General features: G+C 57.2%; 56 protein-coding genes and 4 pseudogenes (1 of these 60 cut by a window edge). 35 read left to right on the top strand and 25 right to left on the bottom strand.

The window, feature by feature from the left end; all coding sequences use genetic code 11:
• Positions 1–82: 82 nt before the first annotated feature.
• Positions 83–1,171, bottom strand: a complete 1,089-nt coding sequence (locus ACW9JC_RS01275; protein WP_457453086.1) for an LLM class flavin-dependent oxidoreductase — start codon at positions 1,169–1,171, stop codon at positions 83–85.
• Positions 1,172–1,554: 383 nt separating this feature from the next.
• Between ACW9JC_RS01275 and ACW9JC_RS01270 the strand changes: the two genes are divergently transcribed.
• The 6 genes from ACW9JC_RS01270 (at position 1,555) to ACW9JC_RS01245 (ending at position 6,375) form a co-directional block, all read left to right on the top strand.
• The gene (locus ACW9JC_RS01270; RefSeq protein ID WP_457453084.1) at positions 1,555–2,439 is read left to right on the top strand and encodes an ABC transporter permease; all 885 of its coding nucleotides are present in this window, start codon (positions 1,555–1,557) and stop codon (positions 2,437–2,439) included.
• A gap of 1 nt (position 2,440) precedes the next feature.
• The gene (locus ACW9JC_RS01265; protein WP_457453082.1) at positions 2,441–3,241 is read left to right on the top strand and encodes an ABC transporter ATP-binding protein; all 801 of its coding nucleotides are present in this window, start codon (positions 2,441–2,443) and stop codon (positions 3,239–3,241) included.
• A 37-nt stretch (positions 3,242–3,278) separates the two neighbouring features.
• Complete coding sequence (locus ACW9JC_RS01260) at positions 3,279–4,304, top strand: ABC transporter substrate-binding protein (RefSeq protein ID WP_457453081.1); 1,026 nt, start codon at positions 3,279–3,281, stop codon at positions 4,302–4,304.
• A gap of 46 nt (positions 4,305–4,350) precedes the next feature.
• Positions 4,351–5,163 carry an energy transducer TonB gene (locus ACW9JC_RS01255; RefSeq protein WP_457453079.1) on the top strand — a complete coding sequence of 271 codons (813 nt, stop codon included), beginning with the start codon at positions 4,351–4,353 and terminating at the stop codon, positions 5,161–5,163.
• Positions 5,164–5,249: 86 nt separating this feature from the next.
• On the top strand, positions 5,250–5,972 hold the full coding sequence (locus tag ACW9JC_RS01250; RefSeq protein WP_448107586.1) for a MotA/TolQ/ExbB proton channel family protein: 723 nt from the start codon (positions 5,250–5,252) through the stop codon (positions 5,970–5,972).
• 1 nt (position 5,973) lies between these two features.
• Positions 5,974–6,375, top strand: a complete 402-nt coding sequence (locus tag ACW9JC_RS01245) for an ExbD/TolR family protein (protein WP_457453076.1) — start codon at positions 5,974–5,976, stop codon at positions 6,373–6,375.
• Positions 6,376–6,506: 131 nt separating this feature from the next.
• On the opposite strand, the gene ACW9JC_RS01240 is transcribed toward ACW9JC_RS01245, so the two are convergent.
• A complete protein-coding gene (locus ACW9JC_RS01240; protein ID WP_457453075.1) occupies positions 6,507–6,749 on the bottom strand; it encodes a hypothetical protein in 243 nt (80 codons plus the stop codon).
• 753 nt (positions 6,750–7,502) lie between these two features.
• Between ACW9JC_RS01240 and ACW9JC_RS01235 the strand changes: the two genes are divergently transcribed.
• Positions 7,503–8,159 (top strand): trypsin-like peptidase domain-containing protein, encoded by a 657-nt coding sequence (locus ACW9JC_RS01235; protein ID WP_457453073.1) that lies wholly within the window; start codon positions 7,503–7,505, stop codon positions 8,157–8,159.
• Positions 8,160–8,202: 43 nt separating this feature from the next.
• Here ACW9JC_RS01235 and ACW9JC_RS01230 read toward each other — a convergent pair whose 3' ends face one another.
• On the bottom strand, positions 8,203–9,090 hold the full coding sequence (locus ACW9JC_RS01230) for a LysR family transcriptional regulator (protein ID WP_457453071.1): 888 nt from the start codon (positions 9,088–9,090) through the stop codon (positions 8,203–8,205).
• 124 nt (positions 9,091–9,214) lie between these two features.
• On the opposite strand from ACW9JC_RS01230, the gene ACW9JC_RS01225 reads away from it, so the two are divergent.
• Complete coding sequence (locus tag ACW9JC_RS01225) at positions 9,215–10,645, top strand: aldehyde dehydrogenase family protein (RefSeq protein ID WP_457453069.1); 1,431 nt, start codon at positions 9,215–9,217, stop codon at positions 10,643–10,645.
• A gap of 71 nt (positions 10,646–10,716) precedes the next feature.
• On the opposite strand, the gene ACW9JC_RS01220 is transcribed toward ACW9JC_RS01225, so the two are convergent.
• Positions 10,717–11,934, bottom strand: coding sequence for a fumarylacetoacetate hydrolase family protein (locus tag ACW9JC_RS01220; protein ID WP_457453067.1), 1,218 nt, complete (start codon positions 11,932–11,934; stop codon positions 10,717–10,719).
• A gap of 26 nt (positions 11,935–11,960) precedes the next feature.
• Positions 11,961–13,745 carry an IlvD/Edd family dehydratase gene (locus tag ACW9JC_RS01215; RefSeq protein ID WP_457453066.1) on the bottom strand — a complete coding sequence of 595 codons (1,785 nt, stop codon included), beginning with the start codon at positions 13,743–13,745 and terminating at the stop codon, positions 11,961–11,963.
• Positions 13,746–14,021: 276 nt separating this feature from the next.
• Here ACW9JC_RS01215 and ACW9JC_RS01210 point away from each other — a divergent pair, with 276 nt between their 5' ends.
• The 7 genes from ACW9JC_RS01210 (at position 14,022) to ACW9JC_RS01180 (ending at position 23,374) form a co-directional block, all read left to right on the top strand.
• Entirely contained in the window at positions 14,022–15,059 is a 1,038-nt protein-coding gene (locus ACW9JC_RS01210) for a LacI family DNA-binding transcriptional regulator (protein ID WP_457453064.1), read from the top strand.
• Between the two features lie 184 nt (positions 15,060–15,243).
• Positions 15,244–16,596 carry an MFS transporter gene (locus tag ACW9JC_RS01205; protein ID WP_457453062.1) on the top strand — a complete coding sequence of 451 codons (1,353 nt, stop codon included), beginning with the start codon at positions 15,244–15,246 and terminating at the stop codon, positions 16,594–16,596.
• A 245-nt stretch (positions 16,597–16,841) separates the two neighbouring features.
• Positions 16,842–17,882, top strand: a complete 1,041-nt coding sequence (locus ACW9JC_RS01200; protein WP_457453061.1) for a helix-turn-helix domain-containing protein — start codon at positions 16,842–16,844, stop codon at positions 17,880–17,882.
• Positions 17,883–17,964: 82 nt separating this feature from the next.
• Entirely contained in the window at positions 17,965–18,759 is a 795-nt protein-coding gene (gene ucpA, locus ACW9JC_RS01195) for an SDR family oxidoreductase UcpA (RefSeq protein ID WP_457453060.1), read from the top strand.
• 83 nt (positions 18,760–18,842) lie between these two features.
• Positions 18,843–20,249, top strand: coding sequence for an APC family permease (locus ACW9JC_RS01190; protein WP_457453058.1), 1,407 nt, complete (start codon positions 18,843–18,845; stop codon positions 20,247–20,249).
• Positions 20,250–20,594: 345 nt separating this feature from the next.
• Positions 20,595–22,571 (top strand): primary-amine oxidase, encoded by a 1,977-nt coding sequence (locus tag ACW9JC_RS01185; RefSeq protein WP_457453056.1) that lies wholly within the window; start codon positions 20,595–20,597, stop codon positions 22,569–22,571.
• 56 nt (positions 22,572–22,627) lie between these two features.
• A complete protein-coding gene (locus ACW9JC_RS01180; RefSeq protein ID WP_457453054.1) occupies positions 22,628–23,374 on the top strand; it encodes a cytochrome c oxidase assembly protein in 747 nt (248 codons plus the stop codon).
• Here ACW9JC_RS01180 and ACW9JC_RS01175 read toward each other — a convergent pair.
• Entirely contained in the window at positions 23,316–24,224 is a 909-nt protein-coding gene (locus ACW9JC_RS01175) for a helix-turn-helix domain-containing protein (protein ID WP_457453052.1), read from the bottom strand. The genes ACW9JC_RS01180 and ACW9JC_RS01175 overlap by 59 nt on opposite strands.
• A gap of 31 nt (positions 24,225–24,255) precedes the next feature.
• Complete coding sequence (locus ACW9JC_RS01170) at positions 24,256–24,840, bottom strand: TetR/AcrR family transcriptional regulator (protein WP_457453051.1); 585 nt, start codon at positions 24,838–24,840, stop codon at positions 24,256–24,258.
• A gap of 159 nt (positions 24,841–24,999) precedes the next feature.
• Between ACW9JC_RS01170 and ACW9JC_RS01165 the strand changes: the two genes are divergently transcribed.
• The 4 genes from ACW9JC_RS01165 to ACW9JC_RS01150 all read left to right on the top strand — a co-directional run bounded on the left by ACW9JC_RS01165 (position 25,000) and on the right by ACW9JC_RS01150 (position 30,921).
• Entirely contained in the window at positions 25,000–26,166 is a 1,167-nt protein-coding gene (locus ACW9JC_RS01165) for an ATP-NAD kinase family protein (RefSeq protein ID WP_457453050.1), read from the top strand.
• Between the two features lie 37 nt (positions 26,167–26,203).
• Positions 26,204–27,607 carry an aminomethyl-transferring glycine dehydrogenase subunit GcvPA gene (gene gcvPA / locus ACW9JC_RS01160; RefSeq protein WP_457453049.1) on the top strand — a complete coding sequence of 468 codons (1,404 nt, stop codon included), beginning with the start codon at positions 26,204–26,206 and terminating at the stop codon, positions 27,605–27,607.
• On the top strand, positions 27,604–29,160 hold the full coding sequence (gene gcvPB / locus ACW9JC_RS01155; protein WP_457453047.1) for an aminomethyl-transferring glycine dehydrogenase subunit GcvPB: 1,557 nt from the start codon (positions 27,604–27,606) through the stop codon (positions 29,158–29,160). Before gcvPA ends, gcvPB begins: the two co-directional genes overlap by 4 nt.
• 138 nt (positions 29,161–29,298) lie before the next feature.
• The gene (locus ACW9JC_RS01150) at positions 29,299–30,921 is read left to right on the top strand and encodes an acyl-CoA synthetase (protein ID WP_457453046.1); all 1,623 of its coding nucleotides are present in this window, start codon (positions 29,299–29,301) and stop codon (positions 30,919–30,921) included.
• A 93-nt stretch (positions 30,922–31,014) separates the two neighbouring features.
• Here ACW9JC_RS01150 and ACW9JC_RS01145 read toward each other — a convergent pair whose 3' ends face one another.
• The 3 genes from ACW9JC_RS01145 to ACW9JC_RS01135 all read right to left on the bottom strand — a co-directional run bounded on the left by ACW9JC_RS01145 (position 31,015) and on the right by ACW9JC_RS01135 (position 33,590).
• On the bottom strand, positions 31,015–31,188 hold the full coding sequence (locus ACW9JC_RS01145; RefSeq protein WP_457453044.1) for a hypothetical protein: 174 nt from the start codon (positions 31,186–31,188) through the stop codon (positions 31,015–31,017).
• 205 nt (positions 31,189–31,393) lie between these two features.
• A complete protein-coding gene (locus tag ACW9JC_RS01140; protein WP_457453042.1) occupies positions 31,394–31,831 on the bottom strand; it encodes a nuclear transport factor 2 family protein in 438 nt (145 codons plus the stop codon).
• A gap of 409 nt (positions 31,832–32,240) precedes the next feature.
• The gene (locus tag ACW9JC_RS01135; RefSeq protein WP_457453041.1) at positions 32,241–33,590 is read right to left on the bottom strand and encodes an SDR family oxidoreductase; all 1,350 of its coding nucleotides are present in this window, start codon (positions 33,588–33,590) and stop codon (positions 32,241–32,243) included.
• Positions 33,591–33,802: 212 nt separating this feature from the next.
• Here ACW9JC_RS01135 and ACW9JC_RS01130 point away from each other — a divergent pair, with 212 nt between their 5' ends.
• From ACW9JC_RS01130 to ACW9JC_RS01115, 4 genes are all read left to right on the top strand, one after another.
• A complete protein-coding gene (locus ACW9JC_RS01130) occupies positions 33,803–34,066 on the top strand; it encodes a hypothetical protein (RefSeq protein ID WP_457453039.1) in 264 nt (87 codons plus the stop codon).
• 157 nt (positions 34,067–34,223) lie between these two features.
• Positions 34,224–34,874, top strand: coding sequence for a hypothetical protein (locus ACW9JC_RS01125; protein ID WP_457453038.1), 651 nt, complete (start codon positions 34,224–34,226; stop codon positions 34,872–34,874).
• Complete coding sequence (locus tag ACW9JC_RS01120) at positions 34,874–35,302, top strand: phage holin family protein (protein WP_457453036.1); 429 nt, start codon at positions 34,874–34,876, stop codon at positions 35,300–35,302. Before ACW9JC_RS01125 ends, ACW9JC_RS01120 begins: the two co-directional genes overlap by 1 nt.
• On the top strand, positions 35,299–36,117 hold the full coding sequence (locus ACW9JC_RS01115; protein ID WP_457453034.1) for a DUF3618 domain-containing protein: 819 nt from the start codon (positions 35,299–35,301) through the stop codon (positions 36,115–36,117). The genes ACW9JC_RS01120 and ACW9JC_RS01115 overlap by 4 nt, the downstream gene beginning before the upstream one ends.
• A 125-nt stretch (positions 36,118–36,242) precedes the next feature.
• On the opposite strand, the gene ACW9JC_RS01110 is transcribed toward ACW9JC_RS01115, so the two are convergent.
• Together ACW9JC_RS01110 and ACW9JC_RS01105 are read right to left on the bottom strand one after the other, a co-directional pair.
• Positions 36,243–38,399, bottom strand: a complete 2,157-nt coding sequence (locus tag ACW9JC_RS01110; protein ID WP_457453032.1) for an ATP-binding protein — start codon at positions 38,397–38,399, stop codon at positions 36,243–36,245.
• Between the two features lie 216 nt (positions 38,400–38,615).
• Positions 38,616–38,732 (bottom strand): annotated as a pseudogene (locus tag ACW9JC_RS01105) (heat-shock protein); the annotation flags it as partial.
• Between the two features lie 665 nt (positions 38,733–39,397).
• Between ACW9JC_RS01105 and ACW9JC_RS01100 the strand changes: the two are divergent.
• The 3 genes and pseudogenes from ACW9JC_RS01100 (at position 39,398) to ACW9JC_RS01090 (ending at position 41,354) form a co-directional block, all read left to right on the top strand.
• The gene (locus tag ACW9JC_RS01100) at positions 39,398–40,327 is read left to right on the top strand and encodes a ZIP family metal transporter (protein ID WP_457453031.1); all 930 of its coding nucleotides are present in this window, start codon (positions 39,398–39,400) and stop codon (positions 40,325–40,327) included.
• A gap of 101 nt (positions 40,328–40,428) precedes the next feature.
• Positions 40,429–40,723, top strand: a pseudogene (locus ACW9JC_RS01095) (YciE/YciF ferroxidase family protein); the annotation flags it as partial.
• Between the two features lie 103 nt (positions 40,724–40,826).
• On the top strand, positions 40,827–41,354 hold the full coding sequence (locus ACW9JC_RS01090; RefSeq protein WP_338586521.1) for a hypothetical protein: 528 nt from the start codon (positions 40,827–40,829) through the stop codon (positions 41,352–41,354).
• Between the two features lie 61 nt (positions 41,355–41,415).
• On the opposite strand, the pseudogene ACW9JC_RS01085 reads toward ACW9JC_RS01090, so the two are convergent.
• A pseudogene (locus ACW9JC_RS01085) lies at positions 41,416–41,598 on the bottom strand (DUF6555 family protein); the annotation flags it as partial.
• A gap of 162 nt (positions 41,599–41,760) precedes the next feature.
• Here ACW9JC_RS01085 and ACW9JC_RS01080 point away from each other — a divergent pair.
• The 3 genes and pseudogenes from ACW9JC_RS01080 to ACW9JC_RS01070 form a co-directional block, all read left to right on the top strand.
• Positions 41,761–42,552 (top strand): annotated as a pseudogene (locus ACW9JC_RS01080) (NAD-dependent epimerase/dehydratase family protein); the annotation flags it as partial.
• Between the two features lie 135 nt (positions 42,553–42,687).
• Positions 42,688–42,906: a hypothetical protein gene (locus ACW9JC_RS01075; protein ID WP_448107618.1), complete on the top strand. Its 219-nt coding sequence runs from the start codon at positions 42,688–42,690 to the stop codon at positions 42,904–42,906.
• 119 nt (positions 42,907–43,025) lie between these two features.
• Entirely contained in the window at positions 43,026–43,331 is a 306-nt protein-coding gene (locus tag ACW9JC_RS01070) for a hypothetical protein (RefSeq protein ID WP_457453030.1), read from the top strand.
• A 296-nt stretch (positions 43,332–43,627) separates the two neighbouring features.
• Here the strand turns inward: ACW9JC_RS01070 and ACW9JC_RS01065 are convergent, their stop codons facing one another.
• The 4 genes from ACW9JC_RS01065 to ACW9JC_RS01050 form a co-directional block, all read right to left on the bottom strand.
• Positions 43,628–44,677 carry a tyrosine-type recombinase/integrase gene (locus tag ACW9JC_RS01065; RefSeq protein ID WP_457453028.1) on the bottom strand — a complete coding sequence of 350 codons (1,050 nt, stop codon included), beginning with the start codon at positions 44,675–44,677 and terminating at the stop codon, positions 43,628–43,630.
• Between the two features lies 1 nt (position 44,678).
• Complete coding sequence (locus ACW9JC_RS01060; RefSeq protein ID WP_457453026.1) at positions 44,679–44,921, bottom strand: DUF4224 domain-containing protein; 243 nt, start codon at positions 44,919–44,921, stop codon at positions 44,679–44,681.
• 44 nt (positions 44,922–44,965) lie between these two features.
• Positions 44,966–45,463, bottom strand: coding sequence for a hypothetical protein (locus ACW9JC_RS01055; RefSeq protein ID WP_457453025.1), 498 nt, complete (start codon positions 45,461–45,463; stop codon positions 44,966–44,968).
• A gap of 301 nt (positions 45,464–45,764) precedes the next feature.
• Complete coding sequence (locus tag ACW9JC_RS01050; RefSeq protein ID WP_457453089.1) at positions 45,765–46,211, bottom strand: hypothetical protein; 447 nt, start codon at positions 46,209–46,211, stop codon at positions 45,765–45,767.
• A gap of 123 nt (positions 46,212–46,334) precedes the next feature.
• Between ACW9JC_RS01050 and ACW9JC_RS01045 the strand changes: the two genes are divergently transcribed.
• A complete protein-coding gene (locus tag ACW9JC_RS01045; protein WP_457453024.1) occupies positions 46,335–46,967 on the top strand; it encodes a hypothetical protein in 633 nt (210 codons plus the stop codon).
• Between the two features lie 441 nt (positions 46,968–47,408).
• Entirely contained in the window at positions 47,409–47,696 is a 288-nt protein-coding gene (locus ACW9JC_RS01040) for a hypothetical protein (protein ID WP_457453023.1), read from the top strand.
• Between the two features lie 11 nt (positions 47,697–47,707).
• Here the strand turns inward: ACW9JC_RS01040 and ACW9JC_RS01035 are convergent, their stop codons facing one another.
• A complete protein-coding gene (locus ACW9JC_RS01035; RefSeq protein WP_457453022.1) occupies positions 47,708–49,513 on the bottom strand; it encodes a DNA cytosine methyltransferase in 1,806 nt (601 codons plus the stop codon).
• A gap of 359 nt (positions 49,514–49,872) precedes the next feature.
• On the opposite strand from ACW9JC_RS01035, the gene ACW9JC_RS01030 reads away from it, so the two are divergent.
• Positions 49,873–50,118, top strand: coding sequence for a hypothetical protein (locus tag ACW9JC_RS01030; protein WP_457453020.1), 246 nt, complete (start codon positions 49,873–49,875; stop codon positions 50,116–50,118).
• A gap of 3 nt (positions 50,119–50,121) precedes the next feature.
• Here the strand turns inward: ACW9JC_RS01030 and ACW9JC_RS01025 are convergent, their stop codons facing one another.
• A complete protein-coding gene (locus ACW9JC_RS01025; RefSeq protein WP_457453019.1) occupies positions 50,122–50,433 on the bottom strand; it encodes a hypothetical protein in 312 nt (103 codons plus the stop codon).
• A gap of 219 nt (positions 50,434–50,652) precedes the next feature.
• On the opposite strand from ACW9JC_RS01025, the gene ACW9JC_RS01020 reads away from it, so the two are divergent.
• A complete protein-coding gene (locus tag ACW9JC_RS01020) occupies positions 50,653–51,468 on the top strand; it encodes a hypothetical protein (RefSeq protein ID WP_457453018.1) in 816 nt (271 codons plus the stop codon).
• 187 nt (positions 51,469–51,655) lie between these two features.
• Complete coding sequence (locus ACW9JC_RS01015) at positions 51,656–52,006, top strand: hypothetical protein (RefSeq protein ID WP_457453017.1); 351 nt, start codon at positions 51,656–51,658, stop codon at positions 52,004–52,006.
• 12 nt (positions 52,007–52,018) lie between these two features.
• On the opposite strand, the gene ACW9JC_RS01010 is transcribed toward ACW9JC_RS01015, so the two are convergent.
• On the bottom strand, positions 52,019–52,420 hold the full coding sequence (locus tag ACW9JC_RS01010; protein WP_457453016.1) for a hypothetical protein: 402 nt from the start codon (positions 52,418–52,420) through the stop codon (positions 52,019–52,021).
• Positions 52,421–52,546: 126 nt separating this feature from the next.
• Here ACW9JC_RS01010 and ACW9JC_RS01005 point away from each other — a divergent pair, with 126 nt between their 5' ends.
• Complete coding sequence (locus ACW9JC_RS01005; RefSeq protein ID WP_457453015.1) at positions 52,547–52,750, top strand: hypothetical protein; 204 nt, start codon at positions 52,547–52,549, stop codon at positions 52,748–52,750.
• On the opposite strand, the gene ACW9JC_RS01000 is transcribed toward ACW9JC_RS01005, so the two are convergent.
• The 5 genes from ACW9JC_RS01000 to ACW9JC_RS00980 all read right to left on the bottom strand — a co-directional run.
• Complete coding sequence (locus ACW9JC_RS01000; RefSeq protein ID WP_457453013.1) at positions 52,733–53,113, bottom strand: hypothetical protein; 381 nt, start codon at positions 53,111–53,113, stop codon at positions 52,733–52,735. The two genes, ACW9JC_RS01005 and ACW9JC_RS01000, sit on opposite strands and share 18 nt — an antisense overlap.
• Positions 53,114–53,194: 81 nt before the next feature.
• Entirely contained in the window at positions 53,195–53,656 is a 462-nt protein-coding gene (locus ACW9JC_RS00995; RefSeq protein WP_457453012.1) for a hypothetical protein, read from the bottom strand.
• On the bottom strand, positions 53,653–53,895 hold the full coding sequence (locus tag ACW9JC_RS00990) for a hypothetical protein (protein WP_457453011.1): 243 nt from the start codon (positions 53,893–53,895) through the stop codon (positions 53,653–53,655). Before ACW9JC_RS00990 ends, ACW9JC_RS00995 begins: the two co-directional genes overlap by 4 nt.
• 20 nt (positions 53,896–53,915) lie before the next feature.
• Positions 53,916–54,578, bottom strand: coding sequence for a lambda exonuclease family protein (locus tag ACW9JC_RS00985; RefSeq protein ID WP_457453010.1), 663 nt, complete (start codon positions 54,576–54,578; stop codon positions 53,916–53,918).
• A protein-coding gene (locus ACW9JC_RS00980; RefSeq protein WP_457453009.1) for a RecT family recombinase crosses the window boundary here: on the bottom strand, positions 54,578–54,607 show its 3' portion. The gene runs 960 nt beyond the window's last position; the window shows 30 of its 990 coding nt (coding positions 961–990); its start codon lies off the right edge, out of view; its stop codon occupies positions 54,578–54,580. Before ACW9JC_RS00980 ends, ACW9JC_RS00985 begins: the two co-directional genes overlap by 1 nt.

Below are 54,607 nucleotides of genomic sequence, written 5' to 3'. Positions count from 1 at the left end.
AATGCACCCGGGAATTCCCGGGTGTCCATGTCTCTGTAGGAGCTGCCGCAGGCTGCGATCTTTTGTGGTTATGAAGTTAGGATCAGGCGACTTTTTCCGCCGCTTGCCGCTCACGCTCCGCCACCAGTTTGCGGGTCAGCGGGATCAGGCGTTTGCCGTAGTCGATGGCGTCTTCAAGCGGGTCGAAGCCACGGATAAGGAAGGTGGTGATGCCCAGGTCGTAGTAGTCGAGCAGCGCTTCGGCCACTTGTTCCGGCGTGCCAACCAGTGAGGTCGAGTTGCCTTGTGCACCCAGCAAGCCAGCGATGCCGGTCCACAGTCGCTTGTCCAGGCGTGCGCCTTGGGCGGCAGCGGCGAGCAGGCGGCGGGAGCCTTCGTTCGGTGGCTCGCGGCGCACAAATCCGTTCTGTTCGGCCAGCGCAGTGGCCTGTTGCAGGATGCGCTCGGCACGTTCCCAGGCCTGGTCTTCGGTGTCCGCCAGAATCGGGCGCAACGACAAACTGAAGCGAATGCTACGACCGTGTTTGGCGGCCTCGGCGCGCACTTGCTTCACCACGTCGCGCACTTGTTCGTAGGTTTCACCCCACAGCGCATACACGTCCGCATGCTTGCCCGCCACTTCGATGGCCGCCGTCGATGAACCGCCGAAATACAACGGAATGTGCGGCTGTTGAGGTGACTTCACGGCTGAGTGCGCACCCTCGACCTGGTAATACTTGCCGTCATAGTCGAAAGGCTTTTCGCTGGTCCACTCCTGACGCAACACACTGAGGTATTCATCGGTACGCGCATAGCGATCGTCCTTGCCGATGTAGCTGCCATCGGCACGCAGTTCGCGATCATCGCCGCCGGTAATGATGTGCACGGCGGTGCGCCCGCCATTGAATACATCGAGGGTGGTGAACTGTCGTGCGGCCAAAGTCGGCGCGGCAAAGCCCGGTCGATGGGCAATCAGGAACTTGAGGTTTTTCGTCACGCTGGCGGCGTGCGAGGCAATCAGCGTGCTGTCCGGGCTGTTGGAGTGGAAAGCCACCAACGCCCGGTCAAACCCGGCTTCGTCATGGGCGCGTGCCACTGTTTCCACATAGTCGGGCTGCAGGACAGGACCGCTGCGAGGGTGGATTTCCGAAGAATGGTGACCGCCGATGTAGCCGATGAATTCAATACTCATGATGAGTTCCTTGTCGTTGGATAGGCGTGATTCAAGCCTCCACCTGGCATTGGGGTCGGTCTGTGGGATCAAAAATAGGCGTAGCGTGGGAGCGTGTGAAATGCCGTTTGGTTCTAAGTTAATTATTAAAATACGGAATGAAGGTGATCGTCTTGTATGAGTTATACGCATTTTACGCGGCGACTTCCATGCAGCCCGCAGCGGACAAGGAACGCGCATATTTATTATGCAAACAATTTATCAGGCTGGCCTGATATCTGATTTTTAATCATATTAGGTTATTCCTAAAAAGAATTTCACTGAGGTTTTTTATGCGAATAGCATGAAAACCGAAGCTGATGCATGGCACCTCTGGCCATGTTCTTTTTGAGGAAGGAAGCCTGATGACTGAAAAGACCTTCGATACATCGAGCGCCAGCAGCTCGTTTTCCGTCACCAAGGCTGCTCGCCACACCGGTGAGTTGCAGGGCGCGTCGAAGTTGCTGCCCCATTGGTTGCGCAACTGGCGGACACCTGAAGTGCTGCTGCGTTTGCTCAGCCCGATCGCACTGTTGCTGTTATGGGAATTAGCCTCGCAAGCAGGGCTGATCCCACAACGCGTCATCGCCGCACCCTCGCAGATCGGCGGCACGCTCTGGGCGATGATTGCGTCCGGCGAACTGGGTAAGCACTTGCTGGTGTCACTGCAACGGGCATTGGTGGGTTTAAGCATCGGCGTCAGCATTGGTGTGGTCGCGGCGCTGATCAGCGGGTTGTCCAAGCGCGGAGAGGTGATACTCGATTCACCGCTGCAAATGCTGCGCACCATTCCTTCGCTGGCGTTGGTGCCACTGTTCATTCTCTGGTTCGGTATCGGCGAATTCACCAAGATCGCGCTGATCGTCACCGGCACGACTTTTCCGGTGTACCTGAACCTCTTCGCCGGTATTCGCAACATCGACCCCAAGCTGATCGAGGCCGCTAACACCTTGGGCCTGAGTCGCCGCGAGTTGATCTGGCACGTGATTCTGCCGGGTTCCTTGCCCTCATTCTTTGTCGGCCTGCGCTACTCCCTGGGGATTTCCTGGTTGGCGCTGGTGTTCGTCGAGCAAATCAACACCACCGCCGGTATCGGCTTCCTGGCCAGTGATGCGCGGGACTTCATGCGCACCGACGTGATCGTCATTTGCCTGCTGATTTACAGCGTCCTCGGTCTGTTGATCGACGGACTGATCCGTACGCTGGAGCGTTTCGCCCTGGCCTGGCGCCCAACTTTTGTGAGGAATTGATATGTCGAGCATCGATCTTCTGGACGCGTCCAAAGCACTACATTCGGCAGCACCGGTACAACTGCGCAATGTGGTGCGCCAGTTCGGCCAGCAACGGGTCATCGATGGCCTGGATCTGGACATCGCCCCCGGCGAATTCGTCGCGTTGCTGGGGGCCAGTGGTTCGGGCAAGACCACGTTGCTGCGCAGCCTTGCCGGGCTCGACAGTATCGACAGTGGTCAATTGCTGGTGCCGAAGGCGAGGGCGGCGGTGTTTCAGGAACCGCGCCTGATGCCCTGGAAGCGCGCCTGGAAGAACGTGATTCTTGGCCTGCACATCCCGGATGCCAAGGCTCGCGCAGTGCAGGCGCTGACCGAAGTGGGATTGGCTCACCGGCTCGAAGCCTATCCGGCCACGCTCTCCGGCGGTGAAGCACAACGCGTGGCCCTGGCCCGTGGTTTGGTTCGCGAGCCCAAGCTGTTGCTGCTGGATGAACCGTTCGCCGCACTTGATGCATTGACCCGGATTCGCATGCATCGGCTGATCATCGAGTTGTGGCGTAAACACACGCCAGCGGTGCTGCTGGTCACCCATGACGTGGATGAAGCCATCCTGCTGGCTGACCGGGTCATCGTACTCGCCAATGGCAAGATCGCCGACCAATTGACCATCGACCTGCCTCGGGCCCGAGACACCGGCCAGGACGGTTTTCAAGCCATCCGCGCGCGGCTGTTGGGTTTGCTGGGGGTTGAAGTGGAAACCACGGCCGTCGCTGAGCGCCGGCCAGCCAACACCTCGGTCCGGCGTTTCGCTCATGGCTGATTCCGTTTCCAGTTTTTTGATCCAGGGAGGGTCCACCATGTCGCTACGGGTATGGAAATCTGCAGCTGTTTTGCTCTCGGGAGCCGCACTGTTGCTCAGCGGTTGCGGTGAAACGGTCGACAACAAATCGGCATCCTCCATTCAGACCGATTTGTCCGGTGTGACGCTGGTGCTGGGCGATCAAGCCAAAGGCTTGCGCACCGTGGTCGAGGCAGCGAATGCGTTGGAAGGCATTGACTACAAGGTCGAGTGGGCGAACTTCCAGGGTGCGGCGCCGTTGTTCGAAGCCTTGCGCGCCGGCGCCGTCGACCTCGCGCCGGCCGGTGATACGCCGGTGCTTGCGGCTGCCACTGGCGGCACGCCGTTGCGCATCGTCGCTGTGCGGCGCAGCCAGTCGAGGGGGATTGCGATCCTGGTGCCCGCCGATTCGGCCATTCATAGCGTTGCGGATTTGAAAGGTCGAAACGTTGTGGTGTCTTCGGCCCGAGGCAGCATTTCCCAGTACCTGTTGATTCGTGCGCTGGCCAATGCCGGGGTCGATGAGAAAGACGTCAACATCGGATTCGTCCTGCCGACCGACGCTCTCGCAGCGTTCAATGCCGGCAAGATCGAAGCCTGGGCAACGTTCGGTATCTATCAGGCGTTTGCCGAGCAGCAGGGCGCGCGGGTGTTGATCAGCGGCGAGGGCATCAATACCGGGCTGACGTTTATTACGGCTTCGGACGAAGCCCTCACCGACCCGCTCAAGCGCAAGGCGCTCAGTGACGTGTTGCAGCGTTTCGCCAAGGCGTTCGAGTGGGCCCGGCAGAACCCTGATGAGTACGCCCGGGTGTTCGCCAAGGTCAACGACATTCCTCTGGACGTCTCGAAACGCCTGCGCAGTTGGGGCGATGAGTCGCTGCTGCCACTCGAATCGCGAGATGTTCAAGCCTTGCAGCAAGTCGATGATCTGTTCGTGGAAAAGAACATCTTTCCCCATCGTGTCGACGTCGAGAAGCTCACGGACACCGCAGTGTTTTCCGCAGCGCCGTTGACGGTGACGCAGTCCGGATCGACGCGTTAGTCCGGGTCGCGGTACGCGTTCTATTAAGCATTACAGGAGTCTTTCAATGGGCAATGTCCAGAGCGCCACCAGTGCCCTTGAGGTGTTTCGACACCCGTTACCCGGTGGCGAACTGCTCGATATCGGTCGGGTTTTCCGCGAACCCCTGGCGTTGTCGCGTCTGCACAGCACGCCCAAGCGTGTGTTGAGTCGTCGTGAGGTGGTCTTGCTGGGGGTGTTTGCGTTGGTGCTGCATGGTGCGGTGATTGTCTGGGTCAACCAGGCACCGCCGCCGCAGCTGCCCGTGGTGCCGCCGGAGATTCCGCCGATGACCATCGAGTTCTCGCAACCGGCACCGCCCGTGGTGGTACCACCGCCGCCCGAGCCGATCCCGCAGCCAGTGGTCGAACCGCCACCGCCGGTGGAGGATGAACTGGCCGTGAAACCACCGCCGCCGAAACCGGTTCCCAAGCCAAAACCGGTGGTCAAGCCTGTGCCGAAACCCGTGGCGAAACCGGTGGAGCAACCACCGGCACCGCCTGCACCGCCACAGCCGGTCGCCGCGCCGGCTCCACCCGCACCGCCTGCACCGAAACCGGTGACGCCGGCCTCGGCCAGCGCCGCTTACTTGAAGAACCCGGCACCGGAGTATCCATCGCTGGCGATGCGTCGCGGTTGGGAAGGCACAGTGTTGTTGCGGGTGCATGTGTTGGCCAGTGGCAAACCGGGTGAGATCCAGATCCAGAAAAGCAGTGGCCGCGATCAACTCGATGACGCGGCGCTGGCAGCAGTGAAGCGCTGGAGTTTCGTGCCGGCCAAGCAGGGCGATGTCGCCCAGGACGGCTGGGTCAGCGTGCCGATCGATTTCAAAATCAAGTAACTCGAACCTACTGAAGTACACCGCGGGCTACCTGACACAAGGCGCATCGCTACAACCGATCCAATGCCTTGCTGGAGAGCCTGACCATGAACCTGATCGCATCCCCTTTCGAATCCATCGAACACGCCGTCATCTGGCTGTTGATCCTCTTTTCCGTCGCGACCTGGGGCCTGGCGTTGCTCAAGGGTTTGCAGTTCACTCGCCTGAAGACGCAAGACCGAAAATTTCATAAACAATTCTGGGCTGCTTCCAGCCTGGACTCGGCCGCCGAACTCGCCAACAACCAGCCCGGCGCGGCGGCCCGTGTGGCGCTGGCCGGTTATGCAGCGATTCAGGTCAGCGATAACCAGAACGCTGATTTGAGCCAGTCGATCAACCATCAGGACCGTCTCGAACGCGCCTTGCGTCAGCAGATCGTGCGTGAGCGGCGTTCGCTGGAAAGTGGCCTGGCGATCCTCGCCAGTATCGGCAGCACGTCGCCCTTTATCGGTCTGTTCGGGACGGTGTGGGGAATCATGTCGGCGCTCAAAGGCATCAGTGCGGCGGGCTCGGCGAGCCTGGAAACCGTCGCCGGGCCGATCGGTGCGGCCCTGGTCGCCACGGGCGTCGGCATCGCTGTCGCGGTACCGGCGGTGCTGGTTTACAACTATTTTCTGCGTCGCCTGAAACTGACTGCGGCCGACCTCGACGACTTTGCCCACGACTTCTACAGCCTGGCGCAGAAGCATTCGTTCCGCGTGCTGTTGCACCCGGTATTGAGCAAGTCCGGCGCCACCGTCGCCGGTCAGAAAGTCAAGGAGGCCTCCTGACATGGCATTTTCCACACAAGACAGCGATGAAGTGCTCAGCGAGATCAACGTCACACCCTTGGTGGACGTCATGTTGGTGCTGCTGGTGGTGTTCATCGTCACCGCGCCGTTGCTGACCAACTCGATTCCGATCAACCTGCCGAAGACCGAAGCGGTAGCACCGGTGGAGCAAAAAGACCCGCTGGTGGTGAGCATCGACGACAAGGGCAAGGTGTTCATCAACAAGGACGAAATCCAGCCTGACTTGCTGGAAGTCAATCTCAAGTCCGCCAAGACCATAGATGCGGAGGTGCGCGTGCAGCTTCAGGCGGACAACGGAGTGAATTATGGCGAAGTGGCCCGCGCGATGGCCTCGATCGAGCGGGCGGGGATTACCAAGTTGTCGGTGATTACAGCGAAGTGATTTCAGGCTCTAACGCGTATTGAGAATGAACGCAAAGCAAGAGGATCAGGCCTCTTGCTTCGTTTTACTGAGCCGTCGTTTGTACGGCGATGCTCATAACGCCACCAATCGCCGGTTCCACCACCCGATACTCAATGTTCGTAGCGTCCGTCGCGGAACAACGCATGAAACCAATCTCCGATCATGTTGCGCGAGCCCGAAAGCGTCACTATGTCGCCTCCCTGGCCACCGAAGTACTGGTTAAGGTTTGAAATCAGGCACGAATCCGCATTTACTTCCAAAAATCCGCCATCAACAGTGATCTGGCCAAACGAGCCATTGGTGCCGATGTAGATGTTCTTGCGCTTGCGACCGCTTGCACTTGTCCAGCTCATGTCTCCCTGGAAACAATGCAGAATGGTGCAATAAGTGGGCGCGCCGTTACATTTGTCGTCGAGAATTTTGCTGAAGTAGTTCCGCGAACAAAGCCTTCTTCTTGATCGGCAACTGAAGCGTTGCTGGTTACATTCGTTGCGTACTCAGTATAGAGGCCGCCGCTCACACCCCAACCGATAACAACGTGATCTATTATCGTGTAGGTACCATAGAAGCAGCATACCCGTCCGGTATTGTTGTTATCCCTGTTGCCGTTGACCTGAATGTTTCTTAGACCGAACCAAGAGGGCGCCCGGCTATCTGTTGCAACCGGAAAACCAGTGCCGGTCAAGACCGCGAAGTTCTCTGAAGTGACAAAGTCACCGTGCCGCGAGGTACGAAAGGAATAAGGGCAGCCCCGTGGTTGGGATTCATCAGGCTTTCTACGGGTAGCGCAATTTCAGCGGACTCAGTTGATTCGTAAACCGTCATATTCACCTCGATGAAGAATATCTGGGGCGAAGAGTCTATAGCGGTTTCTGGTGTTCGCTTTCGTTTTTGGCGTTTTTCTGGCGTCAGATATTTGAATCTGTGAAGCTGATCAAAAAGCGATTGGATTTAGTGCGATTTGGTCATACGGGTCATGGCAAATTCATCCATAAGTAAATAAGGTCGAACTAGGGGCAAGCGGCGAGGCGTATTGCAAGCCGACAAAAGACAAAATAATGACAACAAAAACAGTCGTACTCTCTCTATTAAGTCGGTGATCCATCATGATCAAGATCATGGCCTGCTTTCTAATAGGAGCTTTAACTGCAGGATGCAATGGCTTCGTTAAACCCGACTTATCGGGACCTGTTAATGATTCATACTTCCTGGTCTATTCAGGCTTTCCTCTGCCTTATGTATACATGGCCTCTGCCGTGCAATGGAACGATGACTACGCCGTCACCATTCGCCATATGCCGTTCATCCCCAACGTGAAATACAGTTGCAGCACAGGCTGCGACCTGGTCTTCATCCAGCACAAGGCCAACGGCCGCTACCCGTCCTGGCGCGCACCGCGTGCGGGCGAAAGCATAACGGCTGTGGGGGTGAGTCCTTACCTGGTGACCATGACCGGGAAAGGCAAGGTCTATCAAACGCCGTTCGTCAATGCCGATGAACACAGTGGTGAGCTTTATGCCATTCATGATGCCCCGCTGATCAAGGGCATGTCGGGTGGGCCGGTCATCACCAGTGACGGCAGTGTCGTCGGCATCAATATCGGTTTCCACTCAACCACGCTGAACGACGTGAGCAATCACTCCGGTATAAGCAAGGCTGAGAGGATCAGCATCTTCATTCCCTACTCCATCATTCAGCGCGAGTGGGGAATGTTGCAGGCAAAGCTTGGGGATTCGCGGGGCACGAAGTATGTGGCGAAGTAGTGTTCCGCGATCTGTCGGGTCGGTAGCGACATGATCGCGGTTGTCACAACGCGTGCGCCAGATCAATCAGCGCGCGCAATCGCGCCGGCACGAAGCGATGGCCCGAGTAATAAAGCCTCAAACCGCCAAACGACGGGCACCAAGGCATCAGCACCGGCACCAGGGCGCCGCTGGCCAGTTCTTCCTGGATGAACCACTCGGAAATGAACCCGATGCCAAGGCCCATCAGCACGGCCTGTTTGATGGCCAGCATCTCGTTGAAGGTGAAGCGCACCGGCAGGTCCATCTGCAACTTCTCACCGTCTCGCTCCAGTTCCCACAGGTACAGGCCACCGTGGGCCATTCGCATGCCGATGCTCTGGTGAGTGAGCAAGTCTCGCGGATGCTCGGGGATGCCATGGCGTTCGAGATACTCCGGCGTTGCCACCACCAGCATCCGGATGTCATCTGAGAGCCTCACGGCAATCATGTCCTGCGGCACGGACTCTGCCAGGCGAATCCCGGCATCGAAGCCTGCGGCGACGATGTCGACCATGTTTGATTCGCTGACGATGTCGATGCGCACCTTGGGATAGCGCTCGGCGTACTGCTTGAACAGCGGCTCCAGCAGCAAGTAGGCCGCGCCATGCGGTGCATTGATGCGCAGGGTGCCGCTGGGTTCGTCGAGGCCGACGCTGGCCTCTTCGCCGGCACTTTTGATTTGCGCCAACGCAGGGGCGATTCGCTCCACATAGCGTTGCCCGATGTCGGTGAGGGCCACGCTGCGCGTGGAGCGATTGAACAGGCGCACTTTCAGGCGCGCTTCCAGGCCGGCCACCGCGCTGCTCACAGCGGTGGAGGACATGCCCAATTCCTGTGCCGCGCCACGAAAACTGCTGCGGCGCGCAACGGCCAGCACCACTTCTAGCTCGGTCATTCCTGTTCTGTGCATGGATTGTCCTGAAAATAAGGATGCGTCATGCGCAAAAGGATAGCTTATCGGAACAATCAGCCCCCCATAGACTTCGCTGCATACAGGCTCGATACGGGCCAGTCGTTTTCAACGAGGAGGCGCCATGCAGCGCATTGATCACATCTACATCAACGGCGAATTTGTCATCCCGCACGGTCAGGAATGGTTCGACCTCCACAACCCGAGCACTGAAGCCGTCATCGGTCAGGTTCGACTGGGCGATGCACTGGATGCACAGCGTGCCATCGCCGCCGCCAAGGCTGCCTTCCCGGCCTGGTCTCGTACCAGTCGGGAGGAGCGTATCGCGGCACTGCAACGGATGCACCGGGCCGTGGCGGCGAGGGAGGAGGAACTGCTGGAAGCCATTCTCGTGGAATACGGCGCGCCTTCGGTTCGCGGGCGCTGGATGGCGGCTTACCCGGCGGATGTGATTGCGCAAGCGATCGATGCATTACAGGCATTCGATTTCGAGGAACAGGTCGGCATGGCCAGGGTCATTCTCACGCCCGTGGGCGTTACCGGTCTGATCACGCCCTGGAACAGCAATGCGGGCTTCATCTGCAACAAGCTGGCCACTGCGCTGGCGGCAGGTTGCACCGCCGTCATCAAGCCCAGCGAGATGAGCGCATTGCAGACGCAGGTCGTGGTCAGTGCGTTGCACGAAGCGGGGCTGCCGCCGGGTGTATTCAATGTCGTCAACGGACGGGGCGATGTGGTTGGCGAGGAAATCGCCCGCCATCCCGATGTTGCCAAGATCTCATTCACAGGGTCGTCCGCAGTCGGACAGCATTTGGTCAAGACCGGCGCGGACACCATGAAGCGCGTAACGCTCGAACTGGGCGGCAAGTCGCCCACCGTGGTGCTGGACGATGCGGATTTCCAGGCGGTCATGCCCTTGGTCCTGCAAGCCGGATTCCTCAACAGCGGCCAGGCTTGCGTCGCGGGCACTCGCATCCTTGTACCGCGCAGGCGGCTGGCAGAGTTCGAGCGGGTTGCGAAGGAGGGCGTCTCACAGATTCAATCGGGCGATCCGCGCAACGCCGACACCGACATCGGCCCGATGGTGAGCCAGAAACAATGGGAACGGGTGCAGCGCTACATCCGCATCGGCCAGGAAGAAGGCGCGAGATTGCTGGCGGGTGGCGAAGGTCGTCCGGAAGGCTTGCATGCCGGCTGGTTCGTCAAACCCACGATCTTCACTGATGCCAACAACCGGATGCGCATCGCGCGGGAGGAAATCTTCGGCCCCGTGCTGACCATCATTCCCTACGAGGATGACGCTGATGCGATCAGCATTGCCAACGATACGGACTATGGGCTGAGCGCCCTGGTGCTGGGGAAAAGTCCCGAACGCTGTGTGAATGTCGCACGGCAGATCGATTCGGGACGAGTGCTCATCAACACGTTGGCCCATGAGCCGCGTGCTCCCTTCGGCGGCTTCAAGCATTCAGGCCTTGGGCGCGAAATGGGCAAGTGGGGGATGAGCGCATATCTGGAGCCGAAAACATTGATCACGAATGACCTGTTGAAATGACCGTGTGGGACCAGGAAGCAGATCGACCGCAGGAAACGGTTGATCTGCGCCCATGGAAGTTGTCGTTTTGGCTACCGTGGCTTGATCGCAGCAGAAACCAACCCACGGCTTTGCAAGTTGTCGAGCAGGGCGCGATAACCCATTTGCCAGGCCGGAGCGCGATCGCTTGTTGTCACCCGGTTGACCAGCGTGCCGAACTTGGCGCTGCTGATGGCTACCATGTCACCCTTTTTATGGGTAAAGCCTCCGCCGGGCAGATCGCGATCTTGCTTGGGCGCAAACAGGGTGCCGAGAAACAGCACAAAACCATCCGGGTACTGATGGTTCTCGTTAAGCGTTTGAGCGACCAGATCCAGTGGGTCGCGGCTGATCTGGTTCATGGAGCTGCTGCCATCCATGATGAAACCATCCTCGCCGACGACACGCAGTGCGACTTCTGCTGCGCGTACGTCTTCGATGCCGAAGGTTTCATCGAACAGCCGGATAAATGGCCCAAGCGCGGTCGACGCATTGTTGTCTTTGGCTTTGGAAAGCAGCAACGCACTGCGCCCTTCGAAATCGCGAAGGTTGACATCATTACCCAGCGTTGCGCCCTGTACCTTGCCGCGACTGGAAACTGCCAGTACCACTTCAGGCTCAGGATTGTTCCAGCTGGATTTCGGGTGAATACCGATGTCTGATCCGAAGCCCACCGCTGACAACGGCTGAGCTTTGGTGAAGATCTCGGCATCCGGACCAATGCCCACTTCGAGGTACTGCGACCACATGCCTTGGCTTATCAGCACTTCCTTGAGCGCGGCGGCTTGGGAAGAGCCCGGCACGATTTGCCCGAGGTCAGCACCGATGCTCTCTACCAGGGTTGCGCGAATGCTATCGGCCTTGGCCGGGTCGCCCTTGGCCTGCTCTTCGACCACTCGCTCAAGCATGCTGGTGGCGAAGGTAACCCCGGCAGCTTTCACCGCTTGCAAGTCGATCGGAGCCAACAGCCACGGCCGTGTTTCGTCGCGAACGGATGCATCACTGTTGATGAGCAGATCGTCAAGACTGATCAACGGCTCTTTCAACGGCAAGCTGCGCAGGTAAGCAACGGGCTCATCAAGCTCAAGCAACGCCGAAACGGTCGCCACTCGGGTACTGATGTCATGAACCTGCCCGTCTTTGAGCAGCACGACGGCGGGTCCTGCACTGGCGCCAGGAATCCAGGCGCGACTGATCCACGTGCCTTGAGCGAGGTCTTGGGCGGGAGCGTTGAGATCCGACAATGACGTTACAGCGGATGTTTGGGACATGTGCGTTAACCTTTGCAAAGAGCGAATCAGTGGGAGTGGCGTGGATCGCCGCTGCGTGCGATGACCCGCAAGTGCAAGGTCGCGGGCTCCAGGCAACCGCCGGTGGAGAGCTGGCCGACTTGCTGTCGGTAGAGTTCCTGCCACGGGGTTTGCGAAGCCGGGATGGAGGGTTTGAACGCCGCCTGGCGACGCGCCATTTCGCTTTCATCCACCAGCAGATCGACTCGACGGGCATTGAGGTCGACGCGAAGACGATCGTTGGTCTCCAGCAGTCCTATTCCTCCACCCACGGCGGCTTCCGGGGACATGTTAAGAATCGACGGACTTGCCGACGTACCGCTTTGGCGCCCGTCACCCAGGCAGGGAAGGGAATCGATGCCACGTTTGATCAGTGCTGCGGGTGGTGCCATGTTGACCACTTCGGCGCTGCCCGGATAACCCACAGTGCCGCAGCCCCGAATGACCAGAATGCAGCGCTCGTCGATGTCCAGAGCAGGGTCGTTGATGCGGGCCTGATAGTCCTCAGGGCCTTCGAAAACGATGGCCCTGGCCTCGAAACTGTTTTCCGCGCCGGGTTCGGACAGATAGGTTTTACGGAACGCTTCGCCCACCACCGACATCTTCATGATGGCGCTGTCGAAGAAATTTCCGCTCAGTACGATGAAGCCGGCTCGCTGAATCAACGGGTCTTCGTAAGCGTGAATCACATCGGTATCGCTGGCGGCCGCGTTGCTGACGATCTCGCCAATGGTCTTGCCGGAGACCGTGGCGCAATCTTCATGCAGCCGACCGGCGTTCTTCAGTTCGTGCATCACGGCAGGCACGCCGCCGGCGCGGTGGAAACCTTCACCGAGGTATTTGCCGGCGGGCATGCAGTTGACCAGCAGGGGCACGTCTTCGCCGACGCGCTGCCAGTCTTCCAGGCTGAGGTCGATGCCGGTGTGCCGCGCGATAGCGATGAGGTGCGGCGGGCAATTGGTCGAGGCACCCAGTGCTGATGCCACGGCGATGGCATTCTCAAAGGCTTCGCGGGTCATGATTTGCGAAGGACGAACATCCTGACGGACCATGTCGACGATGCGCTTGCCAGTGGCATAAGCCATCTGGCCGCGTTCACGATAGGCTGCCGGAATGCTCGCGCAGCCTGGCAGCGACATGCCCAGCGCTTCGGCCAGCGCGTTCATCGACAACGCAGTGCCCATGGTGTTGCAGTGACCGATCGAAGGAGAGGCCGCGGTGGTCATCTCCATGAAGCCTTCGTAATCGATCTCACCGCTGGCCAGCAGGTTGCGCGCATGCCACAGCACCGTGCCGGACCCAATCAACTGGCCCTTGTGGTGTCCATCGAGCATTGGCCCGCCCGACAATACGATCGCCGGTATATCAACCGTCGCCGCCGCCATGAGACAGGCGGGAGTGGTCTTGTCGCAGCCAGTCGTCAGCACCACTCCATCCAGCGGGTACCCATGAAGAATCTCGACCAGGCCCAGGTAAGCCAGGTTGCGATCCAGTGCCGCAGTAGGACGCCGGGTTTGTTCGGCCATCGGGTGCACGGGGAACTCCATGGGAATGCCCCCGGCATCGCGAATGCCCGCTTTGGTGCGCTGCGAAAGTTCGAGGTGATGGCGGTTGCACGGCGCGAGATCGCTACCGGTTTGGGCGATACCGATGATGGGACGGCCCGATTGCAACTCCTCGCGCGTCATGCCGTAGTTCATGAAGCGTTCGACGTAGAGCGCGGTCATGTCAGCATGACTGGGATCGTCAAACCATTGTTGACTTCGCAGGGACCGAGGAGTTTTTTCAGGCATGGTTTTATCTCTTGTTAGGGGCGTATCAGCGGTAAGTGAACAGCCGCAGGAGGCGAGGAAGCCGGTTTTGAAAAGCATCCGTGGGCGTTCGAATGGCCTGATGTTACCGGTAACATTTTTTTTGTAAAGACCCAATGTCGATACTCGAATGGGCGCGGTAATCGCGTGCAACGAGCAGAGGTGGGCCTGTCAGTGGCCATGTATAATCAGCGACCATCCGTGTTGGTGGCGTTGATTTCCATGTCCGCCGGTCATTTTCAGGAAAACAGGACGTTCATGAGTTACGAGGATTCAGGCAAGACCACCACGCCGCCGCGAATGGCCGACGTCGCCAAACTGGCCGGTGTTTCGAAGATGACGGTTTCCCGGGTCCTGGCCGGTCGCGACGTGTCAGAGCGCACGCAAAAGCTTGTCCACGAAGCCATTGAAACGCTCGGCTATCTGCCTGATGCCTCTGCGGGAACCCTGGCCACCGGACGTTCGGAATTTATCGTGGCGTTGGTGCCATCATTGGCGAGCTCGAACTTTGCCGACACCGTGCGTGGCCTGAATGATGCCGTCAGCGAACACGGTTTGTGCCTGTTGTTGGGGGACACGGATTACCACCTGGAGCAAGAGGCATTGCTGGTGCGTACGCTGCTGCGCCATCGACCGGTGGGGGTGATGTTGACGGGCAGCGCGCATCTGGACGAAACCCGTAAGCTGCTGCGCCAGGCGCAAGTGCCGGTTGTCGAGACCTGGGACATTCCAGCCGACCCGATCGAGCAATCGGTCGGGTTCAGTAACGTGGCCGCCGCGGCGGCACTGTACGAACACCTGTATCAGCAAGGTTATCGGCGGATTGGCTACATCGGCGGTGCGTCGGTACTCGACCACCGTGGTCAGCAACGTCAGCAAGGCTACCTTCAGGCTGTCGCGGCGTTGGGGGTAGGGGAGCCCAGGGTGATGGAGTATGGCGAGTCGCCCATCACCATGAGCCATGGCGGAGAGTCCGTGAAGCGGCTGCTGGAAAAGTGGCCGGACACAGACGCGGTGATGTGCGTCAGCGACCTGTCGGCGTTCGGGGCAATCATGGAATGCCATCGACAGGGGCGACGGGTGCCCGAGGACATCGCGATCGCCGGGTTCGGTGATTTCGAAGTATCACGCTATTGCACGCCGACGATCACCACCGTCTCGGTTGATCCCTATCGAATCGGCCGGCGCGCCGGTGAATTACTGGTGGCCAGCGCTGCTGCACAGCGCCTTGGGCTGCCACGTCCGCGGGAGTTCGATGTCGTCGAATTCAAAATCCTGGCGCGCGAAAGCACCTGATTTTTTTTAACCGGGCCCGCTTGCTTTGCTCCGAAACTAATTGCTACATTAAAAATGTTACCGGTAACAGCATCACTTGCAGATTCCTTTTTCCTTGCGGATTGGCTTAGGTCAGCCCAAGGAACTCAAGGTCGCAAGCCAAAACAAAAACAATCGGCATGACGACATGCCTTGAGGTCAACACATGGAATCAGTATCTCAGCGTCCTCTCGAAGGAGAGGGCTCGGCGGAGCTTACCTCCGAGGATCGTACTTACCGCAAAGTCATCCTGCGCATCCTGCCGATCCTGCTGTTCTGCTACATGGCGGCGTACCTGGATCGGGTCAATATCGGTTTTGCCAAGCTGGACATGCTTAACGACCTGCAATTCAGCAACACCGTCTACGCGCTGGGTGCGAGCATTTTCTTCTGGGGCTATTTCCTCTTCGAAGTACCCAGCAACCTGTTCCTCCATCGCTTTGGCGCGCGCCTCTGGATTGCCCGCATCATGGTCACCTGGAGCATTGTCTCCATGGCTGTAGCGTTTACCGTACCGCTGGCCAGCTTCTTTCACATCGAATCGGAAACCATGTTTTACGTGCTGCGCTTCCTGCTGGGGATATGCGAAGCCGGTTTCTTCCCAGGGGTGATTCTCTACCTCAACTACTGGTTTCCGACGCACCGGCAAAGCCGGGTCATGGCGGGCTTCCTGATGGCCATGCCGATCAGCCTGACCTTGGGCGGGATTTTGTCAGGGTGGTTGATGGGGGCGATGCAGGGTGTCCACGGTATGGCCGGTTGGCAGTGGATGCTGATCATCGAAGGCATTCCGTCGTTGATCATGGCCGTTGTCGTGGTGACTTTGCTGGTCGATAAAATCGACAACGCCAAGTGGCTGACGACGGCAGAAAAGAACATGCTCAAAAACAACCTCGATCGAGAAAACACCACAAAGGCGTCGAGCCTTCGGGATGTGATCTTCAATGGTCGAGTGTGGTTGCTGGTGCTGATCCTGCTGACATTCAATACTGGTTTTTACGGGCTGGCGTTCTGGATGCCGACGATCATCAAGGCCACGGGTATCTCCAATACACTGCACATCGGTTTACTGACGGCAATCCCGTACTCCACCGCCATCGTCGCCATGACACTCAATGCCTGGCACTCCAACAAAACCGGCGAGCGCCGACTGCATGCGGCTATTCCTGCATTCATCGGTGGTATCGGGCTGATTTGCAGCGCCGTCTTTGCCCATAACCTGCCGGTGTCCATTTTCTTCCTCAGCGTCTCCGCCTCAGGCTTGCTGAGCCTGATGCCAATTTTCTGGACATTGCCAGGCACAGTGTTGTCCGGGGTGGCCGCAGCGGCGGGCATTGGCATGATCAACGCAATCGGCAACCTCTCAGGATTCACCGGCTCCATGATTACGGCTACCGCTGAGACACTGACGGGCGACATGAACAACGGCACCTATGTGCTGGGCGGCTGCCTGCTCGTCAGCTGTGTGCTGATCCTGCTGATTCCGAAAGCCATGCTTTCCAAAGACATCAAGGGCTGACTGACAGTCGTTGGGCTCGACCCTGTTCGATGATCGGGGTCGGCGACGCAGGCGTCCTCTGACGCCTGCAGGCCGGACTATCAAAAAAATGCGCAATCTCAGGCCGCACGCCCCTGGCCCTGCAAGCATCGTGTAAATTTAAAACTGTAGCCAATGAGCATAGGACGCGAGGCACAGGCTCGATCGGCGTTGAAAACGCCATTTCGAATAATAAAAAGAACACTGATGCGCCCAGGAGATATGCCATGAGATCGCAATCGGTCCAGCAAAAATCTCATCCAGCAGGATCCCTTCTTCACAAACCCCCGCTAGCGGCTGTCAAGGCCGGTGTGCAGTGTGTTTGCGTCACGGACGCGAACGTATTGGCGAATTCTTTATCTGAGTGGCAGCAAGAGTATTTGCAGATCAGCCCAGGGCAATTCGCAGGTTCGGTAACCGAAATTTCCGTTGGCGTGGTGCAGATCTTCCGCGAGGTAATGAATCAAGCGGTAGATCAACATGGGCAGACCTTGCCTGGCAAATTTGCCTTGGGCATTCCCATTGCATTGCGCGGCCACGGTTACTGGTGCGGTAAAGAGCTGGATTGCATTGATTCGGTTTTCTTCCTCCGGCCGGACTCCGAACTAAAATTCAAGACCCCGGGTTATTCCGATATCTATGGCGCATCCGTTGATGTTGAAGCCTTCAGGAAATACTCCCTGGATGACGAATTTGATGACGAAAGTGTCATCGCGCTGACCAAGGAAGTCAGTTCACTTGCGCCCGAAAAGTGCGCAGCGTTCAGGCAAGGGTTCGATAACTTCTTCCGTGCCGTCGAGGCCAATCCTTCAATTCTGGAATCGGCGTCAGCCAGAAAGCAGCTGACTTTCGACATCATGCAATTGCTCCTTGGCATGACAGCGGAGCTGCCCGTGTCCAAGAAATCTCACGCAGAGCAATTCATTCATCGTCATGTCGTAGACAGTGCGCGCAATTATATTCTTTCAAGGAAAAGTGAAGCTCTGACGGTTACTGACTTATGTGAAGGACTGCGAACCAGTCATCGTTCGTTGCACTATGCCTTCAATAAAGTCCTGGGTATTAGTCCCGTGACTTATCTGCGCTATATACGTTTGAACGGCGTCAGAGCGGAGCTTATCTCCAGCGATAAGCCAACCTTGATCAGTGAAGTGGCCGCCAATTGGGGCTTCTGGCATATGGGCATGTTCAGCGTCTACTACAAACATCTGTTTGGCGAACGGCCGTCCGAAACCCTGAAGAGCCATCGCGCGACGGCCATTACTTAAAAGCCAGTTGTGAAACAGCATGCCTGGGCAAATGACCTGAGCATGGCGGGATAACTTTTTTCAAAAAAAACCGGAGGACATCATGAGTAAGTTAAACGGGAAAGTGGCCTTGATTACCGGGGCTTCAAAAGGAATGGGTAAATCTCATGCCACGATCTACGCAAAGTACGGGGCCAACTTAATACTTGTTGATCTGGATGAATCGATCCATGAAGTTGCAGCAGAGATTCAAAATACCTACGGCGTGGAAGTGCTTGCACAAGTAGGCGATGTCACCGATCCGCAAACCATGCGCTTGATAGCCGAAAAAGGCATGCAGCGTTTTGGCAAGTTGAATGCGTTGGTTTGCAATGCCGGCGTTTGCCGGCTGGCGAAGTTTCTGGATTCCAGCGACGCCGATCTCGATCTGCACATTAACGTCAACGTCAAAGGTGCGTGGCATACCGCGCGGGCGGTTCTGCCCCACATGATCAACTCCGGCGGTGGTGCAGTGGTCGTCATGTCGTCCGTCACCGGTGACCTGACGGCCGATCCGGGTGAGGTGGCTTACGCCTTGTCCAAGTCCGCGCTGATTGGTTTCACCAAGGCGCTGGCGGTGGAAATGGCGCCCCATCACATCCGGGTCAATGCCATTTGCCCCGGCTTCATCTGGACGCCGATGGCCGAGCAAGTCGCCCGGCAAGTCAATCCGGACGATCCGAAGTCGGTGCTTGATGAACTGGCCACAGCCATTCCCATGAAACGGCTGGGCAGGCCCGACGAAGTCGGTGAGCTGTCGGCATTCCTCGCGTCGGACGAGTCCAGTTACATCAACGGTGCGCAAATCGTGATCGATGGTGCCAGCACGTTGCCCGAGACAGTCAGCATCGGGATGTAACCCCTTGGTGAATTTTCAGCAAGGACGCTACTGCATCGACCCATTGGCGTGATTCATAACAATAAAAGAGTGGAGCTTTTGTGATGACAGAGCTAACCGAATCCCTGCGTGAAGAGGCGCCTTTAGTCGGCGAAAAACTCAAGGGCAACCTGGGTACTTATCAGATCGCATTGTTGGTGATTGCCGCAGCCGCGCCTTTAGGCGCCGTTCTCACCGCCGCGCCCATTGGCTTTCAACTCGGCAACGGGCCGGGTTTGGCCGGAACATTTTTGGTGGCCGGGTTCTTGATGGTTTGTTTCTCGGTCGGCTATGGCGAGTTGATTCGCGCGATCCCGGGCGCGGGCGCGTTCTACAAGTATCTATCGGTGGTGTTTGGCCCGCGAGTTGGCGCGGGTGCGGCATGGGTCGCATTGGCGTCCTACCTGGCAATTACCATCGCCTTGGCAATTGTCTCGGGCTACTACACCAACTTGACCCTGCAAACATTTGGCGTGGACATTGGCTGGACGTCATGGACGGTGTTGTTCATGGCGCTGACGTCTTATCTGGGGCGGGCGAATATTGATTTTGCCGCGAAGATCCTGGTGCCCTTGGTGCTTGCAGAGTTCTTCATGCTGTTTTTGCTGGGCGTCTCCATTTTCATGGATAAAGGCCTCGCGGCGTTCCCGATTGAGGCGGTATCGGTTGATGCAATAACGTCGCCCGGCCTAGGCGTCGGCATGATGGTTGCGCTGGCAGCCTTCCTCGGTGTCGAGTCCGCAGCGCTGTATGCGATGGAAGCCAAGCGGCCGGAAAAATCCATTCCGGGTGCCACGCGTCTCGCGGTGGCTTTAGTGGCTGTCGCTTACTTTGTGATTATCTGGCTGGTCGTCGGCGGAATCGGGGTAGAGGCGATCAAGGGCGAAGCGGCAACGGCCCAAGGCGAACTGATCATCAACCTGTTTTCGACACGCCTGGGAGGCACAACGGCCACCCTTGTTTCGATCATGCTGTGCACCAGCAATTTTGCCTGTTTGTTGTCGCTGCACAACGCTGCCACTCGCTACGTGCATGTGCTGGCCAAAGATAAGCATTTGCCGAGTGTGCTATCGAACATTCATCCGCAAAAAAACTCCCCGGCCAATGCGAGTCTTCTGGTGACGGTGTTGGTTGCAGTCTGCATCGCCGTCCCGACGTCGCTGGGTTACGACGCCTTTGTCTTCCTTTTTCCGGTGACGCTAGCGCTGGCAACGCTTGGGATTATCGGGCTTCAGGCATTCATTTCGCTGGCGGTGGTTGCCTATTTCAAGAAGGGCAGCGATCGCCGGTATCTCAAAGTCCTGGTCTGCCCACTGGTTGCACTCGCGGGGCTTAGCCTGGCGGTTTACCTGATCTATGAGAACTACGGGCTACTGACTGGCAGTGAATCGGCCTGGGTGAATGGAACGCCGTTACTTCTGGTGGTGCTGTTCTTTTACGGCGTGATTAAAGGCCGTTTAAAGAAAAGTTGATTGAACAGTCGTTTGGACGCTGTAGCACCGCATGAGTGCAGGTTGCTCTTTGATAGTGCGAAGTACTGAGGAAAGTCTGGATAACTGGAATGCGCAGTAGGGTTGCCGACCTGACCGCAGCGTTGCCGGATCATTTATCCGCTGTGCCTTGATTGATTAAAAAGCCAGAAACATGCCAGCTCCTTTAGTTTGGCGAGTGTCCGCTGTGTTTCTGCCAATTTGTGTTAATGCGCCTGCGATAGTTGGTCGTAGTCTTTATGGGCCGACCTACCGCAGTGCTGCAGCTTCTTCATCGTCCGAATGCCTTTAAACCCAAAAGTACATTTGACTGGAAGAGTACGAAGCATGAACGTGAATCTTAAAATAACCACCGCGACCCACCCGCTTGACCCGCTTTCGCTAGAAGAACTTGCTTTGGCGAGTGGCATCCTGAAACGGGAAAAAAACCTTCACGATAAATGCCGCTTCCCGTACCTGCACCTCGCCGAGCCGGATAAGCGCGAGGTATTGGAGCATGTGCCAGGCCAGGCATTTACCCGGCGTGCATTTGCCTTGGTGCTGGATAAGTTGACGGGCAACACCTTCGAAGCGCTGGTGGATTTGAACAGCCAAACCCTTGTCGATTGGCAAGCGGTCGACATTGAAAGCCAGGGTCATGCACCGATCATGATTGAGGAGTTCGACCTGTGCGTGGAAGCCGTGCAGAACGATCCAGCGTGGCGTGCGGCCGTCAAGCGCCGGGGCCTCACCGATGCCGATATCGAAAACGTGCAGATCGATCCCTGGTCGTTTGGACATTTCGGTGATGACGAGCGTTATCAGGGCAAGCGGCTGATGCGTGGCGTCGCGTTCTACCGTGACAAACTGACCGACAACGGCTACGCCCACCCGATCGAAGGCCTGGTTGCAATCATCGACCTGAACAAGGGCGAGGTCATCGAACTGTTGGACGACGGCCGTCTGACGCCGATTCCCAAGGCCACGATCAACTACGATTCAGCGTCCCTGGGCAAGCCGCGCGAGGGGCTCAAACCGTTGCACATCACGCAGCCCGAGGGCGTGAGCTTCACCGTCGATGACTGGAAAGTGAGTTGGCAGGACTGGGAGTTCCGCGTCGGCTTCACGCCGCGTGAGGGTCTGGTTCTGCACCAACTGGGCTACAAGGACGGCGATGTCGTGCGCCCGATCCTCTACCGCGCCAGTGTCACCGACATGGGCGTTCCGTATTCGGACAACGAGCTCAATCATTACTGGAAATGCGCGTTCGACGGCGGCGAATACGGGCTCGGTCGTCTGGCCAACCAACTGGAACTGGGCTGCGACTGCCTGGGGGCGATTCGTTATTTCGATGTGCCTTCGGTCAATGATCAGGGCGAAGCTTTTGTCATGAAAAACGCTATCTGCATGCACGAGGAGGATTACGGCACGCTGTGGAAACACTATGAGTTTCGTACCGGCGTGTTCGAAGTGCGTCGCTCCCGGCGCCTGGTGATCAGCTTCTTCTGCACCGTGGCCAACTACGACTACGGTTTTTTCTGGTACCTGTATCAGGACGGAACGATTCAACTCGAAGCCAAACTGACCGGGATCATCCAGACCGCCGCGTTGGCCCCCGGTCAACGCCCCGCCAGTGGCGGCGGAATGGTCACGCCGGAGTTCTACGGCCCGACCCACCAGCATTTTTTCAGTGCGCGTTTGCACATGATGGTGGATGGCGAGCACAACTCGGTGACCGAGACCAATTTCCAGTCTCGCCCGCAAGGCGAGGGCAATACCTGGGGCAACGTCTTCGATAGTGTGACCACCACGTTTACCCATGAGCTGGACGCGGCCCGTGAGGCCAACGGCCAGACCGGACGCTTCTGGAAGATCATCAATCCGAACGTCAAGAACGCCGTCGGCAATCACCCCGGCTACAAGCTGATGGCCGAGCACAATCCGGTCATGCTCGCCCAACCCGACAGTTCGTTTGGTCGCCGCGCCGGGTTTGCCAGCAAGCACCTGTGGGTGACGCCTTACGCGCCCGGCGAGCGCTACGGCTCCGGCGATTACCCCAATCAGCATCGGGGTGACGGCCTCCCGCTGTACACGCAGAACAACCGCGAGATCCACAACCAGGATCTGGTGGTGTGGCACACCTTTGGCCATACCCACATCTGCAAGCCGGAGGATTTCCCGGTGATGCCGGTGGAATACGTCGGGTTCAAACTCAAGCCCAATAACTTCTTCAACGGCAACCCGGCCATGGACTTGCCGGCGAGCAAGGACCACGCCAGTGTCCAGGAGGGTCGGCCGGCCAGTTGCTGCAAACACAACGCCTGATCAGGCTTCAATCGATGAATGCCCAAGCGCTTTGCGCTTGGGTCGAGGGTGTTGTCATGTCTGGATTTTCGAGTTGGGCCTGGCTGGAGTGGCTGGCGATTGCGGTGTTTGTTTGCTGGGTGAGCGGCGGGCCTAAGGGTTGGAAGCGTCAACCGCTGTTGCTGGGCGGTGCTGCGCTGGTGTTTTTGCTGGGCATGCAGCCGGCGCTGGACGCCGCGGCGCGCCACAGCGTCTGGCTGCACTGCCTGCAAAGCGCCTTGATCCATCACTTGGCGCCGATTCTTTTACTGTTTGCCGTCGCCCGGGAGCCGGTCAGCGAAGCCGGTTTCAGAAGGGAAGGGAGGGCGGTGCGCATCTGGGTGGTGATCGCGTTCGGCGCAATGAGCGGCGTATGGATGCTGCCGCAATTGCATCAACGATTGATGGACGATGCCACGCTGTATGCGCTGATGAAATGGGCCATGGCCTTGAGCGGGTTGTGGTTGTGCCGGGTGATGGGGCGTTACTGCCAGCGCGCAGATGTTCCCTTGCGCAAGCGGTGGAGCTTCAGCCTGGCGGTGGCGCTGCCGCAGGTGCTGGTCGGTGTGATGCTGCTGCTCAGTCCACCTCTGTACCCCATGCACATGCACGGTGCCGTGAGCATGAGTGCTCAACTGGATCAGTTCTTGGGTGGCGCGCTGATGTGCCTGTCGGCGTTGCTACTGCTGTGGGCCGATCGTGTGATGCATCGCAAGCTTCGGCCGACTATCCACGCCGTTGCGCCGAGGGTGAGTGGCCAAACAGGCGTTTGTACTCCTGGCTGAAATAGCTTTGATGGGTGAACCCCCAGCGGTACGCCACATCGGCGACGCTGGGGGCCGGGTGTTCGGCAAGGCTGCGCTGGGCGGCGTTCAAACGTATGGCGCGCAAATACGAGAGAGGCGAGATGCCGACGATCTTTTCGAAGCTGTAATGCAGCGTGCGGCGGGGGATCTTCAACTCCCGGCACAAGTCGAGGATCGACAGCGATTCCCCGGCAGGGCTTTGCAGTACGCGCTCATGGCAGTGTTTGACGATGTGCTGGTGGCTGCCGCCCAGCCCCTGTATGCGCACCGGGTTTTGCGGTTCAAGCACGTCGAGAAGCGTAGCGAGTACGACGTTGTGAAAGGCCTGGTCATTGATCTCGAGGGGTTCGAGCAGACTGGTCATGGCGACTTGCGCACCTTGCAAACGCCTGGCGGAAAGCTTCATCCCGTAACCCCTGGGTCGGCGGTAGAACAGTTCAACGTCCTCGGCGACCAACAGGTGTTCAAGTACCTGGCAATCCAGCGAAATCACAATGTAGTCAGTGCCCGGTGGCGTAACGAAAAAGAAATCGCCGTCGTAGGGCAGGAAGTTCAGCCCGTCGGCAAGAATGCTTCGATTCGGCGCCACGTCGGGCTGACTCGGCAGGTTCACCGGCAGCAGCAGGTTTATGCAGTGGGCAGGCGTGTGCGTGTGCTGAGCGACAGCGCTACTCAGGGTTTCACGGAACAATCGGACGCCGTTCAGTTGCATGTCCTGCAGGACACCGTGAAAAGCACCCGGCGTCAGTTTGTCGTAGTGCTGCGACCAGTGCGCCAGTGACGCGGCGTGTTCGATGATTTGGTCGAAGTGTTGAACCTGCCTGTGCATTGTGCGGCACCGTTACGTCTGTCGCTTGCCTTTACAGCAGCAATCCGGACGCCAAGGTCCGGAAACTTTCGACGGCTTTTTCAGAGGCAGTCTGAGGATCTTCAGCATGTGCAATCCACAAGGAAGCGCCGAGCAGGGCACCCATGATCAGGCGGGCCGTAGCTTCTGGGTCGACCATGCGGATCGTCCCTTCGTCGATCAGCTTTTGAATGCTGCGTTGCGTGCTGCGGATGCACGCGTTCTGGCTGGGCCATTGCGACGGGTCGCCCAGTACCGCTGGCCCGTCGAGGAACACGATGCGCTGGATTTCCGGTTCCAGGGACATCTTGATGTAGGCGATGGATTCATCGATGAAGCCGTCCCAAGTGGTGTTGGCCTCTTCGATAATCACCGCCAGGCGCGCCCCCATTTCCCCGTCGATCTGGGCGATGACGGCCTGCAGCAAACCCTTTTTGTCGCCGAAGTGATGGTACAGCGCACCTCGGGTCAGGCCCGCTTGAGCGGTGAAATCGTCCATCGAGCTTTCTGCATATCCCTTCGTAGCAAAGGCGTCTCGCGCAGCCTTGATCAGTTTGCCGCGAGTCTCCGCAATCATGTCCGCACGCTTCTGCGCCATCGGTCGTGTTCCCTATAAAGAATTTAACATTCGTGACGTATGTAAGTTGACATACCTTGCGTATGTCGTATTATGTCCGACATACGCGGCGTATGCAATGAGTCTGAGCGGTGTGCTCTCAGGCTCTGGGCCCCGCCAATTCGCACAGGATACCGAGCAATGCGTGAACAGCGCGATTCTGATATTTCACTTCATCCCGCAGCTCAGGGGAAAACCCTGGGATTTATCCTCAACCCGGTCGCCGGGATGGGCGGGCGTGTTGGGTTAAAGGGCACTGACGGCGCCGAGATTTTGCAGGAAGCAAGGCGCCGTGGTGCGCAACCCGTTTCAAGCGATCGGGCCTTGATCGCGCTCAATCGGCTGGCGGCTTCAATGACGCCATTTCGCTTGATTACCGGCTCTGGCGAGCTGGGTGAAGATGTAGCGCGTGCCGCCGGTCTCGATCCGATTGTCGTCTATACGTCATCACCGGGAGCGAGCCGGCCCGATGACACCCGCAATGCCGCGCTCGTCATGGCGTATGCCTCGGTCGATCTGCTTCTGTTCGCCGGTGGCGATGGCACGGCGCGCGATGTGCTGGCAATGGTCAGCGATCGCGTACCCATTCTCGGTATCCCGACGGGCGTAAAGATGTATTCCGCTGTGTTCGGCACCAATCCGCAGAACGCCGGAAATCTTGCGGCACGCTTCGTTGCCGGCGAATCCTCGGTGCGCTTTCGCGAAGCCGAGGTCATGGACATCGACGAGGCCGCCATGCGCAGCGATCAGGTGTCGGCACGGCTGTATGGCTATGCCCGCAGCCCGCATGAACGTCACCTGACTCAAAACGCCAAGGCCGGTTCGGTGGCCAACGAAAGCATGGCACTTGACGCCGTGTCCCGACAGGTTGTCAGAGAGATGAAGCCCGGCTGCCTGTATCTGCTAGGACCAGGCACCACCACACGACGGGTCATGACGGAGCTAGGCCTGCCGTCGACGCTGCTGGGCGTAGACGCGGTCATGGACGGTGCGCTGGTTGGCACGGATCTTAATGAACACGAGTTGATCCGTCTGATGGAGGGGCGCGAGACCCACATCATCGTCGGTGTGCTGGGCGGTCACGGCAGCTTGTTCGGGCGTGGCAACCAGCAGATCAGCGCCGAGGTCATCCGCCGTACAGGGCGCGACCACATCATCGTGATCACCTCGATAGACAAGCTCCTATCCCTCGACACCGGCTGCCTGCGCGTGGACACGGGCGACGCCGAAGTCGACGCCATGCTCAGCGGTCACATACGCGTGCACACCGGGCCTGACCGGTCCGTCTTCTTCAGGGTTCGATCCTGATCAATTGTTTCATTCGAAAAAAAACGAGGATAACCCCATGAGTAATCATGTCGCCCACCCCTATATGGCGAACTCTGTTCCTGCGCTCAAACGAGAGATGCTCGACTCGATCGGTGTCGACAGCATCGAGGAATTGTTCCAGCAGATTCCCAATGAGCACCGCCTGCAACGTCCGATTGATTTGCCTCCCGCGCTCAACGAGAGCGAGTTGCGTCGGCACCTGGTCAGCACGCTGTCGAAAAACAAGACCTGCGAGCAAAACCTTAATTTCCTGGGCGCCGGCTGTTGGCAGCATCACGTCCCGGCCGCGTGCGACGAGGTCGTGCGCCGCAACGAGTGGCTGACTTCGGTGTTTGGTGAACCGAGCTCCGACCACGGTCGCAATCAAGCCTGGTTCGAGTTCTGCAGCCAGCTCGGCGAGTTGCTGAACATGGACCTGGTCGGCCTGCCGGTGCGCAGTTGGGGCTGCGCTGCGGGCCATGCCATTCGCATGGCCACCCGCATTACCGGGCGCAGCGAAGTGGCGGTGGTGCGCGCCATCGATCCGGAGCGACTGTCCATCATCCGCAACTACTGCGAACCCGTGGAAATGCCAGGCCACATTGTCGTGCGACTCGTCGACTTCGACCCGAAAACCGGCTTGCTCGATCTTGATCACCTGCGTGCCTCGATCGGTGCGCAAACGGCCGCGGTCTATTTCGAAACACCGTCGTATTTCGGCGTGATCGAACAGCAAGGCACCGAGATTGCCGCCATCGCCCACGCTGCGGGTGCCGAAGTCATCGTCGGCGTCGATCCGATCTCCCTCGGCGTGCTGGCCGCTCCGATTGATTTTGGCGCCGATATCGTTGTGGGCACCACGCAACCGCTGGGAGTGCACATGAACTGTGGTGGCGGGGTCAGCGGCTTCATTGCCACCCGCGACGAAGAACGGTACGCCCATCAATACCCGACGCTGTTCATCAGCATCGCTGAAACCACCAAACCCGGCGAATACGGTTTTGGCCTGAGCCTGTTCGAACAATCGTCCTACGGCTTGCGCGACAAGGGCAATGACTGGACCGGTCACTCGGTCTACATGTGGGCAATCGCCAACGCCGTCTACATGGCGATGATGGGGCCAAAAGGCTTCGAGGATGTCGGCAATCTGATCCTGCAACGTGCTCACTACGCGGCGAAGTTGCTGGGTGAAATTGAGGGTGTGGAAGTGACATTCCCTTCCGGTTTCTTCAAGGAATTCGTGGTGAATTTCGACGGCACCGGGCTGAACGTGAACGACATCAACAAGCGCTTGCTCGCGTTGGGAATCTTCGGCGGCAAAGACCTGACACAGGACTTTCCAGCGCTTGGGGCCAGCGCCCTGTACTGCGTCACCGAGATTCACACCCAAGCCGATATTCAGCGTCTGACCGCTGCACTCAAAAAGGTAATCGCACAATGAGCACACCACTCAAGCAATACCATGCTCCCGTCTGGAGCGAACCCGTCATCCTGCAGATGGGCTATCCCGGCCGTCGCGGTGTGATCTTTTCCGACGTTGAGGCTGACGTGCAAGCGGCGGTCGGCAGCGCAGACGGTTTGATTCCCGCGAACATGCGCCGCTCCAGCAAACCGGCGTTGCCAGAGATGTCCGAGCCCGAGGTGTTGTATCACTACTTGCGCCTGTCGCAGCAGACCCTGGGCATGATGAACATCAGCCTGTTCGGCACGTGCACCATGAAGTACAACGCGCAGATCAACGAGGCGATGGCCTGGCGCCCGGAAATCACCCACGTGCATCCGTATCAGGACGAGGACACCTTGCAAGGCGCACTCGAAGTCGTGCATGGCATGGACACGATCCTGCGTGAGTTGTCCGGGATGGATCAGTTCATCTTCCAGGCAGGCGGCGGGGCTGATGCTGCGTACACCAGTTGCGCCGTGACCCGTGCTTACCACGCTTCCCGTGGCGAGCTGGAGCAGCGTAACGAAATCATCACCACCATCCAGACGCACCCCAGCAGCGCCGCGACGGCCGCTGCCGCCGGGTTCAAGGTCATCACGCTGATGATCGAAGAGAACGGATATCCGTCACTCGAATCCCTCAAAGCCGCAGTGTCCAACCGCACGGCAGCATTGATGGTGAACAACCCCGATGACATGGGCGTGTATAACCCGGAGATTCGCGAGTGGGTGCGCGTGGTGCATGAGGCGGGCGGCCTGTGCTTCTACGACCACGCCAATTTCAACGGCGCGATGACCAAGATTCGTGCGCGGGAGCTCGGTTTTGATGCGTGCATGTTCATGCTGCACAAGACGTTCGGCGCACCGAAAAGTGGAGTAGGGGGCCCGGCAGTGGGCGCCTACGGATGTTCGGCGGAACTGGCACCGTTCCTGCCTGCGCCGGTGGTGGCCTTTGACGGTGAACGCTACAGTCTTGATTACGACCGCCCGCAGAGTTCCGGCAAGATCCGCGAGTTCTGGGGCAACGTGCCGGTCATCCTCAAGGCCTACGCCTGGTCGCGTTCCATGGGCGCAGCAGGCATGGCAGAGGCGTCGGATATTTCGGTGCTCGCCAACAACTACATGGAAAAAGGCCTGCTGGCGATTCGGGGCGTGACCCGTTCCCACCCCGATGCCAAGAGCCACCGAATGGAGATGACCCGCTACAGCCTTGAGCAGCTCAAGGAAGACACCGGGGTCGATGTGCATGACGTGCAGAATCGCATGAGCGATTTCGGTATCGACCCGATGTGGAGCAGCCATCACCCATGGCTGGTGCCAGAACCGTTTACCCCCGAGCCGGGCGAGATGTATGGCAAGGAGGCGCTGGACACCTGGATTGCAGTGCTTGCCCACATATCCGACGAGGCCTACTCGAACCCGGAGATCGTCAAGACTTCGCCGCATAATCAGGCGATTCATCGATTGAAGAGCGCTCCACTGGAAGACCCGGCACACTGGGCCATGACCTGGCGCGCGCACTTGCGCAAAACCAGGCAACAGACGGCTTAAAACCAAGCCTTTCCACCGTCTCCGCGGCCCCACCGATCAGTTGGGGCCGTTTTGAACCCTGAACAGAGCTAACAATCAGCCATTGGAGGTTTCCAGCACAGCCAAACAGGCTGGTGATCTCCCCACAGGAAAAACCACATGTCGATTTTCGAAACAGGCCTGGCGCCCTCGGCAGTCAACCATATCGCCCTCTCTCCGCTGGGCTTCATCGAGCGCACGGCCTCCGTCTACGGTGAGTATCCTGCCGTGATCCACGGCGCAATCCGGCGCAACTGGCAAGAGACTTATGAGCGCTGTCGGCGCCTGGCCAGCGCACTGAGCCAGCGGGGTATCGGCAAGGGCGACACCGTGGCGGTGATGCTGCCCAACATCCCGGCCATGCTTGAAGTTCACTTTGGCGTGCCGATGATCGGCGCGGTGCTCAATACCCTGAACGTACGCCTGGATGCGCAAGCCATTGCCTTCATGCTTGAACATGGCGAAGCCAAAGTGCTGATCACTGATCGTGAGTTCCACGCGGTCATTCGTGAGGCCTTGAGCGTGCTCTCCCATCCGCCACTGGTGATCGATGTGGACGATCCGGAGTACGGCGAAGGCAGCGCGGTGAGTGCGCTGGACTATGAAGCCTTCCTCGCTGAAGGTGACCCGCAGTTCGCCTGGCAATGGCCTGAAGATGAATGGCAAGCCATCTCGCTCAACTACACATCCGGCACCACGGGCAACCCCAAGGGCGTCATCTACCACCACCGCGGGGCCTATCTCAATTCACTGGGCAATCAGATGACCTGGGCCATGGGGCACCACCCGGTGTACCTCTGGACATTGCCGATGTTCCATTGCAATGGCTGGTGCTATCCGTGGACAGTCACTGCGCTGGCCGGGACTCACGTGTTCCTGCGCCGCGTCGACCCATACAAAATTCTCGCGTTGATTCACCAGCATCGGGTCAGCCATCTGTGTGGTGCGCCGATTGTCCTCAATGGGCTGGTCAACTTGCCCGACTCGGCCAAAGTCACCTTCGATCATCCGGTCGACGCCATGCTTGCAGGCGCCGCACCACCGGCCAAGGTCATCGGTGCGGTGGAGGAAATGGGCATCAAGGTGACTCACGTTTATGGGCTGACCGAGGTCTACGGCCCGGTGACCGTTTGCGCCTGGCATGACGAGTGGGACGAGCAACCACTGAATGAGCGTGCAAGGATCAAGTCGCGTCAAGGCGTGCGCTATCCGACCCTGGAAGGGCTGATGGTTGCCGATCCGCAAACCCTGGAACCTGTCCCCCTGGATGGCACCAGTGTTGGCGAAATCTTCATGCGCGGGAACACGGTCATGAAGGGTTATTTAAAGAACGCCGAAGCCACAAGTGAAGCGTTCGAAGGTGGTTGGTTCCACACTGGCGACCTGGCGGTTCGTCACCCTGACGGCTATGTCGAAATCAAGGATCGACTCAAGGACATCATTATCTCGGGCGGCGAGAACATCTCCACCATCGAGGTCGAAGATGTTCTCTATCGTCACCCGGCAGTGCTGGAGGCCGCAGTGGTCGCCCGCCCGGACGAAAAGTGGGGCGAAACCCCTTGCGCCTTCGTCAAGCTCAAAGACGATTATCGGGACACCCTGGAAGCCGACATCATCCTGTTCTGTCGTGAGCATCTGGCGGGTTTCAAATTGCCGAAGACCGTGGTGTTCAGCGAATTGCCGAAGACCTCGACCGGCAAGATCCAGAAGTACTTGTTGCGCGATTGGGCCAAGGCACTTTGAAAAGAGCCCCCGTTTTTTGGGGGCATTGGATGGCGTCACACGCTAAGGCCATCAGCCGCTCTCCTGATGAAATGGGGAGGGCCGATGGTTGGCTCAAGACTTCTGCGCTTGCAGATCTTGTTCGCAGGTTTCATTGGCGTGGGGGACGCCAGGCTTGTCGTCCTCTTCCGGCATCAAGGTATCGCAGGCAAAAAAATCAGCGGGTCGGCAATGTTTATCGAGCGAAGCTTCGTCGAGATGAAAGGCGTAGGTTCTGAAAAAAGGCATCTGGGCCTCCGGTGCAATCCCGATGGCGGGTTGATAAGCAGGGGGCGGAAAATCGAGATCGGGTAACAGGCTGGGTTGGGGAGGTGATCGAGCCTCAGCCGTTGGCGGCAATCCACCCGTTTATTGATCACTGTTTTCAGTGATGAATAAAGAAATGCCTGCAGCTAACGGCTTTGGATCAGGTCGAACTCGAAGCAGTGTCTGATTACAGTCGAGCTACTTTTTGCGGTTCGCCTCCACCCCAGTACAGCCAGGTCCAGCCGTCGCCCTTGCGTTGGAAGACTCCGGTCGCGTTGTACTGAACGACAGTCGGTTCAGCGTTTTCAATCGTGTGGCCGTCGATTCGGATCTGCGCCCAGGCAATGTCACCGCGCATCCAGGACACCACCAGTCGTGGTTCCCAGCGGATGTTCAAGGTGGTCACCCACGTCACGCCATTTTGCACCGCTTCGGTTCCCATGAAGAACTCGTCCAGGCCGGAACCGGCGATCGCGACATCGGGGTCGGCGAAGTACTTGGCGACGTCCGAGCCAGGCGTGGAAAAACCGTGCAGGACTTTCGCGATAAAGGCATTGAGCGATTCCCGGGTCGCCGCGTCGGAAATCATGGAGGGTGACTGGTACCCAGCGAGACTGTCGATCATAAGTACTCCTGTTGGCTTGCGTGATGTTGGGGTTTTTTTCGGGTGACGGGGGTATGTCTGTCTTTGTGAAGACTGATCATACGCTCCGTATGTTAATCATGCTATTTAACATTCGTTGCGTATGTCAAGTGGCGTGCATGTCGTATGTCTTTGCGAGTAGCAGCGGTGGGATTTTTGTGAAGAACGGGCAACCCTTCGATTGACATACGGGTTGTATGTTGTATTTTGTCGGCATACGCAGCGTATGTAGCCTTCGGCCAAATCAGGCTTGGCCTGAATGATGCGTGATGGCACTACTTCATCCGGTCATTGACGAGGTATTGCCGCACATCTTCATGCAGTGATGGATTGGTGCACCGCCACAGCTGCCCATTGACTAGAAAATATCGGCCATCAGGTGTCGTGAGTTTCATTTGATCCCGCGTTTATAGTCAGGCCGACCTGATTGCGGGCCACGGCGACTCAAAGCGAACATCAAGCCACCCACCAAAAGCGTCGCACCCACAACGATCGCGAGCGAGGGTCGATGCGCCTTCGCTCGCCACCCACCTTCAACCTGACGTTGAGCGTTCGAGGGGACAAACAGATTGCCCGATGTCGAGGTCGCCTGCGGACTGTGTTGCAAACCCAGGCGAGTCAACCATCCAGATAGATACGGAAAACCAGGCAGCAAAAAATGCGCTATCCGTGCCAGGGTTGCAGCTGCGCCGACGGTAGTACTCGGTCTGGGACATAGCGCGCAAGCCACCATGGCCTCGGCGACGAGATGCGGGTCATAAATGGGAGGCGGGGGTTTCAGTGCATGGCCTGTGAAATTGCCACCGTCACGAAATCCTGGCGTGTCCATGACCGCTGGATAGATGTCGCAGACATGGATTTGCGGATAGTCATACAGTTCACCGCGCAGTGCTTCGCTCAGGCCGCGCAAACCGTATTTGCTGGCGGAGTAGGCAGCGGCATACGGTTGTGCGACCCAGCTACCCAGTGACAGGGTATTGATCAGGATTCCTCGTTTTTGTTTCTTGAAATATGGCCATGCTACATAGGCGCCGCGCAGGTAACCCAGCAGATCTGTCTGCAACACTTGTTCGTGCGCTTCAAGCGGCGTCTCCTCAAAGCTGCCGACCGCACCAACACCTGCATTGTTGATCCAGATGTCGATGCGTCCGTCACCGAAGGCAGCGGCTTGATCTGCCAAAGCGCGCATCTGCTCGCTATTGGTGACATCGGTGCGCACGGCCATGGCTGAAGCGCCACGTGCTGTGCATTCTTCGACAACTTCATCAAGTGCGGCCTTGTCACGCGCACCCAACACCAGGCGAGCGCCTTTGTCAGCAAATGCATGAGCCGCTGCGCGGCCTATCCCACTTGACGCTCCGGTGATCACCACCACTTTGTTTTTGAGCAGCCGGTAGTCTTGGCGACCGAGTGGAGCAGGGCGGTTATCGACCCCGGATGCCATTAGTTCTTCCCGAGCGTGATATCGCACCTCGTACAGGTTCAGACGCGCGCCGTCCGCGAGGTTTAGCGTCAGATTTTCAATCGTGCCTGCGACTCGATCCGGGAACACCGGCTCTCCGGCAGGATCGAGCTCGTCGTAAAAAAACGTCTGTCCTTCCAGCCATCCGACCGCCGTCATCAACTCGGGGCCCAGGTAATACTTTCCATCAAGGAAAAAACCTGGAAAGTGTTTCGTGCGCTCCAGGCTTTCGACAGCGTACCGCTCGCCTGGCTTCATACCGGTTGATGGATCGATCATGGCGGCATCCTCAGTGTGCACTGGTGTTGCGATAGAGGACGACGCTGAGCTCAATGTTCCATCGGGATGACTAAAAGGTTATCTGCAAGGACATCGACGATTGGTACTGCGATAAATCGAACGCTCGAAACTGCAAGCATCTCCAACCTGCATACCCTCAACGTCGAGGGTATTGGGTGCATCTGCAGTACTTCTGTATCAAGGACATCGTGATGCGTGAATACACCTTGAACTACCTTTTTAACGGCGAACCCCGTACATACACCTTCGAACTCAAGCAGGTTCAGCTGCCTGTCCATGAGGGAGCAATGCACCTTCTACAGCTGCATTTCGGAGATGGAGAAAACAGTCTGATCATGCCCAGTGCCGATGCGACACCCGAGGAGATTTTGGAACAGGCCGAGCGGGTAGGACTGACAAGAATTCAGGTCATGGTTCGGCCAACTGATGCTGGTTTAACGACCACCGGTGAATGACAGACCCCAATAGCCGTTACAAATGGCTCCCCTCGTCGCATCCATCGATAGCTTCTTTGAACTCACTACCGGGTGCTCTCGTCCTCTGCTATGAGGGGCTCGGGCAATCCGCCGCGAAGTCCCGTGACGCGTTTTCAACCAGAAGGCGAGCGACGATATGGACACTTCAGATAGTAGGGCTGGAACCAGCAACGGTAATCCAGAGAGCGGCAAACCTGAGCAGGGTTTTCAACATTTGAAAGATGACGTCACGGAGGCGCTCGGCGGCGCAAGGCAACAGGCTGACGCTCAGTTCGGGCAGTACCGTGACACGGCTGCCGATCAGATCGAAGCTTTGGCCCAAGGCGCGAAAAGTTTCGTTTCCGAGCTTGAGGATAAAGACACGCTGGGCATGTCCGACTACCTCACCGACATGGCGGAGTCCATGAGTGGGCTGGCGGGAAATCTGCGCGGTAAAAGCGCCGAACAGCTTCTGCATGACGGCGCCGAACTGGCTCGCAGCAATCCCGCACTGTTCATTGCCGGCAGTATTGCGTTGGGCTTTGGCCTGTCGCGCTTTCTCAAGGCGGGCAGTTCTGCGGCCATGACCATGCAGGGTGAACACGACCCGGCGGCGGGGAGGTCAACACCGCCAGCGGGTGGGTTTGGCGCTCAGCGTCCTTATGAAACGTCCGTGCCGTCTCATACCGACCCGGCGCCGGAATTGGCCTCCGGCTTCATACCGGCCTCGCAAAATCCGCACGATCATCCTTCCGACTTCGCTGCGGCAATGCCGCCGGCTTCACCCAACGCCAAAGGAGAACTGTGATGAACAGAGACGACTCAGATCTTCCGGGCACAAGACCGGCCACACCACCTGACGACGCTTCCGTCGTCGGCTTGCTGCGGCAATTATCCCGCGAGGTACCGGCCTTGTTCACCAAGGAACTGGCGTTGGCCAAGGCGGAACTTCAAGCCAGCTTCAATACGCTCAAGGCGGGCATTGCGGCAGTGGCGGGTGGCGCCATTGTGCTCTTGGCGGGCTTCATCATCCTGTTGATGTCGGCTGTCTACGGCTTGAGCATGTTCATGGCACCCTGGCTGGCTGCGCTGATCGTTGGTGTGGTGGTGATGATCATTGGCTTCGCCATGTTGCAATCGGGGAAAAAACAATTCGAGCCGTCCCACTTCAAGCCTGACCGGACACTGGACGCTTTGAATAAAGATCAGGAAGCGCTGCGGAGGAAAGTCACATGAAAAGCGAATTGGAGATCGAAGCGGAAAAAAGCCCCGAACAGATCGAGCGCGAGATCGATGCTCAGCGGGCCAGTATTGGCAACATCGTCGATCGGCTGGAAAGCAAATTCACCCCCGGCCAGATGATTGATCAAGCGTGGGGCATGATGCAGAACAACGGCTCGACATTCCTGAACAACCTGGGCACCAGTGTGCGTAACAACCCCGTACCGGCGGTGCTGACTTCGGTCGGCTTGTTGTGGTTGATAATGAGTCAGAACCGGCCGCCAGTTCCACAAACAGACTATCGAGCGGGGCCGGATCAGGTTGGCGAATGGGTCGATGATATCGCCGAGGGCTTTGACAGCGTCCGTGGACAAATGCATCAGACCTCCGACTCGCTGAAGGAGGGCTATCAGTCATTGAAGGACAAGGCCACTCACCTGAGCGACAACGTCGGTGCTGCCACCGAGACCGTGAGTCATGCCATGCATAACGCCGGTGATCGAGTGGCGCGAAATAGCCAGGTGCTGGGGCAGCAGTTCAATCACTTGCTCAAGGAACAACCATTGGTGGTTGCCGCGGCGGGCATCGCCCTGGGCGCGCTGATTGGCGCGGCATTGCCTACAACCGCGACCGAGCAGCGTTACATGGGACGTACCAGTGCAGGCTTGGTCGACAAGGTGAAAAAACAGGCCCAGGAAGGCTATGAAACAGTACGCGACACTGTCACCAAAACGACCGATCAGATGGACGTGACAGCCAGGTCGGATTCACGACAAAACAGCGAAGCGGGTGCGTCGGCGGATCTCTCTCGGGGATTAGGGACTTCCTGATGGTCGCTGCAAATGGGAGGCCTTCATCGGGCCTCCCTGTCGCTCAGCGATGATAGTCAGCTTGAGGAGAGACTTTCACTTTCATCATTTTGACTACGAGCATCCATCGTCAGGCGTGCTGAGATTCAGGGAGTGTTCAGCAACGAATGCACTCGCGAAGTGAGCTCATTCAGACTAAAGGGTTTGGTTAGTATTCGGGTTGTGCTATCGACAGAGACCAGTCGTGAACCTCCAGCAAATCCGGTAATGAAAAGCACCTTGAGCTGTGGAAATTTTCCCTTGAGTTCGGCCGCCAGGCTCACCCCATTCATTAACCCTGGTAAACCAACATCGCTCAGCAATAAATCCAGGTGCTCCAGCTTCTGCGCCTCGCTGATTGCAGAAACGCTATCCACTGCTTCAATAACCCGATAACCGATTTCGGACAAAAGCTCCGACGCCATTTGCCGGATAGCCGCTTCATCGTCCACCAGTAATATGGTTTCGTTCTTCCCCGATGACTCAAGCTTCTGGGTATCAGCCAGGTCTACCTCCTTATCTTCGGGCGGAGAATCGTCTACCGGAAAATAAAGAGTCACAGTGGTGCCGACACCAAGACTGCTGTGTACTCTGACTTGGCCACCGGATTGCTGAGTGAAACCATAAATCATCGAAAGGCCCAGACCGGTTCCTTCGCCAATTTTCTTGGTAGTGAAAAAAGGGTCGAATATGCGAGACAGGTCTTGCGGAGAAATTCCAGTGCCTGAGTCTGTTACAGAGATGCTCACATAAGAACCAGGTGGCAGAGCGTTTTCGGCGAAGGTGTCAACAATAACGCATCGATCTATCTGAAGGTCGAGCCTCCCACCACCTGGCATTGCATCTCGTGCATTGATCACAAGATTGAGCAAGGCATTTTCCAACTGGTTAAGGTCGCACCTGATTCGATCGGTTGTTCTAAATGAGCACTCGACAGTGATGCTTGGCCCAACCGAGCGCCGAATCATCTCTTCAAGATCCGCAAGCACCTTCCGGGGATCGAGCAGTTCAGGAGTCAGTGATTGCTGCCGGGAGAACGTCAATAATCGTTGTGTCAATGCAGCCGCTCGCGATGCGGAGGTCATGGCGATGGAGTTATATCTTGTCAGGTCGTTGTAACGCCCCGCATCGATGCGTCGCTGCATCAGCTCCAGGCTGCCAATGATGCCCGCCAGCAAATTATTAAAGTCATGAGCGATTCCGCCAGTGAGTTGGCCGACCGCCTCCATTTTTTGGCTTTGTCTTAACTTGGATTCCGTCACAGCGCGTTCACGCTGTTCGTCTTCGAGCTGTTGGGTGCGTTCTGCTATCCGTACTTCGAGCAGGTCGTTCCAGTCACGCAGAGCACTCTCTAGCTGCACCCTGTCGTCTATGTCCTCGATGGTGCCATACCATTGTTCGCAATTCCCCGCGACGTCGAGGCTGCACAGCGCAAGGATTCTGAACCAACGGTAATCGCCAGTGTGTTTTCGTAATCGCACTTGCAGATCGAATGGCTGCAGCGTGGCCAGAGATTGATCCCAAAGAGCAGCAATCGACACTTGATCCGCCTCATAGGCGGCATTGGCCCACTGACGCTCGAATGTCTGCTCAAGTGATAGGCCGGTGTATTCGTACCAACGAGGATCGATAGAAATAAGGTTGCCGCTCTTGTCGGCGGTCCAGGGCCAGAGTGGATTTAGCTCAGCTGCTATGCGGTAATGCCTTTCGCTTTCACGAAGGCGTTTTTCTGTTTCGCGCATAACGTCGAAATTCTTGAAGCGCTTCAAAGCGGCACCAAGCAGGTTGCTATATCCCCGGAGGAAGTCGATATCGCTGTCGGTAAATTGACGAGGGCGTCGACTGTCCACTTCAAATATTCCGAAAGGACGTTCCCCGTTGGCGCCATGTACAAGTACGTTGACGAAGGCTTTCACTCCATTGTTCTTTTGAAAATCGTGATAGCGAAAGCGTGTTTCTGCTGCGATGTCTGTCGAAATGACGGGTGCATTGGTGTTGAGTGAGAAGATTTCCGGACTTCCTTCGCATGCTTGCACACGAACCTTTCCTACCACGTCTGGCGCCCAGCCCACGCCATTTCTCACGAAGAAAGTGACGCCGTCTTCTTCGAGCTGCATGAATTTGGCCAGATTGGTTTCGAGGGCATCCCCGACTAATCGACATGCCTCGTCGAGGATTTGCTCAAGGTCATCTGATGCCAAGGCCAGCTCGCCAAACTTGGCAAGCACCTTACGCTGGCGTAACAACGTGTCCTCGATTTTCATAGGCTCACCAGAGGCGTTTCAATATCCGAGGCTTGGGTTTCAGCTAGGTTCAATCGGCTTGGGGTTGCCTGTCCGCTGTCGACGATTGGTAGGTGAGCGTCCGCTTGATGATGACAGCACCGGACTGGATCCTGACCGGATGCGTGAAGAAACCGATAATTCGGTAACAGCTTGGTCGTACAAAAAAGGCGCTCCGAAGAGCGCCTCGTTAGGCTGTTAATTGAGCTGTTTCAGATCAGACTTTCCCGAGCTATCGATGTTGATGCGCTTGGGTTTGGCTTCCTCTGGAACAACCCGCAGCAGATCAATGCTCAACAACCCATTGGCCAGCGAAAGAAGTGATTTATATGTCCATGCATCACTCACTAGCGCCACGCCGCCATCTGACTGAGCTGATGCCTGCGCGAATTATTGTTATCGGCAGGATCAACCGAGCACTATGTTTTGGTGATCGTTGGGGTGTTGCCGGGCGTCGCGGCATCAAGGAGGGGCCAACGTCACCGGAGTACAGCAAAGGTTGATTTTATCCGTCTGTCGTCAGCGTCGAAGGTTTTTGAAATTAACTGCAGGGACATCGCTTCTCAAACATGTGGGCCCGACATCGGTTTGGTCGAGCCCCTTCACCTGAGGAGAATGTGAACAAGGGAGCCAAAGGCCAAATGGCTGAAGGTGTCTAAGAGGAGATGGACATTGAAAGCCAGAACAATGTCCGATCCTAACAGCAACCCTGTGACCGGTGCCGATCTTGGCGCGGGCGTACAAATCGAGCCTGGAGCTTGAAGACTCACCGCGTACCGCTGTGGTACGCGGCGCTCCTTTACTCAGCTTGTCGAGGTGGACGTGATGACCAGCTATTCCAGAAACCAACGATTCGATGTGGATTCGAACCCGTTTCTTGCGCATTGTCCTTTGAACGTGAGGGCACGCGTGTCTCCAGAGAGCTACGCACTAACCTCAACAGATCTGTGTTCCATATGGCCAATAGATAGGAGAGGCGTATGTCCGAACCGTCCGCACCGCTTCGGTCTCCGGAAAGATCCTGGTTTGCCCAGATTTCTCAGTCGGGATGGATGGGCTGGTTCTTTTGGTGCGTGCTCGCAGGCGTCGTCGTTCTGCTGATCATCAGCGGCTACGGCGCTTTCGTGGGTGCCAGAAGAGATTTTTTGCATCTGGCTTTTTTGGGCGGCCTGGCAGGGTTCGCTGCCACGGCATTGGGGGCAATCGCCGCGATCATCCTGCGCGACATTGCCTCCCGCACTCAAGACATTATGTTGGGATTCGCCGCTGGCATGATGCTCGCCGCCAGTTCGTTCTCGCTCATTCTTCCAGGAATCGAAGCGGCCCAGCGGATATCGAACAACCAGTTGCTGGCGGCAAGCATTGTTGTGCTCGGCCTGGCGCTGGGTGTGGCGTTGATGATTGGTCTGGATCGCTTTGTGCCGCATGAACACGTGGAAAGCGGAAAGCGCGGCCCCGAGGTTCGACGCATCAATCGCATTTGGCTGTTTGTACTTGCCATCACGCTGCACAACCTGCCGGAAGGCATGGCGATTGGCGTCAGTTTTGCCACCGGTGACATGAAGGTAGGACTGCCATTGACGACCGCGATTGCCATCCAGGACATTCCTGAAGGGCTGGCGATTGCCCTGGCTTTGAGGGTGACCGGCATCTCGACGCTCCGTGCAGCACTGATTGCAGTCGGCTCAGGGTTGATGGAGCCGCTGGGAGCCGTTATCGGTTTGGGTATTTCAAGCAGTTTTGCCTTGGGTTATCCCATTGCGCTCGGCCTCGCGGCAGGCGCGATGATATTCGTGGTTTCGCACGAAGTCATCCCGGAGACCCATCGTAACGGTCACGAAACGCCGGCGACGCTCGGGCTCATGCTGGGCTTTGGGGTAATGATGTTTCTCGATACGGCGTTGGGATGAACACGCAGGAACCACTGTCGCAAAAAATTTGAACACGTTCCGATGGCCATCGGTCATTTCTTCATGCAGGCCACAAGTGTGGGTATGCAAATGATGCGTTCCGCTACAAAAGAATGAAGTGCGTGGCCATGGAGGGATTTGTCGAAGAATCGAAAGAGTTACTCGAAGAAAGAGAAGAGCGCCGTGCTGGACGCCGGTCTGATTGGCGCGGCGCAGAAGGTCGAGCATTACGAAATCGCCAGCTACGGCACGCTGATCGCAATGGCCAAACACCTCAAACTAGATGACGCCGTGGCGCTTCTTGCCGCGACTCTGGCCGAAGAAAAGGGTGCCGACGAAAAGCTGGCAAAGATCGCGGAGCAGGGCGGTAATCAAGTCGCAACGCTGGAGAAATAATCGCAGGAAGACTTCGTGATCTTCTGGACTACCAGCACGGCGGCGGGTTGTTGGCTGCCGTTTTTTTTTCAAGCTGCCCCTCATATTTCAGGACTTTATCGTTTTGCCAAGAATATTAACTTCGCAGCCAAGTGACGCCGAGCTGACTGAGCACAACGCCAAACTGTTTGGATCGCCTAAAGAGCGCCTCGATTTTTATCGACGGGAAATCCAGTACGAAACCAGCATCCTGGCAAACCGGACGGACGCTTATCTGGCGGCTCAATCCTTCCTGGTCATAGCCTTTGCTTCCTGCATGGCCAACCTGAACCCGGAGTGGGGCAAGCTGTTCACGCTGGTGGTACCGCCATTTCTGGCGCTGCTGGGCGTGCTGAGCTCGTTGAACGCATGGCCTGGTATACGTGCGGCGTACGACATCATCGACCACTGGTATTTCAAACAGAGCGAGCTTCTGCGCAGCGAGCCCATCATGGGCATGGCCTACGATGAGTCGCCCCTGTTCTGCGAACGTGAATCGACACATAAAGGCTATCGCAAGGCTTTGCTTTTCTCGGTACGAACACCCTGGATGTTCGCGGCCTTCTGGGTAGTTCTTGGTGGCTGGGCCATCTACATCCAACTCGCGCCCTGAGGTGTGCCCTTCTTCGAGCCTTATACCGCGATACACGAATAACTCACCTGGAATTTGCCGTTCATGGCGATACCTCCGTCCATTCCACTGCGGCGGTTTCGCGCCATTTCACGTCGGTGATTCCGTAATTTTCAGCCTGCGGCTTAGAAATGACCTTAAGCGGTGGTCGTCCGGGTTTCGGGTTTGGAGCAACGCCGGCGTCACAGCTTGCCCAGTGCCATGCCTCCGCATTACCCATAGCCTGAAACAGTCCACTTCGAAGGTGGAGGGCAGGTCGGCACGTCGACCACGCCGAACCATTTCCACATGGCTTCGCTATCAAAGATCACCTGCATCGGAAAGAAGAAATGCGTGTTCTTTGATTCCCTGACCAGAACACCATCGACGTAGCAACGCAGGGTGTCGCGTCGACAAACCGGCCTTGATGGCGTTATTCAAAGAAGAACGGTTCACCGAAGTCATTCACCTGGCCGCGCAGGCGGGGGGTCGTCACTCACTGGAAAATCCGGATGTCTATGCGCAATCGAACCTCGTCGGGTTTTTGAATGTGCTGGAAGCCTGTCGACACTATCGACCTGCGCACCTGATATATGCGTCCAGCAGTTCTGTGTACGGCGCTAACAGCAAATTGCCATTCAGCGTCGATGATGCAGTCGAGCAACCAGTTTCCTTGTACGCCGCGACCAAGCGCGCCAATGAGTTGCTCGCCCACAGCTACTGCCATCTTTATGGCCTGAAAGCCAGCGGGCTTCGTTTTTTTACCGTCTACGGACCCTGGGGCAGGCCGGACATGGCGCTGTTCAAGTTCACCGAAGCGATCCTGCAAGGCTGGCCGATCGATATTTACCATCATGGTCAGATGGCGCGGGATTTCACTTACGTTGACGACATTGTCGAAAGCATCGTCCGACTGTGCCCGAGGCCGCCGGTCCCGGACAACGATACCGAAGGCGTCAACCGAATCTTCAACATAGGGCGCGGCAAGCCGGTCGCGCTGCTGGACTTTGTCGAGTGCCTGGAATCGGCGTTGGGCATTAAAGCTCAACGCAATTTTTTGCCGATGCAGGCTGGCGATGTCATCAACACATGGGCTGATGTTTCGGCGCTGGCGGACTGGGTCGGTTTTTCTCCGCAAGTGGAGGTTGAAGCCGGTGTGCCGCAATTTGTGAACTGGTATCGCCACTTCTATCAGATATGAGTCTCGCTGGCGTTACGGTTTTCTTGAGTTCTTAGCGGCCCATGTCGAGATCGCAGCAACCGTTCGTCGGGACTCACGCACGAATAAAAGAATGGCAAGTCGATGCAATAGCCCCAAAAAAGAAGGCAAGTTTCCATGCGACCACTGATCCTTGATTTGCCGAATGGGCGTGAGCTCGCCAATGAGCTTGATCTTGCGATCGAGCAGATGATGTCCATCCCGGTTGAGCACATCGGTGGCGCCTTGTGGCTGGCAGCTTCCAACAGACAGCAGCAAGCTTTCAAAAAATGGCGTGAATATCTGCAGCTCATGGCGGATGGGCGAGTACGTGTTGATACGCTGAAAGTCGCGTGAACCATTCTTGATCAGGGTTTTTCGTTTTCCTCCATTCGTCCAATGCCGGGCACTCGAGCGTGGTGTGACTCTCTCACGTTTAAGCACCGAATTACCGGGCATGAAAACGGAGAGCCACCATGGAAATTGACGAGAACGCCCCTGGCAACAAATCGCAGCAGCCCGAAACACGCATGACCGACAACGAAACCGGCCATGACCCCGAGAGGGATGCGCCCGAGGTCCCACTGCCTCCAGACGACGAGGCACCGGTCGACGAAGATTTGGCTGATGTACAGGCCAATCGCTCGATGTCGAATGAGTATCCAGAAACGGGTACTGTCAGCCGCGCCGACGATCCCGACCCAGCCCGGATGAACGAATTTGACGACGACGAAAGGGAGCAGCGCAATATGCCGGCTAGCGATCCTGAGTCAGGTGCCTGAACACGTTCGAAACATGTAGTCAGGACTGCCTCCGGAAAAGTGGGGCTGGGAGGTTTCTACAGAAGCCAGAAACGACAAAGCCCTGAATAATCAGGGCTTTGTCGTATAAAGATGGCGGAGGCGATGGGATTCGAACTCATGGACCTGTTACAGTCGACGGTTTTCAAGACCGCTATATTGACGTAAACGGGCTGCTGCTTGTAGCGATTTTCCGTTCCATTACTTTCATTTTTCAGCACCGCTACAGACCGCATTCTACAAGGGGCCTGCTTCGAGTTATGGAACGGATTTTCAGGCTATTTTGATGGTTTGGCGATGGCACCGATTCGACGGTAAACCCGCTCGGTGATGTCGCCTTTGGTGTGGCCCAGCAGCAAACTTGCCTCGCCGACATCGATGATTTCAGACGCAGCTTTCGGCCGGATGTCCCGGAACTGAAACCCACCAATCTTCGCTGCCAGCAGGTCGTCGCCGATCTCGATCGCCGCCAATTTCGCTTTCTCGCGCGCGATGTCCCAGCGCTTACGCAACATCGTAGCGGTCATCCGTTTACCGTGCTGGCTCACAATCAGGTAGTTCGAGACATGCCGGGCGTTGCGCTCGGTTATTTCGGCGATCAGCCGGCCCAGGCTATTCGCCTTTCCGTCAGTGGTCATCTGAATACGCAGCTTCTTGTTCGTCTTGTTTTGCTGCACCCCCAAGTATCCCCCCTCTGCATCGTCCTTCCGCATGACCAGGACATCTGCCGGCCGTTGGCCCGTCAGGTAGGCCAGGTCCATCGCGTCTTTCAGCTCTTGAGCTGCCTTCTTGTACACCGCATCCCAAACCACATCGTTTGCGTAATAGTCCCGCGGCGTTTCCTTGTTTTTGCGGACACCCTGGCAGGGGTTTTCTTTTGTTGTCAGCCCCCATTCCCGGGCGATATTGAAAACGTGGGAGAGTGTGGCGATCTCCCGATTCGCCCGTACCTTGGCCGTCCGTGCGTCCCGATACCCGGCAATCGTTGCTGGGGTTATCGAATCGATCGGGGCACTGTCGAACATTGGCCGGAGTTGCTTGATCTCCGCCATGTTGTCTTTTTGAGTCCGCGGCGCCTTCTTCGAGACGATGTCGCGGATGTATCGGTCGAAGATGCCCTTCATGGTGCGCAAGTCGAGTGGCTTTTCCTTGGCCTCGAGTTCCGCCCATTTGATCCTGGCTTTATCTAGGTCCTTGCCGAGTGGAATGTCCTTGCCCAACAGGTCGCGGTAGTAATAGGCGGTCCAAACAGAGCCATTTTTGCGTTTTCGTGAGCGTTGATACATCCGCGGGGGGAGGTGGTGATGCTCGATCTTGCGGGGGCGCATATCAGTTCACTCGAGAGAAATCAGGCGTCCATGCCGGCGCCGCCGGCGGAGGGTTGGGGTCGGTGATGGTGGGCGAGATCATGCCGAGTTTCATGCGGGCGTACATCCGGCCAACGAGCGGGCGCTTGCCTCGACTTTCAACGAACACCCACTGGCGATCCACCAACCAGCGCCGCTGGTAGGCCCTGGCCTTGTAGCCGGTGAGGTCCGCCAGCTCTTCGTCAGAGAGGATTTCGGTTTCCATGATGATGCTCCATGCCGCGCGTGGCGGCAGAAGGTGGTGATGGTTTATGCGCTGGCCTTGGCCAGAACTGCGTCCGCGACCTTCATGGCAGCCTGCGCATCGTTGACGTAGGCGGGGTCGAAGTACCCGGCCAAGTGGATGGTTGCCTGACAGGCGCGCAAGTTCTCGCGGGTGAGTTTCAGCGCGGCGACCAGCTCTTCGTGCAGTCCACGCTCCTCGCGGCCGATATCCCAGAAGCGCTGGCCCCAGTGTCCGGCCGGTGGCGGGTTGCTGTTCTGTGCGCCAAGAGCCAGCGCTCCGACCGCAGCGTCCAGCAGGTCGCGCTTGTAGGCGTTGTCGCCATCGATGCTCAGGCCTTGGCGACGCAGCGCGTCGAGCGCGTTATTCAAGTTCGCCTCCGGCGATGGCAGCACCAGGTCGAAGTCGGCCTTGCCGGGCCGGCAGACGATGACAAACATCCGGCAGTCGAGCGGCAAGTGCTGGGCGATATCCGAGATCGATTCGATAGCGGCTTCGCGCAGGTGGTGTTTTTGATCGGCCATATGAATTCCTCGCCCGCCGTTCACCGGCAGGCTGGTAGGTAAGTGGTGATGATCAGATGAAAGGCGACATGCAAAGCGGAGAAGGTCAGCTAACGTTCAATCGTCCGCCTCACCAGTTGCTGCCCAATCAGCTCGTCCCTGAAGCGATTGGTGAGGCGGACTCTATCGCCACGGCCCCTTGTAGATGAGCCAGAGCATGTAGAGCGACGCTGCTATTGGGATGATCATGTGGCCACCGCTGCGACAGAGAGGACGATGGCGCCCCAGATGCAGGCGCTTACCGCCATTGCTTTCAGGATCATCAGTAATCCCCCCAGCCGAGGCCCTGAATGTATTGACTTGGGATAGTCACGGCCCCGACAGGAATCGTGCTTTCAACTTCGTGGTTGCCGAAATAGCCAATGGCAGCCAATGCCCGCTCCATCGATAACTGCGCGTGCCGCAATTGCCAGGACTTGCGCGCTTTGTACGAACGCAGCGCAAGTGCCTTGTCGGTGTAGGCGAAACGTCGGCCCCAAGTACCGCCTTCCTTCAGGACGCGCTTGCGGCGCTTCTTCACTGCCTCGGCGGTCCAGCTGTATTGCGGGCCGTTGACCAGGTCGCAGGTATGTTTGTCGCCGATGTAGTAGCACTGCGCGGTCTCGCCAATCACCTGGTAGGTGATGCAGTGCACCTCAAGGCCTTCTGGCCCAATGGTGTCGATGTAGCGATAGTGCTCTGGCCAAGCCGTTTTCATTTCTTCAGGCATGACTTCGTCCTTGCCGCTATAGCGGCTGTCTTTCAAAGGGGCGTGAGTATCTGGTGGATACCCGATGTAATGCTCCGCTTGGTCTAAGCTCATTGGGTTAAATCTATTACTTGGATTAATAAAATGGATAAACAAGAAGAGATAAATAGAAAAGTGGAAGCGTTGGCGCGGCTTAAGATTGAAGTGGATTTGCTTTTGGGTAATGAAAAAGAACACATGAAATATGTCATATTGGAGGCTCAGTACAATAAGGCTTACGCAGAGTTATCTTCAGTGGTGGATTTCCTTAAAGAAAAAATAAAGTCTGAAGTCTTACGTATTCGCAGTGAAGAGGAAGGGAGGGTTGCCGATGTGTCAGCTGAAGAAAATAGAAGGCTACTGGAGAAAATATTAATGTTTGAAAATAGAATAATTAACATTGAGGATAGGCTTAAATGCATAGATGAGCGTCTTAAGAGGCTCCTAGATGTAGAGGCCCCAGCAAAAGTGATAGGAGTGCGTAAATTGGACTTGGTGAACTGGAGGGGGTGGACTGTTGAAGATAAACTTTTGGCATTCTTTTATTTTGTTCCTGTTTTAATTGTTGTTGTGCTTTTGTGTTCTGCAATATATAGGATAGTGTCGGCGCAGTCTGTTGAAATTAACGTAGAGTTGAATATCGCGGAATTGATTGGCGGGTCGCTAATAGGTTTGGGTGCGGCTTTTGCGGGCGGTGCATATGCTTTTAAAACCTATAAAGAGATAAAGGTAGAGTGACTTTCCCTTTGTCGGAACATAGTCAAGGTTCTAATAGATAGGCAGTTTTATATGGGCATGGGGCGTCCTATGCCGGGGCATGCCCGGGCGGTGGTGTGGGATGTCAAGGGGGGAAAGGATTCTGTGAGGTTACGGCGTAAGACATTGACCAAGGTTTCCCCGGTCCTACTGTATCCAATGAAAGCGGAAAATGGGCACCTCAACCAAATGGGTGCACGATGAGACGAATTTTTGAAGACCTTCTGTTCCAGATACTGATTGACCAGGCGATGACGCGAATTTATCACCTGATCGAATCGCTCAATGAGATGCCTTGGTGGGTGTGGTTCACGTGAGTCACGTGACCTTGGTCTGCCGCGCAATTCATTCAGAGTTGTACGCGGCGAAGAGTGGTGGTGAGGGATCAGCTAAAGTTCAGCGATCAGTCAGTGGAGGTGTGACATGGCCTTTTACAGCGTGAACTCAGTCAGAATCAGTCCGGATGGGGAAATCAAGTTCTTCAAAGGAATTGAGGTGAACACACAAACCCGAGCTACGATCGGCGTTGAAAGAGTTTTCAGCGTTGCAGATGTTCTTAGCGCTATCGCTCACGGTGATTCCTTTGATTTACTGTTTTACACATCAGTTGGCCCTGTTTCTGGTGGCTTGGTTCTCCCCGATGGGCATGGGTCTGTGCGTGAGGAGCGTGGCGGGCCTGAGCGGAACATTGTTGACTTACAAAAATTTTGATTCGATCTGCCTCAAGCTGCCAGCCGCTGGTATAGCGCGATGATGTCGGCGGCATTGGCGGCGACCAAAGCTTCGGCTTCGTCTGGACAGACGCTGTTACCGATAAGCCGGACCTGTTCCGTTTTGTTGATGTCGCGCCATTCCTCGGCGCCGGTAACCGGATCAACGAACAGGCCGCGATCGATGATGTAGTCCTTGTCGAAGCCTTGAGCAGCTTTCAGTTCAGGCGGTTGCAGCATGCGTAGGGTGATGTCCACCAGCACGTAACCGCCGACCATAACCATTTCGGCGGGGTCTTTGAAATGCTCCGGCAGGTACTCGTGCATGAAGGAGGCACAACGCCGGGCGCCTTCCAGTTGCTCCGGTGTCAACGTGTTCGGCACCTGCACCACTTCGATCAGTGCGACCCGATCCTTCGTCGGCAGCGTGTGCATCGGTTCTGCAAGCGATATGCCGTCCTTCTCGTTGCCGTAGTACTTCACCAGGTAGGCGCTGGCCAAACGCTGATTGGCGCCTGACTGGCAGATGGTAGAGAGCGGTGAATCGGCGGCGCGGCCATCACCGTCGTAGAAACCGCCATTCGCCTGTTCGAAGAACGCCGCGGATACAGCATGGTGCCCGGTGCTGGTGGCCACCACAATGAGCGGCTCGGTCACTTCGGCTCCGACTGAGCCTTTGCGCAGTGTCACCATGTTGGCCGCGGCCATCGCGAAGTGACCGCCCTTCACTTGGGCGACCTGGGTCCGCAGCGGCTCTTGCACATCGAAGTTTCTCTGGGCCGAACCGTTGGCGCATTCAGTGAGGAACGGCGCGGCCACGGGCTGCACCAGTGCGTGGTGTGTGCCGCCGGCGCTGATGGTCGACAATGCCTCGTCGGTGCCGTGGGTGCTGGTGTGCGATTCGGACGTTCCACGCATCGGGACAATGAACGGCTTCGAGCTGGTCAGCACGTGTCGCCAGCAACCCTTAGCCACGCGGCGCATGGTGTTCACTGCCATCGGCTTGTCTCGAAAGATCGTGCGACCCAAATTGCTCCAGTCGATGCACTCGGCAGCGGTGCGCCAAGGCTGCTGCTTCGCCGTAGGCACTTTGTGGCGCGTTGGTGCTGGCCAGACAATCGGCTTTCCGTCGCTGCGCGCTACCAGGTACAGACGCTTCCGAATTGTCGGGGCGTTGGCGTTTGCCGCGATGCGTTCGCGCCATTCGACGTTGTAGCCTAAGCCGCGATCAAGCGCCTCCACTGGAACGAACTCACCGATCGACTCAAGAATTTCCGGCATGTCGGGGTGATCGGCCGGCAGCCCGGTGCTGAGCGCGGCAATAAACGATTTGAAGGTGCGACCGCGCTCGGCCTTGATTGGCTGGCCTTCCTCGTCAACCGGTCCCCAGTCGCAGAACTCTTCGACGTTCTCCAGGAACATCAGGCGCGGCCGGGTTGCGTGCGCCCACCGGACTACAACCCATGCCAGCCCGCGCACCTTGCGATCACGCGGCGCACCGCCCTTGGCCTTGCTGTGGTGGCGGCAATCCGGTGATGCCCACAGAATGCCAACCGGTTGGCCGCCAGTGGCGAGGACAGGGTCGACCTCAAACACGTCCGCAACATAGTGCGCTGTCTGCGGGTGGTTGGCGCGATGCACGGCCAGGGCGATCGCATTGTGGTTTACCGCGACATCCGGCTCCCGGTATGCCCGGGCAATGCCGGTGCTGGCGCCGCCTCCACCGGCGAACAGGTCCACCACCAGTTCTTTTTCGAACGGCAGGCCCATGCTCGGCTGTCCATGGATGAACTGGGGTTTCTTCTGTTGTGCGGACATAGGGGATCCTCGCCGGCTGGCGTGATTCATTGAGGTGGGGTATTTTTCGGCCCGATATGAGGCGGGATCGGGGGAAATCGCGATGATTTTGAACTGTCCGAAGTGCGAAAAATCTCTGGTTATTGAACGACCAGAGGCGCTGGAGCGTGATCGCAAGCTTGCGGGATGCAGATGTGCCGCGTGCGGCGTAGTGCTTAACGATGAGGAAATCGCCGAAGCCATCAAGAGTGCGCTCGACGTGCTCTTCGGAAACTCGCTTTAAGCTGAGTGGGTTGGCGCGGTCCTTATCGGCTGGCGTGATTCGTTGAAGTGGGGTATTTGTGTTCTGCCCGGCATGGAGCCGGATCAAAGGAGTGTTGATGTTTACGCGAATTATTGTAGGGATCGTGATCGGCTTAGTGGCCGGTCTAATCGAGGCTAGGTCGCTTTCCCTGTCGAAGCGGCACAATCAAATTGCCGAGGCGCTTATCTTCATCGCAGGCGCAGGCTTTATAGGTGCATCCTTCATGTTTGGCGCGATCTACGGGGTGATGGCAATTGCGGAGATCGCCATCGGCTTCTACGCATTTGGCAAGCTATTCAAGAGGAACAAGACCGCTCCTTAAGATTCACTCGTCGCTACATATGCGAACGGCTTCGCGGTCGTGAGCGAGCTTCAATTTCCGCGACACGTTTTCGGGTATCACGTATTCGTGTCGTGGCGGGGTGAGCAGGGGAAGTGCGCCGCCCGGCCCAAGGCCGTGCAGGTGGTGAATTATCAGCGTGATGGCCTCGCCCTGCTCCTCGATGCCGCTCCAGACCATCAGCTCAGCAAGGGCTTGTTGTGTGCCGGGCAGGCAGTGCAGCCTGATTTCCTCTTCGCCGCGCTCCTTCCTCTTCGCCGCGGATTTCTCCGAACGTTCCGCGTTGCTCTTGGCCATGGCCTGCCTCTTCAATTCCGTAAGCCGGTAGATCCAGCCATCGTGTGTAGGTGAAGCTGGGGTAAAGTCGAATGGCATTTTCTGCAGCGAGTGCAGACCACGCTTGGGCGTTTGATGCGCGGCCAATCTTGAGTTAACCAAAGCTCAACATTTGGAAAAACCGACTACGATCTATGCATAGAATTGTTTGTCTACGCCCCTTCTATCGGGAGAAAAAAATTGAGCGCAAAAATCTTCTGCCTTCCCCTCGCAATATCAATGCAGCTTCTAAGCGCAGAAGCTTTTTCTGCAGTGTACTGCGGTGTTGTTAATGGTGTGCAGGTGTGGGACGAGCTTGTCCCGAGTAACTGCACCAAAGCATTGAGGCAGATGCAACTCTCCAATGAGCATATTCAAAGCTCACAAAAAGGGCAGCGTATCGAAAAGAGTTACGGTGCCCCTTCGAGCAAGGCAGTTGAAAATGCCGTAACCTCCTTTGGAGATTACATGCAGCAGCGCTCGGATGAAAAAGACGAACAAGAGCGACGACAAAAATCTCTTTCCGACGCTGATGATGAGCAACGGAGACAGGCTAAACTTCAGAGTTTGAGGGGGGAAATAATATTGCCAACTCCGCACGAAGAAGTTAAAAAAATAAGGTGTGGCGGATCGCCGCAAAACTTCGCATCTCTGGCGGCTCCTCCTGAATTTGTAGATCCTAAGTTAAAGGATGCTGTCGATACATTGTCTCGTGGTATGACTTTTTCTGAGTTGGATGGGCTAAGTAAACTTAAGAAAGGAAAAGCAAACGCAATTGAGTTTCTTCAGAATACATCTAATCAATTCGATCACGATGCTGTAAATTCGTTTGAAAGAATGGCCTCCAATCCCGGGTACTCTGCGGAGATTGTGGTTGAAATGGCAAATGGCGGTAGGGCCAATGATCTAGGGTGTGATATTTCTAACAACTTAGAGTTGTGTAAATATATGCTTACGCGCTGGGCAGGCTTGGCGATGAGGACAGCGGCTGCCATAGGGCAAAAGTGCTTGAAGTAAATACTTACAGTACTAGAAAATCAGAATGGCGCTCATACTGGGCGGCCTCTACAAAAGCGTTGCCGCCTCGATGCCGGAACAGACCGAGCCGTAAGTGATTTCCATAGGGGATCCTCGCCGGCTGGCGTGATTCGTTGAAGTGGGGTATTGGTGTTTGGCCCGGCATGGAGCCGGAAAGGAGCCGACTTTGAATTTTGCGCCGTCATCAAACTCACCTGGGGCAGCAACCACTGCTGATTTTTTCAGGAGAGTCGCCTTGGCCTGGCTTTTGGTCGTCGGCGCGATTTGCTTGGCCGTAGCTGCTTATGCTGGTTTCTTGAAGCCGGAGACAGACCAGCCTGGGCAATGGTTTTCACGATCCGGAGCTCTAATCACTGTTCTGGCGATCTTCGCTGAACAGGTTGTCTCACGGATGCTTTCGCGAATGCACAACGGTATTCAACCCAAGGTGCGCTGGCTTGTTGCTCCGAGGGCTGTCGCCTTCGCATTGATCATCGCGGGCACAGTTGTGTGGGGGTATGGAGATTTGATGTACTGAAGTTTCGGTTTTTCAGGCGCGCCGGACTTTGAAGTGGAGCATCGCCCTGATGCTGTGGCAGTAATCCTGGAGTCGCTCATAGGCCTTGTACTTGGCCTGACCTCGAGTAGCCGCCCAGACCCGGACCAAGTCTTCTCGGGCTTCTCGGTTCCAGTCGAGATCTTCCCAGTCATGCTTGAACGGCAGGACCAACCACTCTTTGAGAGGTAGCGCCTCGGCCATTTCGCCGTACTGCATTTCGTGGGTGGGGTGGTAGTTGCTGATCCGCTTCTTCGGGTCTTCGTCCAGCACTACCCCGATGTAGTGTCCGCGATCAGCCAGGATGATGCCGGGCTTACCGTAGGCGATGACCTGTCGGCCAATCTCGGCGGGCACCTGATAGTGCTGCCGGACGTATGCGCAGTTGTGGCTCATTGATTATCTCCAGTCGGGCGCCGCCCTCCGTGACCGGATGCGACAAGGAAGGGGTGATTTGTAGTGGCTCGTTGCTATAAAATTCGCAGCCATTTAACGGATCTACCGCAAATCAAAGGGATTCACATGAAGCTGAACATCATTGCTCTGGGCCTTCTCGCTGTCTTGGCTGGCTGCACCACCGCAGGCCCATATGTCACCAACATTTCCAGTGATGGCCGCAACGGTTTGAACATCGAGAAGTGCGCGGTGAAGATGAATGCATTCATGGGGACTGTCAGCACCGCAGACTGCACCACACAAAACTTGCAGCTAAGTCGCAGCAACTGAAATCGGTTCCACGATTTCGTCCTCAGGCTCTGGCGGATCGGCGGCGAGCGACTTAAGTCCGGCGTTCCTGATAATGCGCGACACCTTTTCGCTAACAACAAAAGGTGTCGTGACACAGCGAAGCATCTTGGCTTGGGTTTCGAAGTCGGCAGCAATCAGGTTGATCAGCAGCCGCTGGTGAATGTCCTGCTGATTGTTGATGCCATGGGCCTTCATGACCTTTTGCAGATCAGGCTTGAACACTCCTGCCACTTCGATCTGAAATTTCCCGATGCCCAGCGCGGCATTCTTCGCGTTTTCCTTCTCGCGCTTCCTGCGTTGCTTGATGGCTTCCGCCGTCGGCTCTTGCTGTTCCTCCGCCATGGCCTGCCTCTTCAATTCCGTGGGCCGGTAGATCCAGCCATGTCTGTCGTCGGCGCTGGCGCACCTGGTTGTTCATTCGTTTCACGCAGCGACCTTCACCTGATGCCAGGCGCCGGCGGCGTAGAACAGCTTCGCGGCCTGGGCCTCTTCAAGCGTCACCTCCGCGGGAACGGCGATCCATCCTGACGCCACCAGGTGGTTCGGGTTGCAGCTGTTGCGCAGCTCTAGGTAGTAATGCTCGATGGCATCGGTCAGGCGCTCGACCTTGTAGATGCCCTCCGGCGATATCTCCACCGACTTGACGTACTCGACGCCGCGCTCATCTCGACACATGGCGCTGAGGTAGATCGTCCAGCGGTAGGCAAAATCGAAGAGCGCGTTGGCGATCGCCAGGCTGCGGATCTGCCGGCAGCTTTTCCAGTTCGCCATGATCTGGGTACCGCTCGGGTCGATGTTCACGACCGCGACGTGATTGGTGCTGAGCAATGCCCGGCAGCTGCGCTCGGCGCGGGCGAAGCCGTTGTTTGCCTTGCGCCTCTTCATAATGCCTCCGCGAGCTTCCGCAACGCTTTGCGTTCAGCAGCGGTGATGGCGGGACGCCGGCGCTTGAGGATGGTATCGGGATCGACCTTCTCCGAGCGCTCCGCCGGTGGTGGATTGATTTGAGCGGGTTCGGCTCTGGAGAAGCGTCCGCCGGCGGCCAAGTGCTTTTCGACCTGGCTAGAAAGCTCCAGCGCTTTATCGCGCCGGAACTCGATGTCGTATTTCAGGTTGCTGATCATGGCGGCCACCTCTTTAGTTATCAGGCATTTAACCGATGGGCTTGTGCGCGGGCTTTGTCGGCGACCTCATCGACCATGCGATTCAGTTCCAAGTTGAACTGGACCAGCTCTCTGTGCAGGTTGGCGATGTAGTCTTCGTCGCGATAAATCGTCTCAATGTAGAGCTGACACTCTTCGTCCTGGCGTGAGTCGAATGACAGGAAATCCCACCACTTTCGCCCAGTGACGAACATGCACCCCTGAACCTGCGGCATGTGTTCCTCGGGCATGCCTTCAAGCCAGGTCCTGACGTGTATCGCCTCGTTGAAGGGGCACTTCGACTCGGTGCCACCGTCATCGTTGATCAGTCCGTCTGGCGAACAGCCGAGCCAGTCGTACTTCGGGTGAACGATGAACTCCGACGGCATGACGATGTTGCCTGTCAGCATCTCGTAGGCGTCCTGAGCCTTCTGCTCTTCGGTGTGACCCCACTTCAGGGAGGCGCTGCTGACGTTGCGCTTGGACTTTTTGGCCAGTCGCTCGAAGCACAGCTCGCGCATGTAGGAGGTGCGAGCTCCCATCGGCTCGCGCTTCCCGTTTTTGCCTGGCTTCCCCCAGGCGATCACATCCTTGAATCGGCTGGCTGTCACTCGGCCTGATCGATCTGCATGCCACTTCTCTGTGCCCTGAAGTTCCGCCCTCACTACGCTGCCTCCTCGGCCTGCGCCAAGTC

Source organism: Pseudomonas sp. SDO5591_S426 (assembly GCF_054070755.1).
This window is presented reverse-complemented; position numbering and strand designations above follow the sequence as displayed.

Bases quoted from the DNA above. Each gene is read 5' to 3' on its own strand.
- ACW9JC_RS01275 (WP_457453086.1), bottom strand. From the start codon at position 1,171: ATGAGTATTGAATTCATCGGCTACATCGGCGGTCACCATTCTTCGGAA.
- ACW9JC_RS01270 (WP_457453084.1), top strand. From the start codon at position 1,555: ATGACTGAAAAGACCTTCGATACATCGAGCGCCAGCAGCTCGTTTTCC.
- ACW9JC_RS01265 (WP_457453082.1), top strand. From the start codon at position 2,441: ATGTCGAGCATCGATCTTCTGGACGCGTCCAAAGCACTACATTCGGCA.
- ACW9JC_RS01260 (WP_457453081.1), top strand. From the start codon at position 3,279: ATGTCGCTACGGGTATGGAAATCTGCAGCTGTTTTGCTCTCGGGAGCC.
- ACW9JC_RS01255 (WP_457453079.1), top strand. From the start codon at position 4,351: ATGGGCAATGTCCAGAGCGCCACCAGTGCCCTTGAGGTGTTTCGACAC.
- ACW9JC_RS01250 (WP_448107586.1), top strand. From the start codon at position 5,250: ATGAACCTGATCGCATCCCCTTTCGAATCCATCGAACACGCCGTCATC.
- ACW9JC_RS01245 (WP_457453076.1), top strand. From the start codon at position 5,974: ATGGCATTTTCCACACAAGACAGCGATGAAGTGCTCAGCGAGATCAAC.
- ACW9JC_RS01240 (WP_457453075.1), bottom strand. From the start codon at position 6,749: ATGAGCTGGACAAGTGCAAGCGGTCGCAAGCGCAAGAACATCTACATC.
- ACW9JC_RS01235 (WP_457453073.1), top strand. From the start codon at position 7,503: ATGATCAAGATCATGGCCTGCTTTCTAATAGGAGCTTTAACTGCAGGA.
- ACW9JC_RS01230 (WP_457453071.1), bottom strand. From the start codon at position 9,090: ATGCACAGAACAGGAATGACCGAGCTAGAAGTGGTGCTGGCCGTTGCG.
- ACW9JC_RS01225 (WP_457453069.1), top strand. From the start codon at position 9,215: ATGCAGCGCATTGATCACATCTACATCAACGGCGAATTTGTCATCCCG.
- ACW9JC_RS01220 (WP_457453067.1), bottom strand. From the start codon at position 11,934: ATGTCCCAAACATCCGCTGTAACGTCATTGTCGGATCTCAACGCTCCC.
- ACW9JC_RS01215 (WP_457453066.1), bottom strand. From the start codon at position 13,745: ATGCCTGAAAAAACTCCTCGGTCCCTGCGAAGTCAACAATGGTTTGAC.
- ACW9JC_RS01210 (WP_457453064.1), top strand. From the start codon at position 14,022: ATGAGTTACGAGGATTCAGGCAAGACCACCACGCCGCCGCGAATGGCC.
- ACW9JC_RS01205 (WP_457453062.1), top strand. From the start codon at position 15,244: ATGGAATCAGTATCTCAGCGTCCTCTCGAAGGAGAGGGCTCGGCGGAG.
- ACW9JC_RS01200 (WP_457453061.1), top strand. From the start codon at position 16,842: ATGAGATCGCAATCGGTCCAGCAAAAATCTCATCCAGCAGGATCCCTT.
- ucpA (WP_457453060.1), top strand. From the start codon at position 17,965: ATGAGTAAGTTAAACGGGAAAGTGGCCTTGATTACCGGGGCTTCAAAA.
- ACW9JC_RS01190 (WP_457453058.1), top strand. From the start codon at position 18,843: ATGACAGAGCTAACCGAATCCCTGCGTGAAGAGGCGCCTTTAGTCGGC.
- ACW9JC_RS01185 (WP_457453056.1), top strand. From the start codon at position 20,595: ATGAACGTGAATCTTAAAATAACCACCGCGACCCACCCGCTTGACCCG.
- ACW9JC_RS01180 (WP_457453054.1), top strand. From the start codon at position 22,628: ATGTCTGGATTTTCGAGTTGGGCCTGGCTGGAGTGGCTGGCGATTGCG.
- ACW9JC_RS01175 (WP_457453052.1), bottom strand. From the start codon at position 24,224: ATGCACAGGCAGGTTCAACACTTCGACCAAATCATCGAACACGCCGCG.
- ACW9JC_RS01170 (WP_457453051.1), bottom strand. From the start codon at position 24,840: ATGGCGCAGAAGCGTGCGGACATGATTGCGGAGACTCGCGGCAAACTG.
- ACW9JC_RS01165 (WP_457453050.1), top strand. From the start codon at position 25,000: ATGCGTGAACAGCGCGATTCTGATATTTCACTTCATCCCGCAGCTCAG.
- gcvPA (WP_457453049.1), top strand. From the start codon at position 26,204: ATGAGTAATCATGTCGCCCACCCCTATATGGCGAACTCTGTTCCTGCG.
- gcvPB (WP_457453047.1), top strand. From the start codon at position 27,604: ATGAGCACACCACTCAAGCAATACCATGCTCCCGTCTGGAGCGAACCC.
- ACW9JC_RS01150 (WP_457453046.1), top strand. From the start codon at position 29,299: ATGTCGATTTTCGAAACAGGCCTGGCGCCCTCGGCAGTCAACCATATC.
- ACW9JC_RS01145 (WP_457453044.1), bottom strand. From the start codon at position 31,188: ATGCCTTTTTTCAGAACCTACGCCTTTCATCTCGACGAAGCTTCGCTC.
- ACW9JC_RS01140 (WP_457453042.1), bottom strand. From the start codon at position 31,831: ATGATCGACAGTCTCGCTGGGTACCAGTCACCCTCCATGATTTCCGAC.
- ACW9JC_RS01135 (WP_457453041.1), bottom strand. From the start codon at position 33,590: ATGATCGATCCATCAACCGGTATGAAGCCAGGCGAGCGGTACGCTGTC.
- ACW9JC_RS01130 (WP_457453039.1), top strand. From the start codon at position 33,803: ATGCGTGAATACACCTTGAACTACCTTTTTAACGGCGAACCCCGTACA.
- ACW9JC_RS01125 (WP_457453038.1), top strand. From the start codon at position 34,224: ATGGACACTTCAGATAGTAGGGCTGGAACCAGCAACGGTAATCCAGAG.
- ACW9JC_RS01120 (WP_457453036.1), top strand. From the start codon at position 34,874: ATGAACAGAGACGACTCAGATCTTCCGGGCACAAGACCGGCCACACCA.
- ACW9JC_RS01115 (WP_457453034.1), top strand. From the start codon at position 35,299: ATGAAAAGCGAATTGGAGATCGAAGCGGAAAAAAGCCCCGAACAGATC.
- ACW9JC_RS01110 (WP_457453032.1), bottom strand. From the start codon at position 38,399: ATGAAAATCGAGGACACGTTGTTACGCCAGCGTAAGGTGCTTGCCAAG.
- ACW9JC_RS01100 (WP_457453031.1), top strand. From the start codon at position 39,398: ATGTCCGAACCGTCCGCACCGCTTCGGTCTCCGGAAAGATCCTGGTTT.
- ACW9JC_RS01075 (WP_448107618.1), top strand. From the start codon at position 42,688: ATGCGACCACTGATCCTTGATTTGCCGAATGGGCGTGAGCTCGCCAAT.
- ACW9JC_RS01070 (WP_457453030.1), top strand. From the start codon at position 43,026: ATGGAAATTGACGAGAACGCCCCTGGCAACAAATCGCAGCAGCCCGAA.
- ACW9JC_RS01065 (WP_457453028.1), bottom strand. From the start codon at position 44,677: ATGCGCCCCCGCAAGATCGAGCATCACCACCTCCCCCCGCGGATGTAT.
- ACW9JC_RS01060 (WP_457453026.1), bottom strand. From the start codon at position 44,921: ATGGAAACCGAAATCCTCTCTGACGAAGAGCTGGCGGACCTCACCGGC.
- ACW9JC_RS01055 (WP_457453025.1), bottom strand. From the start codon at position 45,463: ATGGCCGATCAAAAACACCACCTGCGCGAAGCCGCTATCGAATCGATC.
- ACW9JC_RS01050 (WP_457453089.1), bottom strand. From the start codon at position 46,211: ATGCCTGAAGAAATGAAAACGGCTTGGCCAGAGCACTATCGCTACATC.
- ACW9JC_RS01045 (WP_457453024.1), top strand. From the start codon at position 46,335: ATGGATAAACAAGAAGAGATAAATAGAAAAGTGGAAGCGTTGGCGCGG.
- ACW9JC_RS01040 (WP_457453023.1), top strand. From the start codon at position 47,409: ATGGCCTTTTACAGCGTGAACTCAGTCAGAATCAGTCCGGATGGGGAA.
- ACW9JC_RS01035 (WP_457453022.1), bottom strand. From the start codon at position 49,513: ATGTCCGCACAACAGAAGAAACCCCAGTTCATCCATGGACAGCCGAGC.
- ACW9JC_RS01030 (WP_457453020.1), top strand. From the start codon at position 49,873: ATGTTTACGCGAATTATTGTAGGGATCGTGATCGGCTTAGTGGCCGGT.
- ACW9JC_RS01025 (WP_457453019.1), bottom strand. From the start codon at position 50,433: ATGGCCAAGAGCAACGCGGAACGTTCGGAGAAATCCGCGGCGAAGAGG.
- ACW9JC_RS01010 (WP_457453016.1), bottom strand. From the start codon at position 52,420: ATGAGCCACAACTGCGCATACGTCCGGCAGCACTATCAGGTGCCCGCC.
- ACW9JC_RS01005 (WP_457453015.1), top strand. From the start codon at position 52,547: ATGAAGCTGAACATCATTGCTCTGGGCCTTCTCGCTGTCTTGGCTGGC.
- ACW9JC_RS01000 (WP_457453013.1), bottom strand. From the start codon at position 53,113: ATGGCGGAGGAACAGCAAGAGCCGACGGCGGAAGCCATCAAGCAACGC.
- ACW9JC_RS00995 (WP_457453012.1), bottom strand. From the start codon at position 53,656: ATGAAGAGGCGCAAGGCAAACAACGGCTTCGCCCGCGCCGAGCGCAGC.
- ACW9JC_RS00990 (WP_457453011.1), bottom strand. From the start codon at position 53,895: ATGATCAGCAACCTGAAATACGACATCGAGTTCCGGCGCGATAAAGCG.